Source organism: Rhodococcus sp. NPDC057135, from assembly GCF_042670865.1.
In the GTDB taxonomy this organism is placed as follows: domain Bacteria; phylum Actinomycetota; class Actinomycetes; order Mycobacteriales; family Mycobacteriaceae; genus Rhodococcus_F.
In genome coordinates this window covers 166785-222934 of record NZ_JBHUUU010000011.1, presented here as the reverse complement: position 1 = coordinate 222934, position 56150 = coordinate 166785, and the positions used below count along the sequence as shown (strand labels likewise).

Here is a 56150-nt window from a genome sequence, read left to right as displayed (position 1 = left end):
ACAGACGTGTTCGAGCGTCTACCCACGCCGTACGGACTGGTGCGTTACGGTCTCGCGCCAGGGCACCCCGAGTCCGAGACGTTCGTCCATTCTCTGCACACCGCGCTGGGCACCAGTGACTTCCGGCTGTTCTGCAACGTAGAGATCGGAAAGGGCCTTTCCGTCGAGGTTCTACGTTCTTCCTACGACGCCGTGATCATTGCAACCGGCGCGCCAAGGGATGTGCCGCTCGACATTCCCGGCGTCGACCTTCCAGGCTCTTTCGGTGGCGCCGATTTTGTCGGTTGGTACAACGATCACCCGGACAGTTCGCCGCAGTGGCCGCTGAACGCCGAATCGGTCGCCGTGATCGGGGGTGGCAACGTCGCACTCGATGTCGCGCGCATGATCCTCGCCGAGGAGCAATCGCTACAGGCCACGGACGTATCCGCCGACGTTCGAAAAGGTTTCGCCGAAAGTCTCGCTCGGGAGGTGCACATCTTCGTCCGGCGCGGACCGGCCGACGCTCGCTTCTCCCCGAACGAGTTGCGTGCTCTCGGTGAACTGCCCGGAGTCGATGTTGTCGTCGACGCTGCCGATGTCGCACCGGACCGGCATATCGAGCGGATGTCCAAACAGTTGGTGCACACCCGACTGGCTGTCGAGACGCTCCGCACTTTCGCAGGCGCTGCTTCTGCCGACCGAATCGCCCAGCGCCGAGTTCACCTGCACTTTTACCGACAGCCGGCGGAGATTCTCGGTAACGGGAAAGTCGAAGCACTCCGCGTCGAGCGGACTGATCCCGACGGCTACGGTCACGTCACCGCTTCGGGGGCATGTACCGACTATCCGGTTCAAGCTGTGTACCGGGCAATCGGATTTCGCGGCACTCCACTTGCCGGGGTTCCCTTCGATCACGGACGCGGCACGGTTCCGCACCAGAGCGGCGCGGTGGTCGACGAGAGCGGCCTTCCCATCACGGGCCTGTTCGTGACCGGATGGATGAAGCGAGGCGCCGTCGGGCTGATCGGTGCGGCACGGCCCGATGCTCGCCAAACCGTCGAAACTATGCTGCGGCAGCTGGATTCGAATGTCGAACGTCGATCGGACCGCAGCCGGATCGCTGCACTACTCGCGGCCGGAAAATTACTGCCCGTCGATTGGGACGGATGGCTTCGCATCGATGCCGCCGAACGCGACCTCGGTGCGCGGCACGGGCGTGATCGCGTCAAGATCAAAGATCGCGAAGACCTCGTCCGCATCGGCGGGAAGCTGCCCGCTCACCCCGGCGCGAAGCTGCCCGTTCACCCCGGCGCGAAGCTGCCCGTTCACCCCGGCGCGAAGCTGCCCGTTCACCCCGAATAGATTCGCTGGGGTCTGGGGTACCGCCGGGGTTACGCTGAAGTGAGTCACCTCGATTCATCGTGCTCGAGGTGCGGAGCAGAAGTGTCATGAATGAACGTGGTGCGCAGGCCAGTGACGCGACAGTCGCGAGCGGGCCCCTGACCGAACGGGGCACCGTCACCGAGTTGCGCCCGTCCGCACTGCCGGTGGGGCATGACGGGCGCAACGGTGCCGGCGGGCTCGGGCGCCTGGTCGGAGACTGGGAGGCGGGAACCCCGTCCGAGTTGAGCGACTATCTGCCCGATCCAGCCAAGATTCGCCGGGCCGCGCTGATCGAACTGGTCGGAATCGACATGGAGTACCGCTGGCTGAAAAGTGATCGCCTGAAGCGGCTCACGGAATATTGCGCGGAGTATCCGGAATTACTCGAAGAACCACTACCGGCCGAGCTCTTGTACGAGGAGTTCCGGCTACGGAAGCAGGGCGGCGAGGACGTCGTGGCGGCCGAGTACGTCACCGAGTTCCCGTTGCAGGCAGAGAGTTTCGAGCAGATGTTCGACCGTGATTCGATGGCCGGTCGCGAAGACGTCATGATGTTGGGTCTCTCAGGCTTCGACGAGTTCGAAATCGGGCAGCACCTCGACGATTTCGAACTGGTGTTGGAACTCGGGCACGGCGCGTTTGCTCGAGTGTTCCTCGCTCGGCAACTCTCGATGCAGCGGTGGGTTGCGTTGAAGATTTCCCGCAACGTCGGAGTCGAGCCGCAGACCCTCGCCCAGCTCGACCATCCCAACATCGTCCGCGTCTTCGATCAGCGGCTGCTCGAGGAACGCGCGTTGCGAGTCCTTTTCATGGAATACGTGCCAGGTGGGACTCTGCTCGACGTGGTCAAACTTGTTCGCGTGACACCGCAGGCCCAGCGGTCCGGACAACTTCTTCTCGACGCCATCGATCAGACTCTGGCGAAGAAGGGCGAGATGAAGCCGAGCGAGACGAGCCTGCGGAGCGAGATCGCTGCGATGTCGTGGCCGGAGACGGTGGCCTGGATGGGAATGAGACTGGCCGACGCCCTGGAGTACGCACGTGAACACGGCGTTCTGCATCGGGACATCAAGCCGGCGAACGTACTGCTCAGTGTCGAAGGCATCCCCAAACTCGCCGACTTCAACGTCAGCTCGAGCGAGGAGGTTTCGACCGAGGACGCTGCTTGTTTTGTCGGAGGCTCGCTGGCCTACATGTCTCCGGAGCAGTTGGAGGCCTGTGCCGTCGGTGCGCCTGGCACCCTCGACACTCGCAGCGACATCTATGCACTGGGCGTGATGCTGTGGGAGCTCCTCACCGGGAGTAGGCCTTTCACTGACGACGGAACGGGGGAGAACCCACCGTCGCCCAAGAAGGCGCTCGAGGCTCGTCGGCGCGGAGTGGATCCCGCGGCCGAGGCCCGGTTGCCGGACGACTGTCCGCCGGCGCTGCGTCGAGTTCTGGTGAAGTCTCTCTCGCCGGTGAGAGACGGAAGGTGGTCTGGTGGCCGAAAGCTGGCCCGTCAGTTCGCACTGTGTCTGGACCGGTCTGCCCGCAATCTGGTGGACCCACCGGAAGGGAGCCCGCGTTCGACGTTGTGGAAGTGGGCACTGCCGATTCTGCTGGCCGCGATCGGAATTCCGAATCTCCTTGCGGCGGGTTACAACTACTACTACAACAAGATGCTGATCATCTCGGGGCTCTCGCCGCAGGCACAGCAGCATCTCGAGCAGGTTCACCTGGTCATCGGGGTGGCTGCGTTCTCTCTCGGCGCCGCGGCGATCCTGTATTGGTGTCGGCTTGCGCTCACCGTGCCTCACGGACTGCGTAACGGTCAGACGTACAGTGCGGAGGTCTTGAACAAGGCTCGTACCGCGACGCTGAACGTCGGACACCGAGCGGTGGTGATCGCTTTCGGTTTGTGGGTTCTGGCCGGTATCGCATATCCAGTTGCGTTGCAGATTGCGGCCGGCGGTATTCCGCAGCGAGCCTACGTGCACCTGATGTCGTCGCTGGCCGTGTGCGGAGCCGTCGCAGTCGCCTATCCGTTCTTCATCCTGACCTACTACTCGGTTCGATGTCTGTATCCGATCTTGTTGTCACACGGCGAGTTACGAAGCGACGACGGCCGCGATATTCGTTCACTGGGTCGGAGCAGTACGCGGTACCTCGCGGTCGCAGCCTCGGTTCCCCTGGTGGGAATCGCGGGGCTCAGTTTTGTCGGTTCTGGTGCCGGTGAGGAACTCAACGCAACCGTCCGTGCGCTGTGTTTGGGCGGGATCGCCGGATTCATCGTTGTCTACCAACTGTTTCGCCGAATCGAAAGGGATCTCCGAGCTCTGCTGCGCGTAGTGTCTCTCGAGGTGTCGGCGTCTCCGTAAGTGTCTGACAACCGTGTTCGAGTTCGGCCTATTTGGCAGTGCTCTTGCGTGGTCGGCTGCGACGAACTGCTTTGGCGGGAGGCGGAGATTTCTCTTCCGATTCTTCCTGGGGGTCGTCGCGCCAGTGGATCTCGATTTCTATCTCGACTTCATTGCCGTCGACTTCGATCTCGAGTTCCCATCGAACCTGTTCCGGAACACTGATTTCGATCGAGTCCCCACCCGACCCCAGCTCCACTTCCGATCCACTGGCGAGTGCTTGGCCGAGGGCGATGAGACGGTCGGCGACTTCCTGCCGCGAGAGTTCTGACTTCCTCTTGATCTCCAATTTGGGCACGATCACTCCTGACCTCGGCGGATTCTCCCTTTCACGGTAGATGGAACAAACGGAAGATTGTTACCTTTTGACGATGTCGACCCGCTACCACGTCACCTCCGTCTTGAACCGTGCGTCGATCCAGCGGTACGGATTGGACTGGCGCCGAATGGGCGCAGCTCGCGGAATTGCAGGAAGTCGACGAGCAGAGCAGGAGGGATGCTTCCTCGCCGGCGACGAGGGCGAGCGGGACTGGTTTGTCAGAATGAACAACACCGGCGGCCCGGTAGACGTATGGGAAGTCCACGGTATCGACGCTGCATCTCTTGTTCAGTCGCCGGAGGGGCACTACTACTTCCCCGGCGTCATCGCGGCCGCTGAACTGCGACTGGCACAACAAGACTTACCCCCAATTCATCTCCCATGATTCCCAGGCCCGTTCGTCCTGTTCGGAGCACAGTCGAATCGGTCGGTAAATCCGTGTAGGCGAGGATTTTCGCGAAAGTCTGGGTTCAGTCCAGAAGATTGCGCAATAGTGGAAAGGTGCCTTCGACGCCGGATTATGCAGCCCAACTGCGTAACGCTGAGCTTCGCGTGACTCGTCCCAGAGTCACGGTGCTCCAGGTTGTGCATGCACGCCCACACGCAGCCACCGAGACAATCTTCGATGCAGTGCGGGCTGTTCTGCCGGCGGTGTCACGGCAGGCGGTCTACGACGTGTTGCACGCTCTCACCGACGCCGGATTGATACGGCGGATACAACCGTCCGGATCCGTGGCGCTGTACGAGTCTCGCGTCGGTGACAACCACCATCACGTGGTCTGCAGGTCGTGTGGCGTCGTCGAGGACGTCGACTGCGCCGTAGGCGAAGCGCCGTGTTTGACGCCGTCGGCGCACAACGGCTTCGTTCTCGACGAAGCCGAGGTCATTTACTGGGGCCTGTGTCCCGACTGCTCGACAACTCAGAGTTTGCGATCACAAACGTGATCGAAGTCCGTTCTACTCGCTCATGGAGGGATTACCGTGTCCGATAGTTGCCCGGTTGCTCACGATGGAAACACCGAGAGCACCAGCGAAAGTGAAAACCCCGCGATCCCGTCGCCGACACCCACCGGGAACCGTCCGAGAACGAACAGCGACTGGTGGCCGAATCAGCCGGATCTGTCGGTCCTGCATTCTCATTCGTCGAAGTCGAACCCGATGGGTGCCGACTTCGACTACGCCCAGGAATTCGCCAAACTCGACGTCGAGGCACTCAAGCGCGACGTCATCGCGTTGATGACGGCGTCGCAGGATTGGTGGCCGGCCGACTATGGCCACTACGGCGGACTCTTCGTGCGTATGAGCTGGCATGCTGCCGGCACCTATCGCATCGCAGACGGTCGCGGCGGCGGCGGTCAAGGCGCTCAGCGTTTCGCCCCGCTCAACAGTTGGCCGGACAACGCCAGCCTCGACAAGGCACGGCGCCTGCTCTGGCCCGTGAAGCAGAAGTACGGAAAGCAGGTTTCCTGGGCCGACCTGCTGGTGTTCGCGGGCAACTGCGCCCTGGAGTCGATGGGGTTCAAGACCTTCGGCTTCGGCTTCGGTCGAGAAGACATCTGGGAACCCGAGGAGATCTACTGGGGTCCTGAGGACACCTGGCTCGGCGACGAGCGTTACAGCGGAGACCGTGAGCTGTCCGGACCGCTCGGCGCCGTGCAGATGGGCCTGATCTACGTCAATCCCGAAGGGCCCAATGGGCAACCGGATCCGGTAGCGGCCGCCCGCGACATCCGAGAAACGTTCGCGCGCATGGCGATGAACGACGTGGAGACAGCCGCGCTGATCGCCGGCGGCCACACCTTCGGCAAGACGCACGGAGCCGGACCCGCCGACCTCGTCGGACCGGAACCCGAAGGCGCACCCGTCGAGCAGCAGGGACTGGGCTGGAAGAGTGCCTTCGGCACGGGTGTGGGTAAGGACGCGATCACCAGTGGTCTCGAGGTCGTGTGGACTCCCACTCCGACGAAGTGGGACAACACCTTCTTGGAGATTCTGTACGGCTACGACTGGGAGCTGACCAAGAGTCCGGCGGGTGCGTGGCAGTGGATTCCGAAGGACGGCGCGGGGGCGGGCACGATCCCGGATCCGTTCGATTCGTCGGCCGGACGCACACCGACGATGCTGACGACCGACCTCTCCCTACGCCTGGATCCGACGTACGAGAAGATCACCCGGCGCTGGCTCGATCATCCGGAAGAATTCGCCGAAGAGTTCGCCAAGGCTTGGTACAAGCTCCTTCACCGTGACATGGGACCGGTCACGCGCTACCTGGGACCTTGGGTTCCCGAGCCACAGCTGTGGCAGGACCCGGTTCCCTCGGCCGATGATCAACTGATCGGGGACGCAGACATCGCGATCCTCAAGAGTCGACTTCTCGACTCCGGGCTGTCCATCTCGCAGTTGGTGTCGACCGCGTGGGCGTCGGCTGCGAGCTTCCGCAGCACCGACATGCGCGGCGGCGCCAACGGTGCACGAATCCGACTGGAGCCGCAGAAGAATTGGGAAGTCAACGAGCCCGCAGCTCTCTCCGCGGTGCTCGAGACTCTCGAGCGGGTTCAGCAGGACTTCAACCAGGCTGGTGGAGCCAAGGTCTCACTCGCCGACCTGATCGTTCTGGGTGGTACAGCGGCCGTCGAACAGGCCGCGAAGAACGCGGGACAGGACATCACGGTCTCGTTCACTCCGGGACGTACTGACGCAACGCAGGAGCAGACAGACGTCGACTCGTTCGAGGTACTCGAACCTCGGGCCGACGGATTCCGGAACTACCTCAAGGGTGGCGAGAAGATTCCGGCAGAGATTCTGCTGGTGGACCGCGCGTACATGCTGTCTCTGACCCCACCCGAGGTGACAGTGCTGGTCGGCGGACTTCGCGCGCTGAACGCGAACTTCGGCAAGACCGGCCACGGGGTGTTCACCGACCGCCCGGAGACGTTGACCAACGATTTCTTCGTCAACCTTCTCGACATGGGTACCGAGTGGAAGCCGTCGAAGACGGACGAAAACGTCTACGACGGGGTTGATCGTGCGACGGGCAACCCGAAGTACACGGCAACTGCAGTGGACCTCGTCTTCGGATCGAATTCGCAACTGCGCGCACTCTCCGAGGTGTACGCCAGCGAAGACGCCAAGCAGAAGTTCGCCGAGGACTTCGCCGCCGCCTGGACCAAGGTGATGGACCTCGACCGGTTCGACGTCAACTGATCCAGCAGATCGTCGACGGCGCCCCGCGAGCTTGTTCTCGCGGGGCGCCGTCATTTCGCGCGCACGATAGCGTGGTCGTGTGGTCGATCAATTTGCGCTGGTACCAGCGGTTTACGTGATGTTCTGTCGAAGCAACCTGGCACAACGCCCGGAGGTGCTGTTGCAATTGCGCGAGGGCACGGGATTCATGGACGGATACTGGGCTCACGCGGCTGCGGGACACGTCGAACTGGGGGAGTCGGCACTCGACGCTGCCATTCGGGAGGCTGCGGAAGAACTTGGCGTCGAGTTGCTTTCCTCGGAACTGAAACCGCTGATCGTGTTGCATCGCCGCCACGCGGAAGGGATCGAACCGGTGGATCATCGAGTGGACTTCTTCTACGAATGCCGTACGTGGTCCGGTGAACCACGCCGGATGGAGCCGTTGAAATCTGCAGATCTGCGGTGGTGGCCGGTTGACGAACTCCCGGAGAAGCTGGTCGACCACGAGCGTTTCGTGATTGAAGCCCATCATGCCGGTCAGCTCGCACCCATCCACAGTTACGGTTTCTGACCGAGCGAGGAACGAATTCAGGCTTCGCTCGCAACGATGACCGGGCACTGAGCTTTTCGAATCATCGCACTGCTCGTCGTGCCGAGACCGGCGTCGTCGAACGAGCCTCGACCACGCCGGCCTACGACGAGAAGCCTTGCCTCGGTGGAGAGTTGTTCAAGGATTGCCTCCGAGGGGCCGTCGAACTCGATCTGACGGATGGCGACGCCAGGGTAGAGCGTGGCCCAACCCGACAGTTGCCATGTCAGCGGGGTCGGATGCTGGGGCGCGTGCCCGGATGCGAAGTCTCGACGCAGCTCGGCCTCGGGCGAGGCAGCATGGACGACGACAAGTTCGGTGTTCACTGCGTCGGCTTCCTTGAATGCAATTGCCAAAGCGCTTTCACTGTGGGCGCTTCCGTCTAAACCGACGACAACGGGCAAGGCTGCCGCAGCGATGCTTTCACACGGTGTTCCGACTCTTGCGAACGAACATGTCGGGCCAGGTGCGGCGAGATCGCCCTGTTGTGTGACGATCAAGGGGTTGACGACCAAGGCGGCCTCAGCTGTCAGCGCGGTGAGAATTGCGGTGTTCTCCCCGGAAATCAGATCGGTCCGGATGCGAAGATCTGGCGACACCGACTCCGCGATCTGAATGGCCTCCATGAACAGGCCGGTCGGCGACGCCGAGGTGTTGGGATCGGCGCTCGGAGCTACGAAAACGATTCGCATCCAGAGACCGTGGCGATGCGCGAACTCGGCAGCCCACGTGATCACGTCGGGGCGCAGCGGGGATCCGTCGATGCACACGACCACCGCTCCGTCTGCGGACCACTCCGAGGTGATGAGGTCAGTCGATAATTCGGGCTTCATCGTGAACTCCTCGAGTTGTGTCTGTCGATTGCGAACTGGCTTGCAGGACAGTCCCGAACAGCAATCCTGCGACGACTATCGAGCACATGGCGGTCGTCAGGGGCAACCACAAGAGCGTCGTGACCGCGAACATGAGGACGATCAACGGCGCGAGAAGATGGCCGGGTTTCGCTCGGCGTTCGTGTTGCTGCTTTTCTGCCCAGGCTCGGTACTTCGTGCCGTCATTCATGTTGTTTCACCTCAGTGCTTACCTCGGAAACCGACTTGTGGCCAAGCAGTCCGACGTGCGCCTCGTCGCGCATTCTCTCGACCATGTGGGGGTAGTGCAGTTCGAATGCGGGCCGCTCACTGCGGATTCGGGGGAGTTCGGTGAAGTTGTGTCGCGGTGGCGGGCAAGACGTCGCCCATTCGAGCGAGTTTCCGAACCCCCAGGGATCGTCGACGGTCACAATTCGGCCGTACCGATAGCTCTTGAAAACGTTCCAGATGAACGGGATCGTCGAGGCTCCGAGTACAAGCGCGCCGATGGTCGAGATCGTGTTGAGAAGAGTGAAATTGTCCGACGGTAGATAGTCCGCGTACCGCCGAGGCATACCCTGAGCGCCGAGCCAATGCTGGACGAGAAATGTTGCGTGAAAGCCGATCAGGGTCAACCAGAAGTGAATCTTGGCGAGCTTCTCGTCCAACATCCGGCCGGTCATTTTCGGGAACCAGAAATAGATTCCGGCGTATGTCGCGAAGGCGATCGTTCCGAAGAGGACGTAATGGAAGTGTGCGACGACGAAGTACGAGTCGGTGACATGAAAGTCCAAGGGCGGGCTGGCAAGAATCACGCCGGAGAGTCCGCCGAACAAGAATGTGACCAGGAATCCGACAGAGAACAGCATGGGCGATTCGAAGGTCAACTGCCCCTTCCACATCGTTCCGATCCAGTTGAAGAACTTGACTCCGGTGGGTACTGCGATCAGGAAGGTCATGAACGAGAAGTACGGGAGGAGAACAGCGCCGGTTGCGTACATGTGGTGTGCCCACACCGCGATCGACAGTGCCGCAATCCCCAACGTTGCGTAGACCAATCCGGTGTACCCGAAGATCGGCTTGCGGCTGAAGACGGGAAAGATCTCCGAGACTATGCCAAAGAAGGGCAAGGCCAGAATGTAGACCTCGGGATGGCCGAAGAACCAGAACAGGTGCTGCCACAACATGACTCCACCGGTGGCGGGGTCGAACAGGTGCGCTCCCAGGTGCCGGTCCACCCATAGTCCGATCAAGGCAGCAGCGAGCAGCGGAAAAACGAGGAGAATCAGCATGCTGGCGACCAGCGCATTCCACGTGAAGATCGGCATGCGGAACATCGTCATCCCGGGGGCACGCAGGCAGACGATCGTCGAAACGATGTTGACTGCGCCGAGGATGGTTCCGACGCCGCCGAGCGTGAGACCGATGATCCACAGGTCGGCGCCCATGCCGGGGGAGTGGAGTTCGCTGGTGAGCGGCACGTAAGCGGTCCAGCCGAAATCTGCCGCACCACCGGGAGTTACGAATCCAGCGGAGGCGATCAGGCCGCCGAAGAGGTACAACCAGTAGCTGAATGCATTGAGTCGCGGGAAACACACGTCCGGCGACCCGATCTGCAGTGGCATGAGGTAGTTGGCGAATCCGAAGAAGACCGGGGTCGCGTACAGCAGGAGCATGATCGTTCCGTGCATGGTGAACAACTGGTTGTACTGCTCGTTGGACAGGAATTGCATTCCCGGAACGGTCAATTCCATGCGCATGAGTAGCGCCATCAGTCCGCCGATCAAGAAGAAGGCAAACGATGTCACGATGTACATCAGGCCGATCATCTTGTGATCGGTGGTCCTGAGGATCTCGACCAGTTTCGAACCCTTCGGAGCGGTTCGGGGAATTGCATCGGCGTGGTAATCGACCTCACCGACCGGCCGGGGTGCTAGATCAACCACGACGACCGCCTACGCGAATCGACGTGACGAAATACCGAGAATGCTTGGGACTGTGGAACATAACGCAATGATCGTGGCGACTGGGAACTCGGACGAGGGGAAAAGGTCCCTAGGATCGGAACAGAGGCATGGCGTAGATCACGTGGTCCGGTACGGTCGAGAGCGTTGTCTTCACGGGCGGAAAGAAAGCGAGATCGTCATGGCATGTCGTATCAGTGAACTGGTGCTCGGTTGCCGGGAACCCGAGGTGCTGGGCCGGTTCTGGTGCGAGGTTCTGGACTTCGTCGTGCTCGATCGCATGGACGACGGTTCGTTGGAGATCGGCCCACGCGAAGGCTTTGGCGGTCCACAGCCGACGATCATCCTCAGTCGCAGAGATGAACCGGAGGAGGGCAAGCCTCGCCTGCATATCGACGTCAACGCTACTGATCGCGATCAAGAGGCCGAACTCGAACGGCTACTGAGTCTCGGTGCGCGCCCGGCTGACATCGGCCAGACAGGGCAGGAACAGTGGCATGTCCTCGCGGACCCCGAGGGTAATGAGTTCTGCCTGCTGAAGGCTCAACTCGATCCACTCTGATGCTCAACGGCCATGGATCGGTATCGGACTTCGCCTGGGGCTCAGCGGAACACGCCAGACCAACTCGGTGACACCGTTCTCGCTGGTGATGTTGCTCGAGCCTCCGCACTGACGAGCGCGGGTCGCAAGGTTGTCGAGACCGTGGATTCTGGTCGCCTGGTCGATACCCACACCGTCGTCGACGATGCTGATGACAAGCTCCTCGGTGGCCCGGACGGTGACGTCGATGGCGTCGGCATGCGCATGTCGCAGGGCGTTGCTCAGGCCTTCGCGCACAACGGCTTCGGCGTGCGGGGCAAGTCGAGCCGGGACGGAACTGTCGATGGTTCCCTCGAAAGTGACGCTGGGAGTGATCGACGAGTGGCCGGACAGGCCGTTGACGGCGTCGAGTAGTCGCCGCCGCAGACTGGTGGGAGTGGACATCTCGCTCGTGTGGAGGTCGAAGACTGCGGTGCGAATTTCGCGGACTGTTCGATCGAGTTGATCGACAGAGGTGTCCAATACGGTTCGAACGGTGTCCTCGTCGCCTGGACGTTGCAATACCCCCTGCAAACTCAATCCGGTGGCGAACAGCTGTTGGATGACGTGGTCATGGAGATCACGCGCGATTCGGTCGCGATCTTCGAGGACGTCGACCAGTCTTTCTTTCCGCTGCTGCTCTGCGAATTCGACAGTGACAGAAGCGATGTCTGCCATTGCCGTCAGTTGCTCGATCTCCTCTGCGCCCCACGGGCGGTCGCTGCGGCGTGACGCGAAGAGAACTCCACCGCCGAACGAGGTTCCGGAGAGGGGGAGCGCGATCACCGATTCGTCGCCGGAAACATTGAGTGCCGGAACGGAACTGCCCTGTGGTGCAGAGATTTGCCGCCGGCTGCGCGCAGCGTCGTCGATCACGGTCCCGGACAGATCGACGGCTGAGCCGATCGCGGGGACAAGCTGGGAATCGGCAGCATCGGCGACGTGGACTACCGGATCTCTGCCGAGGTCGTAGCGAACCACGCACACCAGATTTCCATCCGTGAGATGCCGCGTCGTCCGAACAAGTTCCGCTAGCGTCTCGTCGCGGGATCCGCCGCTGAGCAGACGTGCATTGACGGCGGCGACGGCCTTGAGCCAGGCCTCTCGCGTCCGGGATTCCTCGAACAGACGCGCATTGTCGATTGCGATACTCGCAGCATTTGCCAGGATCTGGAGTACTGCCTCGTCACGGTCGTCGAAGGCGGTCCGGTCCGAGCTGTCCGCGAGGTAGATGCTCCCGAACACCTCGCCCCTGACGAAGATCGGAACGCCGAGAAACGTGTCCATCGGCGGGTGGTTGGTTGGAAAACCTGCCGAGGACGGATGCGAGGAGATGTGGTCGGTTCGAACCGGGAAGGGTTCTCGAACAACCAGGCCCAGCAGCCCGTGACCTTCGGGAAGACTCCCGATCTCGGCAACCTGACCCTGATCCAAACCGGAGTGGATGAATCGCGACAAGCGGCCGTCGGGGGACTTCACGCCGAGCGCACCGTAATCCGCCTCGAGGAGATGCCGCGCAACGTCGACTATTTGTTGCAGGGTTTCGTCGAGTTGGAGCGTGGACCCGACAGTCAAGACGGCACTGAGCAGTTTGGGAATCGCAGTCGGGTTCAGAGCAGCCACTTCGGCGCTTGCGGCGATGTCGCCGAAAAGGCTGAGCATGAGCGCGTCGCGGCTACCTGGCATGGTGAGTGCCCGTGGTGGCGGAGAAGGGCGAGCCGGACGGCGTCAGCAGGTGATTAGTCGCCTGGCCCGAAGGATCCGGGTGAGAAGTGCCCGCACGAAGCTTTGTCGCCAAGACTGCAGCCTGCGTTCGACGTTCGAGACCCAGTTTCTCGAGGATGCGTGAGACGTAGTTCTTGACTGTTTTCTCCGAGAGTTCCGCGTGCTTGCTGATCTCTCGATTGCTCAGTCCCTTGCCGATCAACTCGAAGATCAAGAGTTCCTGATCGGTCAACAGGGCTGCCGCAGTACCCGACTCCTGCTCGGATCGGATGCGCCGCACCAAACCGATCACCGCCTGGGTGTTCAACAGTGATTTGCCGGAAGCAACCGTACGGATCGCTGAAACCAGGTCGTGGCCGCGAATGTTCTTGAGGACGAATCCACGCGCGCCGGCGATCAGGGCGTCGAGCAGTGCGTCGTCGTCGGAGTACGACGTGAGCATCAAGGTGGCCGCGTCCGGGTAGGTCGACGCCAGTTCTCGGCACAGTTCCACACCGTTGCCGTCGGGAAGTCGGACGTCCATGACAACCACGTCTGGTCGGCATTCGGGTATTCCGACCGAGGCTTCGCGAACACACGACGCTTCGCCCACAACGTTGAATCCCGATACCTGATTCAACAGGTCTGCCAATCCACGACGGACGATCTCGTGGTCGTCGACCAGATAGATGCCGATCGTCACGGTGGTCACCTCTTCCAGCTCACGCCTGCCATCGATGTTACCGGACGGTAATGTCCCGACAGGATCGGGTTGTCCGACCGATGTTCGACAAAAAACCCGCGTCGAAGGGTGCGAGACCGAGTGTCGATTGCACAGGGTCAAAGGTCCCGACCGTCACGAGATCTGAATCACCCAGATCTCGCGAGGCGGCGGATGAGAGCTGAATGTGATTGCGCGGGTGGCTGTTCGAGTCAGTCAGTCGACGGGAGCGAGTTCGACGGAGACGTAGACACCCTTGCCTTTTCGGTGTGCGAGTGCCTCGCCGGGGCGATCGATACCGTCCAGTTGGAGAACGATCGGACCTTGTTCCGGATAGAAATTGCGCCACCAACTTTTTTTGTCCGGCATGGCAACGCCGATCGTCACATGGTCGCCTTTTCGTTTGTAGGACACGGGCGCACTGAAGGTGCGACCGGACTTGCGTCCGACGTAGGTGATGACGGTCATGGAACGGCCCAGTAGTTTGCCTACGATCGGAGCACCGATCAGTGGTTGGACCACTACGTTCACGGCGGCGGATACACGTTGGAAAGTGTTCACGAGAAGCCCTTTCACGACGAATGCTGCACGAATTCGAATCTGCACGGAAATAGTGCGTGCAGTAGTTCTATCCTGCTCGACCGGGATTGTCGCGTGGGCAGAAATTGGTACAAACCGGTCTGCTGAAGCGAGTAGCGTGGGGTACGTCGAGGGTCATTCGAATATGCGCGTTCAAGCCATGTCGTCCTCGACGCCAACCCGGTCTGTGGTCGAACGGCCGAGAACTGGAGCGCCTGTATGGCGTCGAACCCGTCCGATGTGTCGAATGCACGAGGGCAATCCGAGTCGACTGACGCGGATCAGACAACGCCGTCGATCTGCCCGGCGTGTCAGCACAGTATGGAATCCCACGATCCGCTCGGAGTTCGCTTCTGCGCAGTGACTGCCGACCGCGGTCTCGATCGAAAGTGCATCTGCGCTGCCGATCGCGAGGAAATGCAACACTACTCGCGCTACTGAGGCGCATTCCGCGGACAGGTCGAAGACGTACCGACCTGTGGCCGTCGACAGTGCTGCACGCCCCGAACCTGCCCTCGTCGATCAACGATCAGCACCTGGCCTTGGAGCTATGTGGCATCTTGCCGTTCCAGCCAGTTCAAGATCGCTTGGTTGGTCTCATCGGGTCTTTCTTGCTGGATCCAATGACCGCAGTCGAGATTGACTACTTCCACATTGGGCACGAACTCCGTCAGGTTCTCTGCTCTCGCGATCGCGTCACGGTCGCCGTAGATCATGAGTGCGGGCTGTTGGATGATCGGGTCCACCTCCGCCAGCAAATGCCAGTTGCGGTCAAGGTTCCTGTACCAGTTCACACTTGCCGTGAATCCTGTCGATTCGAAGGCGGAGACGAAAACGGCCAATTCGCTCTCGCTCATCAGAGGCTCACCGAGTGGCGTCTCTGCTCTGGCGAGATCGATCAGAGCCATACCTGGCTGAGGCTCCCTGAGGGGTTCGTTCTTCCGGTACAGGTTGCGGAGGAACCGGAAGGTGTTGTCTTCGAACACGGCGTCCGCGACGCCCGGCTGTCGATTGAAGTGGACGAAGTAGAAGTCACTGCCAAGCACGGCTTCCATGAACTCGATCCAGGGCTGCTCTCCGCGATCCTGGTAGGGCAGGCTCAGGTTGATCACTTTGTTTACCCGGTCCGGATGCAACAGGGTCAGGCCCCACACGACAAAGGCGCCCCAATCGTGACCGACAAAGGTGGCATCGTCGTAGCCGTAGTGATCGAGCAGTGCGATGAGATCACCCGCCAAATGTTCAATGTCATAGTCCGTCACTTCGGTCGGACGTGATGAGTTGCCGTAGCCGCGCTGGTTCGGGACGATGACGTGGTAGCCCGCCTCGACGAGGGCGGGCACCTGGTATCGCCAAGAATAGGCGTGCTCTGGCCATCCGTGACACAGCACGATGGGTTTCCCGGCATTGTGTCGCCCTGCTTCGAAGACTTCGAGTTCCACGCCGTTGACCGGGATAAGGACGGGCGTGGGAAAGTCGGATGGATTCACGGATGCTCCTTCGAGTTGAGTACCGATCTTGTGTCTGGATCGACCGGTTGCTCAGACGATAGGGAGCATCGTGGACACATAATGTCCTAGATCGCTGGCAATCTGAAGAAATGCGGAACGATCCCACAGGCCGAGCACTGCAACTGCTCTCGCTCCTTCAGACCCATCGTTTCTGGCACTGTGCCGAACTTGCCGCACGACTCGATGTCACGCAGCGGACCGTGCGCCGCGACATCGATCGCCTACGGGACCTTGGCTATCCGGTCGATTCCACGTCCGGAAAATACGGGGGCTACCGACTTGCAACGGGGGCGCACGTGCCGCCCCTGATCCTCGACGATGACGAGTCCGTCGCGGTAGCCGTCGGACTGCGCTACGCCGCCGAGGCCGCCATCGGAGGCATCGAAGAATCGTCGCTGCGCGCGCTGACGAAGATCGAAACACTCCTGCCCCATCGATTACGCCGACGTGTGTCGGCGCTGCATTCGAGCGTCAGTTCCATGCGGCGGGCAGATGACGACATCGTCGACCCCGAAGCACTCAGTGTGCTCGCTGCGGCATGTCGCGACCACGAGCACGTTCGTTTCGACTACCGGCGAGGTGATGGCGAGAACAGCAGACGGCTCGTCGAGCCGCACCGCCTTGTCACGGCGGGACGTCGTTGGTATCTCGTAGCGTGGGACCACCATCGTGCGGACTGGCGAACATTTCGACTGGACCGGCTCTCGGAGCCCTGGCTGGCAGGCAGTCATTTCACGCCACGTGAGATCCCGGGCGGTGACGCGGCCGGCTTCGTCGCGAGATCAGTCGGCTCGCCGCCTCGTCACCAAAATGCAAAACTCGCCATCGAAGCCACGTTCGCCGACCTCGAGGGCGTACTCAGATGGATTGACCACACACCGATCGAGGTGGCAGCGGACCACTGCCTTGTCCAGATCCGCAGCGAAGATCTCGGCAGGCTCGCCATGACGGTTGCGCGCATTGCGCTCACCGCCCCAGTGGTGGTCATCGAACCAACCGAGCTCGCCGACACCGTCAGTCGGCTCGCCCTTCACCTCAGGGTCTCGTCACCATGACAGAAGAGGATTGCGCGACAAGACCATTCATACCCGGACTGCCGCGGGGACGTGTTCCCTGCGCAGGCCCCTCATCTACCGAGACGCGTATCCGTTTCCCTCTGAGCTTGGAGAGTAAGTGACCGATTCGAAATCATCGCCACCGGCTTCCGTCCACCCCCAAACGTGGAAGTTCGACTACCCGATCATCCACGCCGAGACTCGGGAACAGTGGCGAACTTGGTTGACGGACAATCACACGTCAGCCCGAGGTGTGTGGTTGTGCTCCTGGCGCACCACCACCAGCCGACCACGCTGCCCCTACCCTCAGGCCGTCGAGGAAGCCATTTGCTTTGGTTGGATCGACTCCACCAACACCATTTTCGACGAAGAGCGCAATTTGCAACTGTTCACGCCGCGTAGACGCAAGAGTTCCTGGACCCGACTCAACCGCGAACGCGCAGCCGAGATGGAGGCGCTTGGCCTCATGACCGCTGCTGGTCGCCGTGCCATTGTCGCCGCGAAATCCACCGGTTGGTGGACGATTCTCGACCAAGTCGAAGACCTCGAGGAACCACTTGACTTGCAGGCGGCGCTGGACCGGGACCCGCAAGCTCGAAGCAGCTGGGACAGTTTTCCGCCCAGCGCCCGCAAACAGATGCTGTGGTGGATCGTCAGCGCCGCTCGGGACTCAACACGGGCGGATCGAATCGCCCATATCGTCAACAAAGCGGCCATCGGTCAACGCGCCCGCGGCTGATCCGCGATTCGACCGCGTCCGGTATGAAGGCCGGTCATTCTGATTCAGCATTCGACTGTCACCTTGACGACGCGGTCGTCAATGCTGAATTGCACTGCGGGCCAATATCCGTCCATGAAATGTGAACCACACGTGTCCGTTAGATTCAGGACGACCTCACCGTCGGGAAATACCTCCACGGTGTCGAGCACCAAGTCATCTCGGGCATCATCGAGTTCTTCGGGGGCGGGAGTTGCCTCGCTGAACTCGTAGACAATCGCCTCCACCGCAGACCGATGGAGAGCGTGGCGCTGTTCGAAGACGTGGTGAAGTCGGGGGAACATACTGCGAACGGTCTCGGGGTCGACGGACCGGGCGAGGAATACGATGGCCCGACCGTCGACCTCGCGGCTCAGACTGAAATAGTCGTCATCCAACCGCACACCGTCGGTCAGGAGATGGTGACCGCGGACAAATCTGCCGAGTGTCTGGTCGATGATTTCGCGACCGGAGGGTGTCGTCACGAGACGAGTTTATGCGCGTACTTCAGGGAGTTGGGAGCCACGTCCTGGCCGCGACGACCAAGGCGTTCACGCCGATTGTCAGGGTCGGCTCGATCACGGGAGCGTAGTGCGGCGAATGGTTCGACGGCACGGTTCGCAGGGCTGGGTCGGTCATGTCACCTGTCGTGAACAGCGACGGGTCGGTGCCGCCGAGCAACCAGTACGACAGTGGGGCACCGGCGCTGGTCGCGAGAATGCCGACATCCTCACTTCCCGCTCCTGCTCCAGGATCGAGAATCTTGTTGTTCCCCAGCCATTCGGCAAAGGCATCGAGTGTCTTGTCCAGCGCTGCCGGATCATTGACGACGATAGGAAAATGCTCTGTCTCGGTGATGGTCGGTGGGGTGGGTGCGCCGGCGGTGGCCGCTTCGCCCCGGACGATGCGGTCGACGCTGTCGAGGATGCGTTGACGCACACCGGCGTCGTAGCTACGGATGTTGAGTTGGAGTTCCGCTTCGCCGGGAATGACATTGGCGGCATCTCCAGCATGAATGGAGCCGACGGTGAGGACCGCCGTCGCAGTGCTCGGCACTTCGCGTGAAATGACAGTTTGCAGGCGGAGCACGGTTTCTGCTGCCATGACCACGGGATCGACGGAGTTCTCCGGCATCGATCCGTGCGCGCCTTTTCCGACCAGTCGCACACGCAACGAGTCCGATCCCGCATACGAGGGCCCAGCATGCCCGGCGATGGTGCCTGCCGGTAGCGGAGCCACGTGTTGTCCGAGGACGATGTCGGGCTTCGGGAATCGCTCGAACAGTCCGTCGTCGACCATGGCTTGCGCACCCGCGCCAAGTTCTTCGGCCGGTTGGAAGACGAGGACAAGAGTGCCGGACCAGGACGACGTGTCCTGAGAGAGAATTCGGGCCGCACCGAGTAGGCAGGTTGTGTGCAGGTCATGGCCGCACGCGTGGCTGACCGAGACGGACTTCCCCTGATCGTCGGTGGTCGTCACCGTGCTGGCATAGTCCAAGCCGGTTTCTTCGCGAACCGGGAGGGCGTCCATGTCCGCACGCAGCAGCGCAGTGGGCCCCGCTCCGTTATTCAGGACGGCGACGACTCCGGTCGAGCCGACGCCGGTTGTGATGTCGAATCCCAATGCTGCCAAATGTTTTTCGACAATCTTGGATGTTCTGTCCTCGTGAAACCCCAGCTCCGGGTGACTGTGGAGGTCTTTGTAGACGTCGATCAGATTTGGATCTACGGCGACGGTTTCGTGCATAGTCGAGGTCATGAGCGTCCTCTCGGTAGCGTCTTTTCAGGCTAACCGGGATGACGTGTCGGCAAACACGACCTAGGTCCCATCGCGCCCGTGATTCGGAGTTCGGGTGCTACGGCACGTAGAACGATGCGACGCCTGGGGTGATCGTTCCGGCGACAGACAGGACAGCGACAGCGACTTGGCCGGTTCCGGTCTGAACGATCGCCTCTGCCGGGAATCCGTGCAGGCCGTCCGAGAGTCGGGCGGAACCGGAGGCCCCGGTCGAGAGATTCAGCCAGCGCACTTCGGACGAGAGCAGGCATCCCCACCGGTCTTCCTTGCCGCCGGTGATCGTCACCGTGCCGGGTTGGTCGCCGACCACGGCAACGCAGCGGACTGCGGGCGCGTCGAAGCTGCCGTTCGGGTTGCCGTAGGGCGCAGGGTTGACCTGGAATGGAATGGTCACCGCTGCAGATGCGAGCGCTACCGGCGTCAGAGCCGAAACGATCACGACAGATGCGCAGACGCTCAGCCGGCGAACGAGATTCATCACGAGAGACCTCCAATATCCAGGTTGTTCATTCCCCGACGCACAGCTCGGTTCTTCGTGTGCCCGGAACTCGTCCAGCAATGTCGTTTGTAGTGGCCACTTTCCAGCACTGTCGTGATCGAAGGGACAGCCTCACCATATCCGCTCGAATCGGAGAATTCAGAGATTGGCGATGATGCGATCGACGGTTGGGGCAGCGTCGATCAAAGGCGCGTTGTACTGAGTCGTCATCGGATATGGGTAGCGGCCTCAGATGCGTCCGTCACGAATCGTTGTGTGAACGCGGGAATCGTCAAGGGCGACGGAACCATCGATCCGAGGAAGGCGAGATCGTCCTTGCCGTAAAGGATTGCGGCGCCGGACTTGACAGTGTTCAGTTCCCCGAAAATGGGTGCGTCGCGGATGGATTGGGCGCTCTGCGACGGTGCCTGTACGACAATGATGTCCGCGTCGATCTCCCCGGCCAGTTCGTAAGACACATCGCCGACAAATTTGCCGCCGGTGCTCTCGTCCAAAGCTCGGATACCCGGTGACGGAAGGAGTCCCAGTTCCTGTATGAGCCCATTGCGGGGGTCGCCGGAGAGGTATGCCCAAATGCCTTCGGGGTGAACTTCGACAAAACTGAACGTTTTCCCGTCGAGTTCAGGGTGTGCCGTTCGAAGTTCTCCGATGCCGTTGGAGAGCTGTGCCTCGAGGTTTTCTGCTTTGTCGGTCATGCCTACTGCTCGGGCGACTGTGCGAAGTTGTAGGCGCCAGTCCAGTGTCCAGTCCCCACCGGGTGACCCGACAGTCGGCGCAATCCGACTCAGTTGTCGGTAGCTGTTTTCGCCGAGTGTTCCGTAGGTCATCAGAATCAAATCGGGGTCAAGGGCCGCGATCTGCTCGACGCTCTGGTCTCCATCCGGAAGAAAAGTCGTGACCGTCGCATCGACGTATGGTTCCACCCAGGGTTGAATACCGTCTTCGTTGGTTGCACCGAATCCGGGGTAGGTGGCAATTCCGACCGGGACGACCCCAAGGGCGTAGAGGATTTCGAAGTCAGTACTGCCCAATGCCACAATTCGCTTGGGGCGCGCGCTTATCGTCGTTTCACCGTAGAAATGCTCGATCGAGACAGGAAATGCCGTGTCGTCTCCTGCGCTGGAAGTCGCCGGAAGCGAATCCGGGGAGTTGTCGGAGTTTCCGCAACCTGCCAGTGACCAGAATGCTGCGATCAAAATGGCTACCACCACTGTCGCTCGTGAGCGCGGCCTGATCCGTGACACCTGAGTTCCTCTCGCACGGTGCGGGAAATCGCCCACACTCTCCGGAGAAGTTAGCCTTGCGTTACCTTGGTTACAATGCGTGAATTACGCCTTCGGTACCGGAGAAAGGTCACTTCAGTGGCAGAAATTCCGCATTATCTAGCCGGGGACACACAGGAATGACGCAAAGTATCGAAATTGCGTCAGATCGCGCTTTTTATGTGACGCGCGACATAGCGGCCGGAGTTTTGCACTTTCCGGCCCACCGCCACGACACCGACGAACTGATGTGGGCGCGTCGCGGTCGCCTCGAGGTCGTCGTTTCGGGCAATCGACTCAGCTTGCACCGGGGGCACCTGGCGTGGATACCGTCGAGGGAAGTACACGAGGCCACGTTGCTCGGCGACGGCGAGCTGCTTTGTTTGTTCGGGTCGACGGCGCTTCGACCACGTGGTGAACGGTGGGGACACGTACGCGTCGTCGCTGTCGGCGAATTGACCGCTGCGCTGTTGACACATCTGGAAGATTCCGATCGCCCTGCCACGGAGCGGGGGCGAAGCGTGGATCTTCTCTACGAACTGATCGACAACTCCGAGGAGCGAAAAGACACTCTCGCGATCCCCTCCGACGCTCGGGCATCAACCGTCGCGAACGCGCTCATCGCCGCCCCTTCCGATTCGCGGACGCTCGAGGATTGGGCGCGCAGTGTGGGCGCGAGCCCGAGAACGGTGGCAAGAACCTTCCAAACTGAGACCGGGATGTCCTTCGGTCGCTGGCGAACGACGGTTCGCGTACATGCCGCCATGGACCTGTTAGGGCAGGGCACGCCGGTACATGAGGTAGCGGCAGCCGTCGGATATTCGTCGACAAGTGCTTTCATCGAAATGTTTCACGCAACGGTTGGATCGACCCCGGCGGTATACGCCCGCAGCATCTTCGGGGATCCTCCCGCGTGACAACACATTGTGCATTTGGGCGTTGGGCACGGGTTCGACATCCAAGAGCCATGGGCGTTCTTGATTGTCGTGCCACACCGGGGGATGCTGCGGTGAGCGCCGCAATGCCTCGACCGTGACCGGGTGCTGTTTGAGCACCTCGCGTGCAGTGTCCCGCTGAATGGGCATTCGGACCCTACTGCGCCGCGACTGCCCTAGCGTTTGCGTCGATAAACCACGTGAAGGGATTCGTTCAATGGCTAAGAATCAGGCACCCCCCGCGACTCGAGCCCATGACATCGCTGTCGACCTGCTTGTGATCGGGTCCGGTACCGGCATGGCTGCAGCCCTTACCGCGAACGAGCTCGGCTTGTCCACGTTGATCGTGGAGAAGACGCAGTACGTGGGCGGTTCGACGGCGCGGTCCGGTGGGGCGTTTTGGATGCCTGCCAACCCGGTACTGGCGGAAGCCGGTGCAGGCGACACCATTGCGCGTGCGAAGACGTATGTGCATGCGGCGGTTGGTGATACGGCCCCCGCCGCACGTGGTGAGGCGTTCGTCGACAACAGCGCCGCCACGGTCGACATGCTCAGTCGCACGACGCCCATGAAGTTCTTCTGGGCCAAGGAGTACTCCGATTACCACCCCGAACTGCCGGGCGGTAGCGCCGCGGGCCGCACTTGCGAGTGCCAGCCGTTCGATGCGTCGGTACTCGGCGACGAACGTGGGCGCCTGCGCCCCGGCCTGATGGAAGCCGGGCTTCCGATGCCGGTCACTGGCGCGGACTACAAATGGATGAACCTGATGGTGAAGAAGCCGACCAAGGCTTTTCCGCGCATCATCCGCCGCTTGGCGCAGGGCGTTTACGGTAAGTACGTCCTCAAGCGTGAATACATCGCCGGCGGTCAGGCGCTCGCAGCAGGCCTGTTCGCCGGTGTGGTGCAAGCAGGTATCCCGGTGTGGACGGAGACGTCGTTGGTTCGGCTCGTCACCGAGGGCGACCGCGTGACCGGTGCGATCGTCGTACAGGACGGTCGCGAGGTGACGGTGACGGCCCGGCGCGGTGTCGTTCTGGCCGCCGGCGGGTTCGACCACAACATGGAGTGGCGCCACAAGTACCAGTCGGAGAGCCTCGGCGAGCACGAGAGCCTCGGTGCAGAGGGCAACATCGGCGAGGCGATCGAGGCTGCGCAGGAGTTGGGCGCCGGTATCGACTCGATGGACCAGTCGTGGTGGTTCCCCGCGGTGGCGAGCATCAAGGGACGACCGCCGATGGTGATGCTCGCGGAGCGCGCGCTGCCTGGCTCGTTCATCGTCGACCACACCGGCCGTCGGTTCGTGAACGAGGCAACCGACTACATGACGTTCGGTCAGCGCGTGCTCGAAAGGGAGAAGGCGGGCGACCCGGCCGAGTCCATGTGGTTCGTTTTCGACCAGGAGTACCGCAACAGTTACGTGTTCGCCGGCGGCATCTTCCCGCGTCAGCCCCTTCCACCGGCATTCTTCGAGTCCGGTATCGCGCACAAGGCGAGCAGTCCGGCCGAGCTTGCTCGCAAGGTCGGCCTCCCCGAGGACGCTTTTGCCGAGTCCTTCCAGAAGTTCAACGAGTCCGCCGCTGCCGGTAGCGATGCGGAATTCGGTCGCGGCGGTAGTGCATACGATCGCTACTACGGCGACCCGACAGTCTCCCCGAACCCGAACCTGAGGAAGCTCGACAAGAGTGCTCTCTACGCGGTGAAGATGACGCTCAGCGACCTCGGCACCTGCGGTGGCGTGCAGGCCGACGATCGCGCACGCGTGCTTCGCGAGGACGGCAGCGTCATCGACGGCCTGTACGCGATCGGCAATACCGCGGCCAACGCATTCGGACACTCTTACCCGGGCGCTGGCGCGACGATCGGCCAGGGGCTGGTTTACGGATACATCGCCGCGCACCACGCAGCAGAGCGGTAGCTCTACCGAACAACAGATCCTCCGAACGGGAGATCAGTGCACGTTCCGATACCGGGACACGCACTGGTCTCCCGTTCGACGTTCAGGTGACGACGAGGCGGGTGCAATTTCGACCGGTCGGGTCGACCTGGCAAAAACAGGTATGTATCCAGGTAGTTCAACCGTCGTGTGAAGCATCATGAAGCGACAGCGTATGGGGTGATTCTCATCCGCAACGCAAGGATCCGCATGTTCCACCCCAATCTCGACCGCCCGTGCCGACACCCGCCCTGTCGATCTGCGATCGAAACGCCTTCGGTTCGCCGCGGCGACATTCGTGGCCCACGATCAAGGATCGGTTCCCGCCCTGCCGCGAGTTGGCTCGCGATTTTGCCAGTGCTGTCACCAGTGCTGACGGAATAGTTTCCGGATCTGCTCTCCGTCCACCCGCGTGATATGTCCGCGGCGCACAGGATGAGCGCACCACAGTGTGGTCCGTGAGGCGGGCAAGCGCACTCAAGTGTTCGCTGTTGTGGCCGTTTCCGTGCCATGAACCGGGCCGTCGAAGATCCACGAGCTCGTCGGATTCTCGACATTTCGATCAGTACCCATGCGTCCCGCTGTCGCGAGAGCTGTCGCTCTGGTTATCACCGTGGCGCGTTCTGAAAAATTCACTCCAACGGGGTCGGTGCTGTCTGCCGTACAGCTCAGCACGTACCGAGTGCTGCCTGCGGGTAGAGGGTTGCACCTGCCCCGATCACATCAGTCAAGGAAAAAATGAGTAAGCACAGAAAACCCATGCGTTCCAACACAAAACGATTCATCGCCGTTACGGCGAGCGTGAGCGCTCTTGTGGGTGCCGGAGCGGTAGTCAATGCAGGTATCGCCGGTGCGCAAGGTTGGTCGGCGAGTTGTAACTGGGAGTGGCCGGTAGACGGGGCACTGTCACAGGGCTTCCATGCAGGACATGACGGCGTCGACTTCGCCGTGAACGTAGGCACCGTACTCCACGCACCGACGTCCGGCACGATTTCGGTTGCAGGACCGAACGATCCGGGTGGATACGGAACATACATCCAGTTGGAAGCGGACTCGGGCTCGCAGATTCAGATGGGTCACCTCTCCGAAACATGGGTCGGTGTGGGGCAGCATGTCGAGGTAGGCGATCAGATCGGGGCAACGGGCAACACCGGTAGCTCCACCGGACCACACTTGCATCTGCGGATTCACAGTGGTGGTGCCGTCGATCCCATGGGCTTCCTGAGTTCGGTTGGTGCGTGCGACACCGGCTCGAGCGTTGTTCCCGCACCTGCACCTGCGCCTGCACCTGCAACTGCACCCGAGCCTGAAGTGGCGCCCGAATCCGTGCCGGATCCGGTAGTCGAGTCTGCAACGTTCGAATCTTCACCAGCAGAGAGCATTTCGGAATCTGCTGCTCAGGCGTCGGGTGAAGTAGTGGTCGTCGCGGCCGGTGATACGTTGTTCGGCATCGGTGCCGGACGTGGGCTCACCTGGCAGCAGGTTTGGGACATGAACCCACAGATCGTCGATCCCGATCAGATCTTCGTGGGCGACGCAATCACTCTGTAAGAGAAGAGGATTCGAAACTGATCGAGGGTGGACGACTGATTCTCGATCAGGTTCAGTAGTTGCATTCATTCTGAATCCCAGTTGGTGTGCGAGAACTCTGCAGCCGGGCCGTCTTTGCGGCCCGGCTGGTTTCGTGCCCGCGATGTGCGCGTCAGGTCGACGATCCAGACGATCAGTGCTGCGGCAGCGTACCCGCCCCCGACGGCGCTCGCACCACTCCAACCCGCGGCATGGAAGACCGCAGTGGTGGAGATCGCTCCGATTGCACTGCCCAGCGAATAGAACACCATGTAGCTGCCGATGATGCGGCCCGACGATTCCGGCGCATGGGCGACGATCAGATTCTGACTTGTGACGTGTACAGCCTGGACGGCGAAGTCCAATGCAATCACGCCGACTGTGAGCAGAACAAGGGAGTGTGTAGCCTGCGCGCTCAACACCCACGAGAGTACGAGAACGATGAGGGACAAGCCTGTGACGCGTTGCGCCTTGCCTTCGTCTGCCCATCGGCCGGCGCTGATTGCACCCAGTGCGCCGACAAGTCCGGCTATGCCGAACAGCCCGATCTGTGTTGTGGACAACCGCCACGGTTCCTCGCTCAGTGGCAGGGCCATTCCGCTCCACAGTGCACCGAAGGACGCGAAGAGGAACAGGGTGATCAGTGCCCGGGTGCGGAATACTCGGTTCGTAGTTGTCAGCGTCACGACTGCCCCGACCGCCCGCATGTAGTTGCCCGTCTTCGGCCGTAGGCGCGTGGCGCCCCCCTGGCCGGAACAGGCTCGCACGTCTTTCGGCAACAGCGTCAAGGCGATTGCGGCGATCAGAAGAGAGGTGACTGCGGACCCCGAATAGACCGCGCGCCAGCCGGCCAGATCGGCAACCAGTCCCGCCACGGTGCGGGCGAGGATGATGCCCACCACGACGCCACTGGTGATGACGCCGATGTTTGTGCCCCGCTCCTCCGGGTGGCTGATCGCTGCGGCGTAGGCAACTATGACTTGGACGACAACTGAGAATGCGCCTGCGACGGTGATGCCGATCAACAGTTGAAGACCCGTGGTGGAAAATGCGACAAGCATCATTCCCGTTGCGGCAGCGCCTATCTGGAGAGCGATCAGTTTCCTGCGGTCCACCAGGTCGCTCAGTGGCACCAGCACAATCAGCCCTGCGAGGTAGCCGAGTTGGGCGAGTGCAACGACTAGTCCGAGACCGGCCGCTGGAAGTGACAGGTCCGCCCCGATTTGGCCGAGAAGTGGCTGTGCGTAGTAAATGTTTGCTACCGAGACCCCGCAGAGGACAGCCAAAAGGATGCGCAGTCTGTGAGGCATCCCGTGCCTGGTCGGCGCGGCCTCGTGCGCGGCATGATTGACCACTTTCACTCCATTTGGTTGCGTTTTGATACCATTTGAAGGCTATGTCATATCGGTTTCAAAACGCAACCAAAGAGGAACTTGATGGCTGATCGCATGCAGTGGACGGACTCTCACTGCCCGGTGGCTAGAACAGCCGACATCATCGGGGACCGCTGGTCGCTGCTGATCGTGCGAGATGCCTTCGACGGGGCGCGCAGATTCAGTCAGTTTCAGCGCAACCTCGGCATCGCGAAGAACATTCTGACCGACAGGCTGCGGAGCCTTGTCGAACAGGAAATCCTGGAGGTTCGAGCAAACGAACAGGGGACCAGGAACGAGTACGTCTTGACCGCACGTGGGGCGGATCTGTTCACCGTAATCGTGAGTTTGCGGCAGTGGGGCGAGCGCCACGCGTTCGACGACGGTGAACCATATTCGACGTTGGTCGACGACACGACGGGAGATCCAGTGCCGACGCTGCGCTTGGCCAATGCACAGGACATCGAACTCGATGTGGCAAATACGCACGTACGGAAGGTCGATCTCGATTGATTCCTCATTCAGCCGGACCGCTGTGAAGCGCTCCGAAATCAGTGCTCTGCGCCGCCGTTGGTCAGACGAGGATGTCGAGAATTTGCGGGCCCGGCTGCTTGATCAGTCGCGGATAGTCACACCACCTCACACGCTCACCTCGCCATGGGCGGAGACTGACGACGGGTTGGTGGATTTGCGTGGCCTGACGGCAGGTAGCGGTGGTATCGACATCAGATTCCTCACTCTGGAACGCATCGACCTGAGCTTCGTCAAGGGTGCACTGTCAGTCTTCGAGTCCGAACTATTCGACTGCCGTTTCGATTTCGCCGTGTTGACCGGACAGCCGCGCATCAATCGCCGATTCGAGCGATGCAGTTTTCGCGGTGCCACGCTCTCTCGCCTGGCCCTGGGGCCGAAGATCGTCGATTGCGATTTCACCGGAGCGAAAGCACTACGGCTCCGATCCGTGCCCAATACCGTGTTCGAGCGCTGTGCATTCGACGACACGGACCTGACCGGTGCGCAGTTCTCTGACACGTCTTTCGTGGATTGCACCTTCGGTGCCGCGCGATTCTCCCCATCCTCGAGCTTCCTGCGGTGCTCCTTCACCCGCACCGCCGTCGAGTTCTCCACGGCGAGTGTCTCGCGAACGACGAGCGACGGGGTCGAAGTGCCGGACCAATGGGTGGGTGAGACAGAAGCGGCCGTCGCGCTGGAGCGGTATGCCGCGCGCTACGCCCAAGCAGCTGACGCGGGAGAAGAGGGTGGCATGGGTCTTGACCCCGAAACTCAGGATCGATAGTTCGAGTTGGAAGCGGGGGAGCGTCGTCAGGTGATTCCGGCGAGCGCTTGCTCTCTGTCAAGGTCGCACGTTTGCTCTCTGCCAAGGTTGCACGTTTGTCTTAGAGTCTTGACCGTGAACACTCGCAGGGTCTCGTTCAGGACGGTGTTCGGTGGGCCGTCGATACCGCCCGACTTCATCGAGGAGTTGGCTCGGCTCCGGCACCAGCTGAGAGGTGTCGAGTTCCAATACGACTTCGATCTGTTCGTCGTCGGTGGAGACATCACGGTGGTGACCGACCCGACCGGACTTCGGGTTCCGCGCGTGTTTCTGGGGCGACGTACGACAACGGCGCAGATTCAGATGAACAGTGCCGACGTGATGAATGTTTCCGACCCGCGTGCATTCCTGTTCCAGACAATCCATTCGGCCATGGTGGAGTTGATCAGGCGAGTCGCCGCTCGCGACAACAACTTCGACGCGGACGACGAACTGCGGAAGATCGAGTTCTTGGTTCTGGAAGGTCTCGGAGAGCCCCAGTGACCACCCGCATTCTGTCAGCGTGGGCCAACCCGATTGTCAATGGCGAAAAAGCTTGCTCCCTGAAGGATAATTGGCGCCGAACACCATCGAGCCCGCGGCAGTTACCCGCACCTGGGCGTGCACGGCTGATTCTGAGCTCTCGACGTTGTCGAGGGTCGCAATCACGATGCGTTCCGACCGTCAAGGGAAGTCCGTACCCTCAGTTGCCCTTGCGTCTCGGCCAACCGAACCTCAGGATCGGCGATCACGACATTCAGGTGTCCATCGTGCGTTCGGAGGTGGATCTCACCGCTGTACTGGGTAATCCGAGTCCCATCGGGTTCATGACGATCTGCGACGAACGACCCGATCAGCTCGTCATCGTGTTCGACTAGGGCTAACCCGTATGAAATCTCACCAAGCGTTCGAACGTATTGCAGCAAGGACTCTTTCACTGACCACCTCAGCGGCGCGATGTCGCTGTGCTCTGTCGTTTCCCAGGCTTCTCAACGCTTTGTACCAGCAAACGATCGGATCTGAACGCAAACCGAAGACTGGACCACCCGGCGCTGGCCTTCTTACGACTCCGGTTGGTCGAGATTTGTTTCTCGTGATTAATTATCAGAAGAACTGCTGTTGTACTCGAGGCCCCCGAGAACGAGGTCGACGACTGATTCGACGTATTTGTCGGCGCGGGATTCGAACTCTTGGATTTTCGACATAGGGGTCATCAAGAAACGATGCTGGATTGTTCCTGCCACGGCATCGAGTATCAGAGCCGGCGACGTGCCTTTCGCGATCTCTCCGCGTTCGATTGCGCGAAAAATAATTTCACGTCCACCGATGATACTTTCATTGCGAAACTCAGCGATTTTGCCCTCGAATAGTTCTGGGAATATTTTTGCATCGATCATGGCGCGCATTCGTGCTGCGCCATGATCACCGAGCAACCGCTCTACCGCAACCTGGCCAATTGCCACCAGGTCTCCGCGAAGCGTTCCGGTGTCGAAGTCGGTGACTGTGTTTTTGCTGGACCGCAACGCGTCTGACATTATTTGTTCTTTCGTCTGCCATCGCCGGTAGAGGGCTGCTTTTCCGACCTTGGCGTGTCTCGCAATCAAGTCGAGATTCAGCCGGGCCCACCCGAGATCCCCGTACAGCTCCAGCGTCGCGGATAGAATTCGTGCTTCTATTTCCGGGTCGCTTGGTCGCCCACGGCCAGACGGTTGCGAGATGGCGCGTGACATGAACCCATCATGCCACGCGCCATCCCAGGAATCTCGAGGGTAACTCGTCAGGTTCTGGTCAGTAATGATGCAGCAGCGAAGTCTAGTCGGCTCACTTGCTCGAAGTTGAGGCTCGAGTTGAGATCGGATCGCGGGGTCGCGCAGAACCTTCGTATGTACAAGGTAGTCCGGTTTCGAGAATCCGAGGTGCCGGAGATTCTTCGGACTGCAGCAAAGAATCTCGCAGGCTCAAGATGATTCTCGGACCGGAATATTCGCCAATTGCTCCGGCACATCCGGTTGGTAGGCCTTTCCTCCGAGCTTGTTGAGAAATGGAACCAGCAGAAAAATCAGCACGCACACTCCGATACAGACGGACCACACAGTCAGGAACGCAGTCTCACTTGGTAGTTTTGATCCACTGATCACCATGCCGGACATGATCGCGGTAAACACCGCTCCGGCAGTTGCCCCGGCCACCGTTCGAGAAGTGTTGTACAAGGCACCCGCGATCCCGGAGTCTTCCGGACGTGCGCGAGAGATGACAAGTGCGGGAAGGAGTGCGACGAATAGTCCGATACCGATACCTCCGATCAAACCCATCGAAATGAAGCCAGTCAGGTTGTGTCGAAATGCGATCAACCCAACGAACCAAATGGAAAGCAGAAGGGCAGCTATCTGCAGCACCGTTCGAGTCCCGAGTCGTCGCGCGAGGCTGTCGGCGAGCGACGACGAAACCATAAGGGCGAGTGGTACGGGAGTTATCGCCAGCGCAATGCCCATCGAGTCGAGCCCAAACCCGTACCCGACGATGTCAGGTTTCGAGGCAAAATACAGTGTAGAAATGGTAGCAGCTCCGTAGAATTGCAATCCGAAAAGCCCAGTCAGCAATAGAAGGAATCCGACTCCGCCTTTCGTCAGTAAGGTCAAATCGACCAATGGGCTGCTGATTTTCTTCTCCATCACGACGAAGGCGGCTAGCAATGCCAAGCCGCCACCAATTGCCATCAGCACTGTGGGAGAGGTCCACCCCAGGTTGCTTCCATTGCTGATCCCGACGAGGAAGGCTGCGAGGCCGGTACCCAGCAGCGCAGAGCCTGTCCAGTCGATGGAACCTTTTGCACGAGAAGATGTTTCGGGAACAAACATTGCGATAGTTACAAGACTTACCAGTGCGAGTACGGCAGGCACAAAAAGGATGACGGTCAGATTGGCGTGAATGCCGAGAAGCCCGACCAATAGTGTCCCTGCAGCTGCTCCGGCGCCGAGGCACCCTACAAGTATCCCGATTGCGCGGCCTGAACTGGCGCCCGCGCGTTCTCGGAGAATTGCCAACTCGAGCGGAAGGAGTGCCCCCAGCGTTCCTTGGATGATTCTGCCCAACAAGAAGACCCCGAATGTCGGCGCTACCGCTGTAATGATCGTTCCGACGGAGACGGCGCCAAGCACAATCAGTACCATGCGCCGGTGGCCGTACTTGTCGCCCAGTTTGGCCAGCACGGGTACGCAGATGACGGTCGAGAGCAGGTATGAAGCCAATACCCAGTTCAGTTGTGCTGGGCTGACATCGAGCCTGTGTCCAATTTCCGGTAGAAGTGGGACATACCACGACTGCAGCATTCCGCTGGTGACTTCGGAAAATGCAAGGAATCCAACGGCGGCGAGTACTCCGACTTGGCGCGGAGACATCGCAAGATTCGACTGAATGTTCGGTTCGGTCACTGGCGCCTCTTGGTGGCGTATGAATTGCGGATTAGGTTGCTAGGCATCGGTTCTCGCGTCCTTCTGCTCAGGGGGTTCGGAGTGCGTAGAATTAGAGACGACTATCGTCCGCTGAACAGTATTGAGTGCATTATGGATGTGTCAAGACTCGCAATGTTGTTACCGGGAGGTAGTCATCGCAGGTGGTCGAACGGCAAAATCCCGACCGCCGGACATGCGTTCAACCCGTCAGGATCACAGGACAGAACGAGGGTCCTCCACGAATTCGTGTCACGGATCATCTGTCGGTCGTGTGTGGACACCACCACCGCAGCTTCGGTCGCGTCGAGGGCCTCGGTCAGCTCGTCGACGAGACGGATTGACAGATGATTGGTCGGCTCGTCGAGCAGTAACACGTGAGGACGGCGAGCGAGCGTGAGTGCGAGATCAAGTCTGCGTTGCTGGCCTATCGACAGTTCGCCGATCCGTTTGGACATCTCGTGTGGGCGCAGTAGTCCGATGGAAGACAACGACACTACCGCGCCGGCGGACAAGGCTCCGTCGGAGACCAATGTGTCCGTGTACGAACGGAAATGCTCTCCAACCTTGCACTGCAGGGGGAGTGTTGTTTCTTGACGTAGCAGTGCCACTCGCAGTCCCTCTGCTGTGTGGCGCCGCCCGGTCGTCGGATGCAGTTCTCCCGCAAGAATCGACAGGAGGGTGGATTTCCCGGATCCGTTCGGCCCAGTTACAACTTGTTTCGCGCGTCCACGGAGGCTCAGCGTCGTCGGCACGTGCAATCTGCCCTCCACGGTCACTTCCTGGACCGTCAGCAAGGATGCGCCGGGTCGAGTTTGCAGTTCTGGGAGGCGGAATCGTTGAAGAGGTTCGGGAACGGGTAGCAGCTTGGATTCCAAGGCTTCCTGGCGGCGGTGCACATTCTTGGCAAGACCACCGGACCGAGTAGCGCGTTGATGCTTGCCGGTTCCTTTCCCTGGTCGCCACCCGCTGACGAGTCGATTCTGTGCGTTGGTGAGATCCTCGAGGAGTCTGGCGGTCTTTGTCTTTTGCTGTTCGGAGTCCTGTTCCCACCTAGTCTGCTCGGATTCGCGTCCAGCCCGGTAACCGGCGTAGCCATCCCCGTATATGCGGGGGCGACCGTCCCGTGTCGGATCGAGATCCAGAATATGTTGGGCGACATCAGAAATGAGTGCGCGGTCGTGGCTTACGACAACTACTCCGCCAGCTCTGCTCCGAAGCTGTTCGGTCAAGTAGTTCACGCCTTCGCGGTCGAGATGGTTGGTGGGTTCGTCGAGCAGTAGAAAGTCGTGATCAGATCCCAACAGGCATGCAAGTCGAACTCTATGACGTTGTCCGACAGATAGTTCCGTCAGAAGGCGTGACCGCTCGGTAACCGCGCCGAGACCGCCGAGCGCGATGTTCACCCGTCGTTCGGCATTCCAAGCATCAAGTGCCTCGACCTGTTCGAGTGCAGTTGAATAGCGGTGGTCGGCCTCCGCGGTGCCAGATGCGAGCCTGTTCGATGCGATTTCGAATTCGTCCAGTGCCGCTAGGGCGTCGGCGATGGAGTCTCGTACGACTTGCCCGACTGTGCATTCGTCGGTGGTCGGCATTTCTTGCTCTGCCAGACCTAAAGTGCCGACCCGTGAGACGGTGCCGACGTCCGGTGTCAACTTTCCAGCCAACACGTGTAAGAGGGTGGACTTACCGCGGCCGTTCTCGCCTACCACCGCCCAGCGCGATTTCGGCGTCACAGTGAGGTCGATTCCGCTCAGTATCGTTGTGCCGCTGTCGATGACGGTGATGTCGGTGGCGGTGAGTTGCGCGCGCAGGCGTGCAGGAATGGTCGATGAATCAGGCATTTTTGCTCCCGAGGAGTGTGCGCGCTACCGAAATGGGTGCTGGTGCGCGCAAGTGAGTTGACGGAGACCGTGCGGGTCGGAAATCGCAGGTGCAGCCGACCGGGATCGCTCCCGAGGGTCGGCACGACTGAATGAATCCGTCACTCGAAGATCAAATGCATGCCGTCACGATAACAAGAAGCGGTGTCATGTGACTAGGAAAATGCCGCAGGTGGACTCCAGCTTCCTTTCGCCTGATTTGGTCGGACTGTTGTCACGTCTGGCACCGGTCACCGGCGACAGAAGACGCTTACAATTCTCGGCGGTGCGCGGTGGCGGTGACAAGAAGGTAGCGTTCCGCTGCGGCGTAGTCGGTGATCGATGTGCCGTCTGGCCCGGGGGTTTGGGCGATCAGGTCGAGGTAGCGGCGGCGATGGAGGTATGCGTCGGGCTGGGTCAACAGATACTCCGCGGCCGCGACGACCTCCGGACTCGGAGCGGCACGCATGAGCCGAGTACGGGCCGGCTGGTAGTCGGCTCGGGCGTTCTGGAGCGGTCCGATGGCGGTGTAGTGCCCGTCGCTGCGATCATCATTTCGGGCAGTGTTGTTCATACGGTGGCCTTGGTGTGTAGGAGATCGACGTTGCCGTTGTAGTAGTCGAGGACACGGTGATCCATGATCCGCCTCCACAACGGTGGTACGGCAGCGCACACGATCATCACCGCGTACCCGGCCGGCAGCTGCGGAGCGGTGGGAGCGCTGCGCAAGGATTGGTAGCGAAGTCGCGGATTCGCGTGATGGTCGCTGTGTCGTTGCAGCTGGTACAGGAACAAGTTGGACACGAGATGGTCGCTGTTCCAACTGTCTTCGGGTCTGGCTTTGACAAAGCTGCCGTCTTCTCTTCGTGCACGGAGCAATCCGTAGTGTTCGAGGTAGTTGGCCGCCTCGAGGAAAGTTATCCCGGCTAAGGCTTGCAGGAACAGCCAGGGCAGAATCTGCCACCCGAACACGATGATCAAAGTTCCGAACAGAGCGGCGCTGAGTGACCACGCCTGCACGATGCTGTTCCGAGGCGACAGTACCGGTGAACCTTGTCGGCGCAGACGTGCTGATTCGATCTGCCACCCCGATCTCAGACCTCCGAACGCACTGCGGGGGAGGAATATCCAGAAAGATTCCCCGAAACGGGCACTGGCCGGATCGCGAGGTGTCGCGACCTTGACGTGGTGACCGTGATTGTGCTCGATGTAGAAGTGTCCGTAGAAGGATTGAGCAAGAACGATTTTCGCCAACCGTCGCTCGTGGCGATTGTTCTTGTGGCCGAGTTCGTGTGCGGCATTGATGCCGACGCCTGCCACGACGCCGACGGTCATCGCCAGTGCGATCTTCTCTCCAGTTGCCATCGGGGCATACGACCAGCACCAGGCGGCGAAGACGAGACCCCCGTATTGCAGCGGCACGAACAGGTAGGTGCACCATCGGTAATAGCGGTCATCCTGCAATGCCGCGATCACATTGTCGGGCGGACTGTGGCCGTCGGGGCCGACTGCGACGTCGACGATCGGGATGACGAGAATCAGGATCCAAGCACCGGTCGCCCAGAACAGGCCGAGGTGCAAATGTTGGACGAGTAGCCAGGAAAGGAAGGGGCTCAGCGGGACCAGCAATCCCAACGGCCACCAGTAACGCTTCCGATCCCGCCATGCGAGCGTATCGGCACCGGTTTCGACGCTCGCACCAACGTCGTCTGTGTCTGTCATCGAGAGTTCGCGAGTAAGGACGAGTGGAACATGATCATTGCTCTCCAACTGTTCGTACAGAATTTTCGAAGTGTCTATACCGTTTCGCTGCACTAAGTTTCGTGCTGCGGCGTCGTCGGCCGGTTAGACGATGTCGGCGAATGCGATGATGTTGTCGTTGTAGCTGCGGGCGGTTTCGTCGAAAGATCCACCACACGTGATGATCCGGAGCCCGGGGCGGTCGAGGTCGCCGTACACGACGTTGGTGGGGAAGTCGTCCTTGGGGAAGTGCTCGATACTGGTGGCGGTAAACACTGCGCGACTTCCGTCTTCGCGGCTGATGATGATGTCGGCTCCTGGTTCGAGATTCCTCAGATCGAAGAAAACCCCGTCGGTGCCTTCCCAGTCGACGTGGCCGGCGATGATCGCCGGCCCGACCTCGCCAGGGGCGGGAGCCCCGGTGTACCACCCTGCAGCCTTCCCGTCCGGTGGGACTTCAAGGGTTCCATCGGTATCGAGTCCGAGGTCGATGATGTCGGTGTCGACGTCGATGGACGGGATTTCGAGTCGCACGGGGCGCTGTGCTGCCGTTACCGGCACCTTTTCCGGCTGTGCAGAATCAGGGGTACTGGGCGCGGAGTTGGCACTTTGTCGAGACGATGGGTGCGGTTGTGAGTTTCCGGCGTCGACCTGTCCGCCGGCGCATCCGACGACTGTCAAGAGTGCCGAAACAGCAAGGGCGATAGCCGTGATGGCTCGGCGAGATCGCGGAGCCATCACGAAGTTGCTGTCTTTCATCTATCGACTGGTCCGACGGATGACGAGGACCGATGTTGCCACGACGGCGAAGGTGCAGACCAGCAAGGCAATCCACCTTTCACTCGACTGCCCGGCACTTTGGGATTGTGTGCTTCCGTCGCCGGTGTCGACCGAGCCTCGTGGTACCTGCGGCACCTGAGGGGTTCGGCCAGTGGGGGATTCCGGTCTTACAGGTTGAGTGGTCGGGGTACTCGTTCGAGAAGCCGAGGTCGTCGGCACCTGAGACGGGATGGTTACTGTCCCGGGCACAGTCGGAGGTGTTCCCGGTAGTGGCGGTAAACCGGGAATCACGGGTATCGACGGAATGTTTCGGCTGGTCGTGATGACCGGAGGTACGCCCACCGTGGTGGTCACCGTTCCGACAGGGGTGCCCACCGTAGTTGTAGTCGCCTCTGGCGGGACCGCAGTAGTGGTGGTTGTAGTCACCTCGGGCGGGACCGCCGTCGTGGTTGTCGTCGTGTCAGGCGGGACCGTAGTCGTCGTAGTGGCAGTCGGGGTTGTAGTTGTGACCGGAGGTGCGCAGGTGGGGATGGTAACGGTGTTCGTATCGAGAGTCACCGCGCCGTTGATCGCCAACAGGCGACCCTCGACAGTGGCCTCCGTTGTGGCAGTAATGTCTGTCAGCGCCAACAGGTTTCCTCGGAACACGGAATTGGTGCCGAGAGTGGCGGAGCTACCAACCTGCCAGAAGACATTGCACGCCTGCGTCCCGTTGATCAACGCGACGGTGCTCGACGACGACGTGATCAGCGTTGATCCGGCTTGAAAGACGAAGACGGCATCCGGGTCACCTTGCGCGTCGAGGGTGACGGTTCCCGACAGGGCGATCGACGATCCGGAGTTGTAGACACCCGAAACCAGTGTCCGGCCGGTCAAGTCGGCTCCGGTCGGTTGTGTCGGGCCCTGACCGGCGAGAGTGTTGTAGGCAGTCAACACGTCGGGTTTCGCTCCCTGAGATACCGCGTCTCCGCCATGGTTGGTGCCGGTGATCGTCAGGTCCGATACACCGGTGATGGTCGGCGTCGGATACGTGCCGATATCGCCTCCGAGTGTTGTCGGTCCGGTGTTGGTGATTCCCGCTCCGGCAAGGACTGCAAAGGGCTCAGCGGTGCCGAGTCCGACAGCAGTCGCTTCCGCGCCGGCAGTGCCGGCCGGCAGGACGAGAATGCCGACCGAGAATACGGAAATCGTTGCAATGCCTGAGAATTGAAAGAACCGCGAGCGTCGTGTTGCGGTAGGTGCTGTCATGTTCTGTTCATCTTCGATCCTTTGAAGAAGGGACTCATGCGACGAAAGTGAGTCCGTACGTCCGCGCCGACTCCGGCGCCGGGACGTATCGATGAGCGCCCACGTAAATCCGGACATTCCGGGTATACGATGTGTGTATACGTTGTATATATAGGGCGTCACCGAACAGTAAACCAGTCGTGCGGTTCTGTCAACGCGTAGGCATACGTTGTATATTCTGTGAATGACCGGACACTCGCGAGATCGCACTCATGGTTCGATTCCAGTCGGCGATCGCGAGGAACCTCTCACCAGGGCGCTTGTGCTCTCGACGGCGTTGGCGATCATCGACGAGGAAGGTGCCGAAGGCCTTTCCATGCGGCGACTGGGGAAAGCGCTCGACAGAAATCCGATGACCCTTTACAGGTACGCGGCAAACAAGGCGGCACTGCTGGACGGGGTCGTGGAGACCGTGCTCGAACAACTGGTCGTCGACCCGTCCGATCGCGACTGGAGAGGGCAACTGCACGCGGTTGCGTATGGGTATCGCCGCCTCGCGCTCGCGCACCCCAATGTGGTTCCACTGCTGGTCACTCGGCCGTTGTCGACGCCGCTCGGATTGCGTCCTCCGGGGACGCTGCGCTACCTCGAGGCGATTCTCGAACTGTTGATTCGCGCCGGTTTCACCCCCGAAGACGCTTTGCACATTTACAGAGCGGTGTTCGGTTTCCTCAACGGGCACATTCTCAACGAGCTTCAAGAAATTGTCGAAAACCCAGAGGAGACCGACGATCTCCTACGGCTCGGCCTGCATCGGCTTCCGCTCGCCGAGTTCCCGAGGCTACGGTCGATGGCTACGATCATGGCTCACTACGACGGTCAGGACGAACTCGAGCGCGGCCTGGCCATCCTTCTGGAGGGTCTGGCGACGGCTTCGCCGCCGTCGAGTGCAGAAGGCTGACCACTCTCACGTTGGGTGGCGACATGAGACGACCTCGACGGCCACACAATTCAGGGGACCGACGAGGCCGGTGAACGCCAGTGAGGTCACTGACGTTTACATATCAACCGTACGTGTCACGGTTGGAGAGCGGCGGCGAGCTTCGTCCTGGTTGTGTGAGTGTTTCGTCCTGCTTCGCCCATTTCGGGCGATTCTTATATCGAGTGCCGGCTCGTATGCGCAGATTGCACGGTGAACGACCTGCAAGCTGCGCGTGTGCAAGACGCCAGAACGGCGCCTTCCGTCCGCCAGGATGAACGGACGGAAGGCGCCGTATCAGTTGTGGGTGCCCGCATGCGGCGAGATCGGTCTGGACCTGTCAGGGTTGAAATTCTTCGTTGTGGGGATTCTCCGGCGGGCTGGTCGCGAGTATGCGTTTCCACCACTTTTGCCGCTGCGGGTCTTCGCTCCAGACGACCGGTTCGGTTAGGGCAGCGGCGGGGGCCATGATTGTCGCGGACATAGTGGACCTCCTGGGGTGAACGGTTCTTGTGCAGGCGATTTCGCACCAAGCGCTGCAGAATCCTGCGGTGCGATCCCGATGTGTGGGTAGCGCTACAGGCCGAACAGGTCAGGCCTCGATCTGACCCTGAGCGTCTGACTCGGAGTTCGCAGTGCGGGCCGGCGGCCCCGACGAGATTTCGATCCGCCTCGGTTTTGCCTTCTCGGCGATCGGCAAGGTCACGGTCAATACGCCGTTGTCGTACGAGGCGACGATTCGCTCGGAATCGATGTCCTCACTGATGGACAGCTGCCTTCTGTACGTACCCGTGAAACGTTCGCCGGCCAGCCACGTCACGCCCTCTTCGGAGAGGGCACTGCGGTGCGCGGTCAAGGTCAGGGTCGAGCCGTCTACCTGTACGTCCACCGATCCTGGGTCGACGCCGGGAAGATCGGCGTGCAGAACGTAGTGGTCATCGATCTTGTAGAGGTCCATCGGCATGAAACGAGGACTTCGGCTGCTGCCGGTTCCGGTAGCAAGCAAGGATTTGGTGATCGCGTCGATGTCGGTGAAAGGATCGAAACGAAGCACAGCAACACACCTCCCGTATCGTCGAAGAAAGGTCACCGCCACCTCGACGGCGACCGAACTCACTGTGCGAGAACATGTTAACCAACACATCTGGCACTCTGCAACCCTGAGTGCCAGATTCTCGAGTGAAACTTCGGTCCGAGTTCCGGGAGCATCTGAAGGTCGTGATGAGGACGCCGATTTGTTCGGCCTTCCGAGTCGCTAGGGGATGAGAACGCGCGGGTTCAAGATGTTGTTGGGGTCGACGGCGTTTTTGATTGCCCTGTTCAACTTGACCACGACCGGGTCCAGCGCGCTCGACAGGACGTCTCGTTTGTGTTGTCCCACGCCATATTCTGTTGTCGCGGTTCCGCCCAGTGTTCTCACGAGTTCGTAGATCTCTTGTCTCGCAGCGGCGGCAGATGCTGCGGCCACTTCGTCTCCGACGGGATAGTTGAGAACGGGGTGAGTGAGTTCGTCCGCTGCGTGGGTGTAGCTGACGATTGTGGTGTTGGTGCGATTTGCTATGTCGGCTATGCCGTCGGCGAGCGCAGGGAGCTTGTCGATCGGGACGGCGACATCGTCGCCGATAACCACGCCCTTCTGCTCGAAGGCTTCGTACACGGCGTAGCGCGGACGGATGAACAGGTCACCTTCGTGAGGATCGTCGGTGACGAATACATCTGAGGCTCCATGCTTTTCGCAGTGCCTGCGCATGAGATCCACCTCGCCCTCTGCTCCGTTGCCGGCATCGGACCGCCCGATGAGGAGTGCCCCGGCGTCGGTGTCGAGTTCCATGCGGAGAAACTCTTCAGCCACGTTGATGGCGGCGTTGTCGAGGATTTCGAGTTCTGAAGGCCGCACGAGACTTGTGATGTCCTTCGCTGCGGCGACGGCTTCGGACATCGACGGGAAGAAGGCCACAACTGTGTGCGGTGTCGGAGGCTGAGGGATGAGGCGAAGTGTCAACTCGGTGATCACGCCCAGTGTGCCTTCGCTGCCCACGAACAGCTTCGTCAAAGAGAGGCCGGGGGTGTCCTTGATGCGATCTCCGCCGAGTTCAGCGATGGATCCATCCGCTAGTACGACGGTCATTCCCAGGATGTAGTCGCTGGTAACGCCGTATTTTACGCAACACGGGCCACCTGCATTGGTTGCGGCGTTGCCGCCGATCGAGCAGATTTCAAACGACGACGGGTCCGGCGGATAGTGCAAACCCTCCTGTGCGGCAGCGACTTTGACGTCGTTGGTGAGGGCTCCCGGTTCGACGATTGCGGTGCGTGATGACACGTCAATGCGAATCGATCGCATGCGTTCGAGGCTGAGGGTTATCGCGCCGTCAATGGCTGTGGATCCGCCGACGACACTTGTCCCTGCGCCCCGTGGGATGACCGGAATCCGTCGACTGTCGGCGAATCGGAGGGTTTCCTGGACGTCGGATGCCGTCGATGCACGTACGACGGCGACCGGTGTGCCTGCTGCGGGGTCGAAACTCCAGTCCTGTCGGTAGGATTGGAGCAGATCCGGATCGGTGGTCATCGCACCCGGTGACAGTCGTGGGGTGAGCAGATTCAAGTCGTCGACATGGGCCATGATTCGAATTTCAGCCTTCCGATCCGAAGTGTTCTACCGAAATAGGTTGAACCTGAGGGGTACCGATGGTTGGTCTCCCGCCGACAGCGTGGACCACGTGGTTGAAAGCTAGTGTCTCGAGTGCGGTTGAGATCCACCGAATGTGGCGTACGGCACATTCCGTCCGTTGTGTTCACTGTCTCAGATGTTGCTGAGGTCGGTCATCACCTGATCCAGTGCGCCGGTACGGCCCGGTGTGACTACTTTCTGGAATATCGTCAGTACGCACTCGTCGAGGGCGTCGGTCACCGACACAGTTTTCCGAGTGACGGTGCTTCGGTTGGACCAGCGGCCGCGGGTCATATGTGCGAGAGCGATTCCGTCGCGCAGGGCTGTCGCTCTCCGACTCGAGGAATGCGTGAAGATGTACGTCCTGCCGGAGATGTCGACCTCACATCGCTTGTTCTTTCGTCGCATGGCCCCGGGCTTCTGGTCAGTCACGTTTCCGATCGTTCCGTCGGCCAGGTGAAGTGTTGCGGGGTGACCTTTGCGGAACGTGAGTACATGTCGGTCTCGATCGGCAACCGACGATTTCGGCTTCCGTCGACGGGGAGTTCGATCGCCCTCGTCCGGATACGTGGGGGACAATTTGCCGTACAGACTTCCCGCTGGATCGAAAATGGCTACGGCAGAGCCATCTTCGGCGAGCTTGACGAACCATCCGGCTTCTGTGGAACTGTCCCAATTCATGTCGACGATTATCCTACGAGGGATCGTTGAACGGTGCGCTGCCTGCTCGAGCGTCAGAGGGCACGCCGGAACATCTTGTCTTCGTCTGTGGTGACAGCGCCGGACGCAATGAGTCGTTCGAGGTGCAGCTGTGCTGTCCGTCGTTCGACGGCGTCGACGTACGGGGCCGTGACGTGAGGGCGGTAGACGAGTCGATGGGCGACGATGTCTTCCAAGAGTTTTGGTTCACCGAGGAATTGAACGAGACGTTCTTCACGGCTGAGCAGTTTGTCGCGGTAGGCGGACAACCGGCGTCGGAACTCGTCGCTGCCCTCGACCACACCTTTCTGGTGGAAGGTTCCGTACCATCGTGCGTCGATCGTTGCGGCGTGGTCGATGGAGTCGAGGAAGTCGTTGACGCTGCTACCCAGATCGCCGTACATCGGGCCGAAGGAAGTGAGGTCGACGTCGGCGACGTAGAAGAAGCCGTCGGGTTCGACGAGTACGCCGCAGTGTCCGCGCGTATGCCCTGGCAAATGAATGACCGTCGCGGTGCGGTCACCGAGCTCGAAGACGTGGCCGTCCGCGATCCCTGCCACATTCTGGTGCGTCGGAGGTATGTCGTACTGCGTTGCTATCGATAGTCGGACCTCTGCTCGTTCGTCTGCGCGGAGGCCGTAGTTGTCGAGCAATGTTTCGAGTGATGCGACCGAGGGCGCGTCGAGGTGGTGTGCGAACGTCGGCACGTCGAAATGATGGAGGCCGGCGATGTGATCCTCGTGGCCGTGGCTGATGAACGCCAGGTCTGCGCCTACGGGATCTCGGTCGAGGGAGAGCGAGGGGTCGATGACGAGAGTGCTTTCGGATCCGTGCACCACCACGGTGTTTCCGTAGGGGACGGCACCACCGTTCTCGGGAACCAATACCGACACCTTGCCGAATTCTGCAGGTGTGAACATCTTTCGCCTCCCTCGTGACGATCGTGTCGTGATGACACCGGCTTGCAGGCTCGTCTCACTCGAGTTGTAGTCGAGACCCCTCGACAGTATCCGTCGTCCAAGTGGTGAGGTAAATCGGATAGCGGCTCGATGACATTGCGATCCACGAAAACCGCGGCTAGATCCAGTCAGGTTGCGGTGCGCGCTATTTCGTTGAGAGTCCGTTCGACGGCTTGCGCGATCCTGTGTGCCGGAGGGAGGTGCTCGGCATCTGTCTGGATTCCGATCCAGAATCTGTCGTTGTAGGACGCTGCGGTGAATCCGACTCGAACGTTGCCGGCCAACGGGCCTAACGGCCAGAGCTCGACGAGCGCTGCCCCGTCGAGCGTGAGCGGGCCGCTCGGTCCGTGGACATTGGACACCACTGCACCGATCATGTGCTGGCGCTTCGCAAGCCTGTCGAAGATGCCGGCCATGCGGGGTGACCGAAATGTTGTTCCCGCTGCGCGTGCGGACGGCTTTGCCGCAGCGGTTTGCTTCGCGACGATGGTGACGGCTCGTTCTTCGTCGGTTTCGCGAAGTGGGAGGTCGATAATCATGAATCCGACGGCATTGCGTGCGTCACCGATCGCGGTGACTGCGACGGGGACAGACACCGCGATCGACTTGGGAATGTGTCCACCGCAATTTTCGAGGATGTATCGCAGTCCGGCGCCCGCAGCAACGAGATAGGCGTCGTTCAATGTGCCTCCAGCCTTTTGCGCACCACGCTCGATCAACGAGGTGCCGACGTTGACGGACGAGATCGATCTCGTGGGGCCAATGGTGCCCAGCAGCGCCCGCGACCGGATCGGCCGGTGTAGGAACGTCCCCATTCGGAATCGGAGGAGATCCCAGGGGCTGGCTTTCTTCTGATCGCGGAGTTCGAGAGTCGGACGGATCTTCGTCCTTGGTGAGGTGCCCGTGCGTAGTTGTTCTGTCGATGGAGCCGAGGTGAAGAGTCGTTCGAAAAGCTCGCTGGCTCGCGAGCCGTCGAGAACCGCGTGATGCACTCTGATGACGATGCCGCACTGCCCCGGTCGAGCTGCGGGAACCACTGCGATGTGCCACAGGGGTCGGGAGGGGTCGAGGGGCAGCATCACGAGTCGACTGCAGATCGCTTCGAAGTCGGGTTCGGTGGGACCACGTTCGTCCAGTGAGACATGGAGGCCGACGTCGATGTCGTTGTCAGTCCACCACCATGACCCATTCCGCATGATCGGTCGCTGCCGCAGTAATGGCTCCTTCGCGATGTGAGCGGCGAGGGTGCGGTGAAGACGAGCAAGATCTGGTCGACCGTCTCGATCGACGAAGCCACCCGGAGAAAGCAGTCCGGCAATCGTGACGAGGTACGGCTGGACGTGCACACCGAGCTGGAAGCTCGCAGCGTCGACGGGTGATATCGGCACGTCGCGTGTGGTTTCGACCATCTGCTGAGCCTAATCGAGGCGACAGAGTGAACGACGCTGGTTTCGGCTAGCGGATCACCAAGTCGTGGTCGGTGGCGCTGAGCGTGATCGCCGCAATGTGTTTGCCGCGCATCCAGTCCTGTACGAACGCGTCCAGAGCGGGGTTCGATGCCCGATCCGCATACGCGTCCGACGGAATTTCGATTGCCCCGACGAGGTGGCGCGGATCGGCGTCGAGGCCGGACGAGCGGGGACTCATCCGTAGCCCGTCGGCGGTGTGCAGGACGACCGGAAATACTGTGCCATCCGGGGCGGTCACCGCCGCGGTCCGGGTCGTGGCGACCGGGTCGAAGTGGTCCACGTCCAGTCGGTATCCGGAGGGCTGTGCGTGCTGGCCGATCGCGTCGAGTAGGCGCGGGTCCACCACAGAGTAGGGAAACCCGATGTCGATCAGAGTCTGACCGTCGATGGCACCGTTGCGGGCGGGCAGTGTCGTGGACAGGTGCCAGGGGGCGGTGGGGGACAGTGTGTCGGTCGAACGGTCTGTCGGCGAGTTCTCGACCGGCATGCCGAGGAGGGCCGCGCCGGTCGGTGTGAACTCCCAGTCGCCGCCGACGAGATCCTTGTGCCAGAAACCGGATTCGGCGCCGCGGAGACCCTCGACGCGCAACTCCCGCCGGTTCGGGCCAGGACCGAGGGAGTGCACGCTGATCGCGGATGTGACGTCACCGGGAATCTTGGGTTGGTGCACCCAGTCCGGCGCCGGAAGTTGGATCGCGGCGGTACTGCGGTCGAGGGTTTCGGCGACGAGGTTGGGTGCGCTGGGCTTGCCCGACTGGTCATCCCAGCTGTAGCGGAAGAAGATCGAGTCAGAACCCGAAGAGTCGAAATCAAATGTGCGGGTGTACATGTCGCCGTGCTTGTTCATCACGAAGGTGGTCGACCCGGCCGCCGACAAGGACTCGGCCTGGAACCGTCCGCCGAGTGGACCGCCGATCTCGTAGCTGTCGTCGTTGGGCAGCCACGGGTCCGCGTAGGTTATTCGGCTGCCGTCCCCGGTCAACGTGGGGATCATCGTCATCTTGGCGAGTCCGACGAAGTGAATCCGTCCGGCGACGTCGGTGAAAGTTTGGTTGTCCCACGGCGAGGAGACGCTCAGTGCCCACCCGTTCGGGCGGTCTCCTGGGAGTTGTCGGCCGGGACCGCTCCACAGAGGTGCGCCCCATGCCGAGGTCCAGTTCCACACCAGCGGATCCTGGGATGCGTTGTCCATCGTGTAGATCCAGCCGTTGTCGTCGACCGCGACGAGTTCGTCGTCGTCCAGTGATATCCCGACTAGTCGGCCGCGCAGGCACTCGGGCATCGGCACGAAACGCCACGGTTCAGCCGTTGGTGCGCCTGGCTCTCGTGGCCGAGCGAGTAAGTCGTGGTCGACTAGCGCGAAGTCCCAGAAACGATTGAATTGGGTAGTTGGCGTGCGGATCTCGACCGAGTCGGGGGCGGTTGAACTGGTGAATGTCGGTAGGTTTGCCAATCCGACTCGACCTCCACCGGAGGGCGCACCTGGTGGCAGTTGAGCGGTTCCGAATGGTATGCAACTGGCCGGCCCGGGTTCGGTGGGCGCGGCGGCGGCGAGGGGAGTGGACCACAACAGGCCTGCAGAGAGTAGGACGCCGACGCTCAGTAGTCGCGGTCGGTGCGGGTGCGAAACTCCACTCGCGGTCTCGTTCACCGTCCGATTGTCGCACGATTCGCATTGTTTGTATGGATTGTGCGGATTGTCCACTTGTGTCGGTTGTGGCGCAGAGTGCCGATCGCTGTGCTCGGGAGTTTGTTGGTAGTTGGAGAGGTTGTCTTGCAAGTGCTTTCGGAGGAATCGTCAGCCCACTCCGTAGGTTGACCGTTCAGATGAGGCTTGCCATCACCTGCAGATACGGTGGGGTGATGAGAAGGCCGAAGTCGTTGGGTGAATGGTTGGTAGCTGATCCTCCGGCGTCCGCCAAGCCCCCTGGGCCGATTCTTCTTGCCTTCACCGTTGTTCCGCTTGCTGCGTTGATCTGCGAGCATTACGGTTGGTGGCCTTCGCCGTTCGGGGAGTACAGATGGTTGGATCCCTTCCTCGTCAGCGCTGCGGCTCTGCTCATCTTGATCGTGGTCGGTCTGGTGTGGGCGATCCGCACCCTCTATGTCCTTGGCCAGGACCGACGGTGGTCGTGGTGGATCCTGCCCTCTCCGATCGCGGTTATCTCTGCAATCGCTCTGGTGTTGTTGATGCCACCGGCTACTTTCCTCGACAAGAGCGGAGAGTTCGAGACCATCGCGATTGGTCTTCTGGAGCAGCCTGAATCGACCGTGGAAGAGCTCGAGATCGGCCAGTTCGATATCAGTAGTGCCCATGCCGTGCGTCCCGATGAGGTCTACTTCATCGACGACGAAAGCATGTTCATCACCTCGAGTGGGTGGGTGTACTCGCCCAGCGGCCCACCATCGGGGTTCGATGATTTCTCCGCAACTCACCTCGGCGGACCTTGGTACGAGTTCACGGCGGTATGGCGTGACTGATAAATCGAGTGGCCTGTAACGCAGGCCTGTAGCTACCATCGCGGTGTGGATACGTACACGGTGAAGCCCCATGGGTGTGAGGGGGTTGTCGGCGTCGTCTTCGCCGGCGACAGATAGCGCATTTCGGACCCGACAGCACTTGGTGCTGATCGGGCCATGAGCTGTACCCACCTTCACCGAGCCACGATTGGTATACACCCATGATCATTTTGACCGATACATCGATCCGTTCCAGCCTCGTCAACGCGAGTCGTAAGGAGAAGTCCGATCTCACCCTGCCGGACCGCTTCGACACCATCGATTTCGACGCTCTCGACTACCTGGGCTGGCGAGATCCGAAAATGGGCCGACGCGCCTACGCGATCGTTCCGACACTCGACGGGGAGACCATCGGAGTCTTGCTCGTTCAAGCGGAGGCCACTCCGCGGTCGCGCGCCCAGTGTTCCTGGTGCCGAGACACGCGACTTCCCAACGAGGTCGTCTTCTACGGCGCTAAGTTGGCCGGGCCTGCCGGTCGACGCGGCAGCACAGTCGGAACACTGATCTGCCGAGACTTCCAGTGCTCGGACAACGTTCGTAACGACCCCCCGCTCCCTTATGCCGGCTACGATGCCGCCGCAGCGCGCCAGGATCGGAAAGATGAACTGGTGCTGCGAGCTTCGAGTTTTGTCGAGCGGGTGGCTCGGCAGTAGAGCCGACCAAATCGGGGACGAGATAGCACCCTGTTGCGACGTTCGTCCCCCTTCCTGGCTCAGGGAGGGGGACGAGCTGTCTAGACGGTTTTGACCCGGGGAGCACTCCGAGACGGCGCGACATGTGGCGTCGCACATGATTGCGCGGTCACGGCGTTGCGCGACGCAACGTCGCCCAGGCTCCGGCGATGCACGCGATGGCAAGGGCCAAGGGGAGTAGTGCCATCGGGACCACTCGGGGAGTATCGACAAACCACGAACCGATCGCGGGCCACCACCCAGCCCACGTGATCAGGATCGCTGACAAGCCGAGCAAGCCGAAAAGCCCGGTGAGGGAGGCGAGTAGACCGGTGGTCCTCCACCGCTGGTAGATAGCACCTGTCAGCATTGCGATCGAACTGGTCAGCAGCAGCGTCGCGAACAGTGCGAGCAACTGTACGGCCGTGTTGTCGGTGAAATAGCGTGCGATGCCGAACATTCGCATGTGCACACCCCAGCCGTTGGTGGCGGACTCCACCACGGACAGCAACTGTAGCGCGATTGCGAAGACTGCGGACTGTGCCAGGGCCATTACCGTGGTGGCAGTGAAGAACTCGCGGCGAGTCACGCTCAGTCCGAGTGCGAACGGGAACGTCTGGGTCATCGATTGGAGGTAGAACGCCAACACGAAACCGTAAACGGAGAACACACTGCCGGTGAATCCCTCACCCTCATCGTTCCGGACGATCGCGTAGATAGTGAAGCTGATGAGGAACGAGATCAACAGGATGCCCACCGGCCAGGCGATCAGCAACGGCCACGCGACCGTGTGCAGTTGTAGGACCGAACCGATCCTGGACCGCGTGGGCGCCTTCGAGACCGTCCGTGGCGATGTCGTTGCGATGCTCATACGGTGATCTCCTTGCGCTGAGTCGTGGTCGCGATGACTAGCTCCTGTAAAGATGCCGGTTCCACTGCGACACCCGCCTCCCGCAGTCGGTTTCGCTCGGTGTCTGTCAAATGGGCCTGCAAAGTGATTCGGCTGTGGGCGCCCAGCGTCTCCCGGTGCAGGACGGTGCCGGACGTGGCAACAGCATCGACCGCATCCAGGGGGCCGGTTACCACTACTGCTTGGCTTCGCAGTGTGTCCGCGTCCTCGTCGACGACAATCCGGCCGCCGTCGACGACGATCACGTGCTCGAGCAGATTGGCTACCTCGTCGATCAGGTGAGTCGAAAGCACCACAGTGCGAGGATGTTCGGCGTAGTCCGCAAGCAGACGATCGTAGAACAGTTGGCGTGCAACGGCATCGAGACCGAGATACGGCTCGTCGAAAAGCGTCAGGGGCGCGCGGGAGGCGAGTCCGATGATCACCCCCAACGCCGACCGCATGCCGCGTGAAAGCTTCTTCACCTTGCGGCACAGGGGAAGTTGGAAGTCGTCGAGCAGTGTCTCGGCGAACGCGTGGTCCCAATTCGGGAGTAGATGGCCGGCGGCGACGAGTACGTGCTTGACCTTGAGGTCTTCGGGGTACGTCTGGCTTTCCTTGACGAAGCACACGTTCGCCAGTACGTCGGCATTTTCGAACGGGGCAGCCCCGAAAACTTCGACGTCGCCGCTGGTGTGCAGGTCCTGCCCGGTCAGTATCTGCATGATCGTCGTCTTGCCTGCGCCGTTGCGACCGAGCAGGCCGTAGATCTTGTTGCGGCTGATCTCGAACGAGACGTCCGCGAGCGCGTCGACGTCCCCGTACTTTCTGTCCACGGAGCGCATCGAGGCGACGAGTTCAGTTTCGTCGAAACGCCTGACGTGGGGCTCGGTCGTTGTCGTGCTTGCGTTCATCAGTCCGCCTTCCTGTCGTCCAGCATGGATTTGAGTTCTTCGAGGGAAATCTGGAGGCGGTCGGCCTCCGCGACCAGCGGCTCGATGTACTGGCGTGCGAACGCTTCTCGGCGTCTGAACCTGAGTGCATTACGGGCGCCGACAGTGACAAACATTCCGATTCCGCGTTTCTTGTAGAGAATTCCCTCGCCCACGAGTTGATTGAGGCCCTTGGCTGCAGTGGCCGGATTGATCCGGTGGAACGCCGCCAGTTCGTTGGTCGACGGCACCTGCCCGTCTTCGGGTAGTGAGCCGTCGATGATCGAACTCTCGATCTGTTCGGCGATCTGTTGGAACAGTGGTCGTCCGTCGTCGATCACGATGATCGGCGCTCGGTGTTCACTGGTTCATTACTCATGTAATGAACCATAGAACGTCATGGGGCATGTTGGCAATGAGATCGCGGAAACTGGCATCGATGACTTGGGTCTCCGAGTGCTACCCATCGGGACATTCATCGCAGTGGCTGATGGAACAGCTTGGATTCAGACCAGTTACAACTTCCAGATCCCCGGGGCGCTGCGCACAGGCATGAACTTCTGCGGAACCGTGGAACGCCAGTAGTGGTCGACCACGGGACGGGGCACCTTCGGGTGGCCGGTAGATATCGCCTCAATGAACTCGGCCACCTCGTCGAAGGCGGCAACTATGTAGCGGGGGACATTCTGCATGGACGTTGTAGATGGGGAGTTCGCTATGCGTTGACGCAAACACCAGTCAGCATCGGCAGTTCGCCACCCAACGTGAAGCCTGCGAAAACAGAAGCCTCGGCTTCCGGTCGTAACCCGCAGTCGTAGAACAGAAGCCGGACCGCACGCCGCGGTCGGGCTGTTTTTCGTCAACCCAAAGACGGAGTCGTATCCACCGCAAGTAGGGACTTAGCGCCCTGTTTTGGTGTTTCTGTACTGATTCGCAATCCCGATACGTACGCTTCCGGCCAGGGAATCGGACACTCGACCAGCAGGGGTATCTATGCCGAATGTGACAGTGAAATTCGGGGGTTCAGACCCGGAAACAGCAGACCTCGCACGCCGGGCACTGCAACCAGTACTCGACAGCATCTACCGCACATACCGCAGGAAACCGCTCCCATTCGTCGAAGCCGCACTTAAACGCGCAGGCCGAGGAAGCTTCTCACAAGCAGGAATTGAACGATTTGCCGACTACATTTCAAGAGGAGACCGACCGATCCTCACCACATAGCGGCCGCTCATGATCACGCCGAAGAGCGAAGCGCTTCCACCGGCTACCTGTTCGACGACCTAAATTGGTCAGTGCCAACTAGGTACAGGTCCATCGTGGTCAACATCAAGAGACAGCCCCCGCCCGCGTCCGAGATCGGTAGCTGCCTCAACATGGCAATGGCACTCGCGGGCAGACGGATTCGATCAATCGGAGCTGATAATGCTGATTGAGCAGATGCACGTTAGTCCACCTCTGTGTGAATTCTGCTCACGGTGCGCACTCGCGTGATCAAACCGGCGTCGCTGCGACATTCGGTTGCTGATCCTATTCGGCACTGTGTCGAGTGTTGGGAGGGAGAAACTCGGAAACTGATTCTGGTTTGATCTGAGTGTGAAACGGACGATGAGCGTGGTCGCGATTCCGGCACTTCTCGTTTTGTCGGCATGCCGGGGTAGTGAACCGGAGAACAATCCACTGGAAGGTGACGCTGGCGTGGTCAGGTCAGTGTCGAGTCCCTCGCCCACTTCGTCGGATGTTGTGCGTTCGAAAATTGTAGAGGAACAAGGGAATCCCGATCTCTACGACGTCACGTTGGACGGCATTACGACAGCGGTGCACGTTCCGATCAACCCGTCCCCGGGGGAACTTGCTGCCGCGTGTGACGACGTGAAAACGGCGCTGATGGCCTTTGGATCGGTCGACGGTGCGCTGGCTGGTCTTCAAGACACCGGCTGGAACCACATTCTTGCGATCACGTTGCCCGACGGACGTTGGACAGAGCAAACTCCGCAACAGCAGGCGTTGGTCATCGAAGGTCTCCATGCTGCAGCAAACGGGGAATGCTGATTGCAATTCGCTTCTGGTTGATCTGAGCTCTCTAGAGGGGTCCGGTGTCGCTAAGCGACTCTTTAAGTTGAGGGCGGCTCGGTGTATCTGTCTCTGCTTCAGTATCTTTCGCGTGTGAATTCGATCGAGGCGGCGGGTCGCCTGAACTACCCGGCACGTTATCTAGACCTTCGGTAAAGTCGGCTGTGCAGACCCACCCAGTCCGTGAGTCGCCAACGCCGAAGGCCTAACTCTGATTGCACGAGCGAAGTGAAACCAGATGAATTGCCTCGCCTTCGGGTTCGTGAGTCTGTCAGATGAAATTGCGTGGTTCGGCAGCAAGAAGTCCAGCGACTCCGAGGTCGTATCCCGCGCACATTGCGGGGTACCAATCCGGCAGGCGTGAGTCCGAACCGCACTCGTGAAGTAGGTCGAAAATCGGGTGGAGAGCCCATCCTGTTGCAACCAGTCGCCGAGCGGCACTCGGGGGTAGAACAAGTCCGCCGACTAAGACAGCGCCTGTTGCGGCCGCTGCACTCCATTCGCGAGTTCGAATTGAGGCGTCGACCTTCCGTCCCTGTCGAGCCACTGGATAAACAGCTGCCGCGATCATGAGGCCGACGGCGTAAGCAGGCGTTCGGCTGCGAGGCATCCACTTTTGCGCGGGTGCGTCGAAAAGCACACTCAGCACCAGGCCAGTACCTGCTGCGATGATTCGACCATGTGTCGAGGTAGGCATTCGTCGACAGTATCGCCACTCGATGACGGATCTTGGCAAATAGAAGCGGATCTCGGCAAAGGAAAGTCGCCGACCAGAACTGGTCAGGGGCTTCCCTGCGAGGAGGTAGGGGATTTGAACTCTTGAGCACCCACCTGCATCGAGGTTCATGCAGGTACCCGAAATAGCTATCTATCTAGCTGCTACGGAACGGTTGACTGACAGGGGTTGTGGACATTCAAGCTCCCCTTCCTTGCAGGGAAGGGGAGCTTGTGTTTGTGGCCACCGCACGATCCACGCATCTGCTGATATGCAGGTAACAGGCAGAGCTGAAACTGTCATCCACATGCGGTCGGCCGATCTTCTCTACAAGTCGGGGGCGGTTAGTGGCCCTGCGCCTTCTAATGAGAAGGGGATCGTGGAACCGTTCGCCATCGCCACGATCACGTTGACGACAGCAAAGAGGATGTCCTTCATTTCAAATTCACCTCCTCTCTCCGTCTAGAGCCCGGCAGCATTCGCTACTGCATACAGGGCAGAGGTCCTGCTATCGAAATTGGGACCTGCAATGTAAGCGGGCGAGCCTGGACTGAATGAGGTGACTGTCCTGATATATCCGAGGCCATTCGAGGAGTTGTAGTCCACCAACCAAGGTCCACCAGAAGCACCTCCGCCAAAGTTGCACCCCACTGCCTCGGTGAAATCGTAGGAGTCATATGTGAATGAGGTGTTTGGGAGTTGCGTGAGAAGCCGTAGCTCCGGACGTCATAACCAGGGAAGGCGCTGCGATGCTTGCGAGGAATAAGGTTTTGACTCTGGACACTTACAGCCTTCTATCGAATTGGGGCCAACCTGCTGGTTTTCAAATATCTTCGGGAAGGTAGAACGACGCTAATGTGACAGTCCTCGAAACTGGGGTATTTATTCGAGCCTTATCCGGCTCTCCCGGATCCGGAGTGTATGAGTCGATCCACGGATGATCCGAGCAGGCACAAGATTTAGGTCGGTGAGGGTTTTCAAGGTGCAGACCGGAGACTTACGGTTAGGGCTGTCCGGTACTGAGGAAGAATACGTACTTGATGCTTTTTCAAGGTGATTTTTGACAGACTTGGGTCTTTTCACAGTTGTCATTGTGAGAAGACCTGCATTCTTGCGTGAGTTGTGGTCCTCGGCGTCCGGGTGCGCTACGGCAGATCGTTTCTTGCAATATTCAGATGAGCTGCGCGGAACCCGAGCGGAGACAGTTTCCAACCCCATGCTGACCGTCGAGCAGGCGATCACTGCTGGCGAACTCCGGGGCAATAGACAAGATCTCGCTGCAGTTTTCGGAGCCAACTGCACCGCCAAGGGCCGATGCTGGGTGCATCGGTTTCGGGAGACCTCACCTGTGCGCCTGACGATGGTCCTCAGAGTGCTCGACAATCCCATTGTTTAGGTCGGTACGACTGTAGATGTCGATTAACAGGGAGCAGGCGACGCGCGACCTCGCCGGCGGGTGAACATAACAGATCTCAAGCTGATCGCGGCAGTTCCTACTCGAATCCTAAGTGTGGCCGCCGCACCGGCAAGAACGCATCCTGCTCCGGGGTCGACTCGAGGGCGCGGCGCACTAATTCGAGTTGATCGGCCGCCAATTTTTCGCTGCACTGAGTGGATAGCCGCCGGCTGTGGCCGCGGCCCAGGTGCGGGGCAGAACTCCGAGAGAGTCGACCGTGCCACCTTTCCGGACGTCGATTTCGAGCACCACATCGCCGGGGTTGGGCCGTATGCCTATGTTGTACTGCGAATTTCGGGTCCACCACGCGAATATCACGTCGAGATCGGTGTGTTCAATCGAGGGGCAATTGGTGACGAACACCTGCTGAGGGCCCTGTGTCATCACTCGTATCGGACCCTGATGCTGCGGCGCCAGCACAGCAATGGACACCGATTTAGGCCGGGGTCACGACCTGTCGGACGGCATCAATGAACTGCAGAATTCCGAGGCGCGGTCCTCTGGCACTCCCCATTTGAACTGGATTCACATCGACTGATCACTGAATGGAGGAGGTTGTGTACCTGCCGTGTACCTGTCACCGGATTTGGAACCCAAACAAGCGAAGTCCGACTGCCCCAAAAAGGGCTCTGAACTGCGGAGAATCTGTGGAGCCGATGACGGGAATCGAACCCGCGTATTCAGCTTGGGAAGCTGATGTTCTACCATTGAACTACATCGGCGTCGCAGCCGACCGGGCGTGCTTTCACCGCCGACCAACGTGCGTTCCGAACATTATCAGACGAGCTGTCACGCAGCGTGTCCCCGGCTGTCATTGATCAGATGGCGTGTGTCGAAGTCGGCGCGTTTGGTGGATGGCTTGTCCACAAGTTCTGCGAGGGAAAGCCTTTCGGTATAGATAGCTCGAGGTATCTGGGGCAGGAGCACGGCGGGGGAGTCCCGTACTCACCCATCGCGCTTCGTCACCGCAATGTGATCGCCCCGGCGATGGGCCGGCACTGCCCGCAGAACCGGTAACCTCTACCTGTGCTGCTCTCCGATCGTGACATCCGTGCCGAAATCTCCGTTGGACGTCTGGGTATCGACCCTTTCGACGACTCCATGGTGCAACCGTCGAGCGTCGACGTGCGCCTGGACGGTCTGTTTCGGGTTTTCAACAACACGCGGTACACGCACATCGACCCGGCACTTCGCCAGGACGAGTTGACCAGCCTGGTCGAACCGGCAGAGGGCGAGCCGTTTGTGCTTCATCCCGGCGAGTTCGTTCTCGGTTCGACTCTCGAAGTGTGCTCACTGCCGAACGACCTCGCCGGCCGTCTCGAAGGTAAGTCGAGCCTCGGGCGCCTCGGCCTGTTGACGCACTCGACCGCCGGTTTCATCGACCCGGGTTTCAGCGGCCACATCACACTGGAGCTGTCCAATGTCGCAAACCTGCCGATCACGCTCTGGCCGGGAATGAAGATCGGACAGCTCTGCCTGCTCAAGCTCTCGAGCGCTGCAGAGTTCCCGTACGGAAGCTCCGAGGCCGGATCCAAGTACCAGGGCCAGCGCGGCCCGACACCGTCGAAGGCGTACCTGAACTTCAACCGCAGCTGAACGAACGAACTTCGGGGGGAGTCGCATGATCGGAATTTTCTACGGTCTGGTTTTCATGAACTTGTTGTTCGTGACCAGCACCGTGTGTTTGATGAAGCCGTCGAAAGTCAGTGTTGTTGCGACCGCCTGTGCAGGGGTGGCGTGGCTGTTCTTCAATGGACCGCTGGAAGGTCAGGTCTTGTGGTCGTTGAACAGAGAACACGGTCTGACGGTCTCGGATCTGATGTCGCTTGTTGCCTTCGGCATCGCCGCTCGTGGTTGGAATCAGGTTCGCAAAGTCCGTGAAACCGTCGACGCAGATCGTTTCTGACCTGCGCGCTCACCTGGATTGACCGCCACGATTCGGACAGATGTTTCGACCTGGAGCACAACAGTCGTCGAATCGGGCACAATTACTGGTTATGTGGTGGATTGTCGGAGGCGTACTACTCGTATGGGTCGTGTGTTCCATTCCGATTGCCATCCTGGTGGGGCGGGGTATCGCGCGTCGGGACCGCGCAGAATTCGACGGGCGAAATCAACAGTGGGCCGACGAGGTTGTCAGGTCGATCGAGAAGCAATCGGAGCAGGACAATGCCGATCGGCGTAAGCCACCACTGATCAGCTGACCAGCTGGACATTTCCGGAGGTGAGTGGGCATGGAACTTCCATCCGATACTCCCGACGACGTCGTGGCCGCGGCCGCCGGCGGACCAAGGGTCCCGCAGTTCGATCCCACAGTGGGGATTCCGGTAGTTCCACCTGGGGGAGATGCTCCCCACCGGTTGGTGGTCATCGGCGATTCGCTGTCGCAGGGATTCCAGAGCGGGGCGATCTTCAATACCGATCTGTCGTATCCGGCGATCATTGCTCACCAGCTGGGCCGGCTCGACCAGTTCCGCTTTCCCCGTTACGGCGGCCCGGGCGGGCTTCCGCTCAACATCGAACTGTTGCTCCGCACCCTCGAGGAGCGCTTCGGCCCACGGCTCGACCTCTGGGAGGTTCCTCTCGCACTCTTCGCTGCACGTGCGTTCATGGACCACGTGGAGGACTACTGGGAACGCGGACCGGGCAGCGAAGCGCCGACGTTCTCGGCAATCAACCACAACCTCTCGGTGTACGGGTGGGATCTTCGTGACGCTCTGACCAAGACGGCGCAGGGCTGTGAGGATGCTCTTCACCAACCGCACGACGATTTGATCAGCCAGATCGTCGAGA

Annotated in this window: 57 protein-coding genes and 1 tRNA gene (2 of these 58 cut by a window edge); 24 read left to right on the top strand and 34 right to left on the bottom strand. The window is 60.5% G+C overall.

Going from position 1 to position 56150, the window contains the following annotated elements; translation table 11 throughout:
- Together ACFT1A_RS21665 and ACFT1A_RS21660 are read left to right on the top strand one after the other, a co-directional pair.
- Positions 1 to 1344, top strand: partial view of an FAD-dependent oxidoreductase gene (locus ACFT1A_RS21665; RefSeq protein ID WP_378448701.1) — the 3' portion only. Its footprint begins 144 nt before the window's first position; 1344 of the gene's 1488 nt are visible here — the last part of the coding sequence; its start codon lies off the left edge, out of view; the stop codon is at positions 1342 to 1344.
- Between the two features lie 86 nt (positions 1345 to 1430).
- Positions 1431 to 3725, top strand: coding sequence for a serine/threonine-protein kinase (locus ACFT1A_RS21660; protein WP_378448700.1), 2295 nt, complete (start codon positions 1431 to 1433; stop codon positions 3723 to 3725).
- A gap of 28 nt (positions 3726 to 3753) precedes the next feature.
- On the opposite strand, the gene ACFT1A_RS21655 is transcribed toward ACFT1A_RS21660, so the two are convergent.
- On the bottom strand, positions 3754 to 4062 hold the full coding sequence (locus ACFT1A_RS21655) for an amphi-Trp domain-containing protein (protein WP_378448699.1): 309 nt from the start codon (positions 4060 to 4062) through the stop codon (positions 3754 to 3756).
- Between the two features lie 73 nt (positions 4063 to 4135).
- Here ACFT1A_RS21655 and ACFT1A_RS21650 point away from each other — a divergent pair, with 73 nt between their 5' ends.
- The 4 genes from ACFT1A_RS21650 (at position 4136) to ACFT1A_RS21635 (ending at position 7840) form a co-directional block, all read left to right on the top strand.
- A complete protein-coding gene (locus tag ACFT1A_RS21650) occupies positions 4136 to 4468 on the top strand; it encodes a hypothetical protein (RefSeq protein ID WP_378448698.1) in 333 nt (110 codons plus the stop codon).
- Between the two features lie 116 nt (positions 4469 to 4584).
- Positions 4585 to 5028, top strand: coding sequence for a Fur family transcriptional regulator (locus tag ACFT1A_RS21645; RefSeq protein WP_378448697.1), 444 nt, complete (start codon positions 4585 to 4587; stop codon positions 5026 to 5028).
- A gap of 36 nt (positions 5029 to 5064) precedes the next feature.
- Positions 5065 to 7287, top strand: coding sequence for a catalase/peroxidase HPI (gene katG, locus ACFT1A_RS21640; RefSeq protein ID WP_378448696.1), 2223 nt, complete (start codon positions 5065 to 5067; stop codon positions 7285 to 7287).
- 79 nt (positions 7288 to 7366) lie between these two features.
- Entirely contained in the window at positions 7367 to 7840 is a 474-nt protein-coding gene (locus ACFT1A_RS21635) for an NUDIX domain-containing protein (RefSeq protein WP_378448695.1), read from the top strand.
- A 17-nt stretch (positions 7841 to 7857) separates the two neighbouring features.
- Here ACFT1A_RS21635 and ACFT1A_RS21630 read toward each other — a convergent pair whose 3' ends face one another.
- From ACFT1A_RS21630 to ctaD, 3 genes are read right to left on the bottom strand one after another with little or no spacing between them, the layout of a single operon-like run.
- Positions 7858 to 8691 carry a universal stress protein gene (locus ACFT1A_RS21630; RefSeq protein WP_378448694.1) on the bottom strand — a complete coding sequence of 278 codons (834 nt, stop codon included), beginning with the start codon at positions 8689 to 8691 and terminating at the stop codon, positions 7858 to 7860.
- Positions 8669 to 8920: a hypothetical protein gene (locus ACFT1A_RS21625; RefSeq protein WP_378448693.1), complete on the bottom strand. Its 252-nt coding sequence runs from the start codon at positions 8918 to 8920 to the stop codon at positions 8669 to 8671. The genes ACFT1A_RS21630 and ACFT1A_RS21625 overlap by 23 nt, the downstream gene beginning before the upstream one ends.
- Positions 8913 to 10655, bottom strand: coding sequence for a cytochrome c oxidase subunit I (ctaD, locus tag ACFT1A_RS21620; protein WP_378448692.1), 1743 nt, complete (start codon positions 10653 to 10655; stop codon positions 8913 to 8915). The genes ACFT1A_RS21625 and ctaD overlap by 8 nt, the downstream gene beginning before the upstream one ends.
- Positions 10656 to 10854: 199 nt before the next feature.
- Between ctaD and ACFT1A_RS21615 the strand changes: the two genes are divergently transcribed.
- Complete coding sequence (locus ACFT1A_RS21615) at positions 10855 to 11235, top strand: VOC family protein (RefSeq protein WP_378448691.1); 381 nt, start codon at positions 10855 to 10857, stop codon at positions 11233 to 11235.
- 3 nt (positions 11236 to 11238) lie between these two features.
- Here the strand turns inward: ACFT1A_RS21615 and ACFT1A_RS21610 are convergent, their stop codons facing one another.
- The 3 genes from ACFT1A_RS21610 to ACFT1A_RS21600 form a co-directional block, all read right to left on the bottom strand.
- Positions 11239 to 12939, bottom strand: a complete 1701-nt coding sequence (locus ACFT1A_RS21610; protein ID WP_378448690.1) for a GAF domain-containing protein — start codon at positions 12937 to 12939, stop codon at positions 11239 to 11241.
- On the bottom strand, positions 12929 to 13660 hold the full coding sequence (locus ACFT1A_RS21605) for a response regulator (protein ID WP_378448689.1): 732 nt from the start codon (positions 13658 to 13660) through the stop codon (positions 12929 to 12931). Before ACFT1A_RS21605 ends, ACFT1A_RS21610 begins: the two co-directional genes overlap by 11 nt.
- Positions 13661 to 13894: 234 nt before the next feature.
- Complete coding sequence (locus tag ACFT1A_RS21600) at positions 13895 to 14239, bottom strand: nitroreductase/quinone reductase family protein (RefSeq protein WP_037129595.1); 345 nt, start codon at positions 14237 to 14239, stop codon at positions 13895 to 13897.
- A gap of 237 nt (positions 14240 to 14476) precedes the next feature.
- Here ACFT1A_RS21600 and ACFT1A_RS21595 point away from each other — a divergent pair, with 237 nt between their 5' ends.
- Positions 14477 to 14698 (top strand): RGCVC family protein, encoded by a 222-nt coding sequence (locus tag ACFT1A_RS21595; RefSeq protein WP_378448688.1) that lies wholly within the window; start codon positions 14477 to 14479, stop codon positions 14696 to 14698.
- Positions 14699 to 14805: 107 nt separating this feature from the next.
- On the opposite strand, the gene ACFT1A_RS21590 is transcribed toward ACFT1A_RS21595, so the two are convergent.
- The gene (locus ACFT1A_RS21590; RefSeq protein ID WP_378448687.1) at positions 14806 to 15747 is read right to left on the bottom strand and encodes an alpha/beta fold hydrolase; all 942 of its coding nucleotides are present in this window, start codon (positions 15745 to 15747) and stop codon (positions 14806 to 14808) included.
- A gap of 110 nt (positions 15748 to 15857) precedes the next feature.
- Here ACFT1A_RS21590 and ACFT1A_RS21585 point away from each other — a divergent pair, with 110 nt between their 5' ends.
- Together ACFT1A_RS21585 and ACFT1A_RS21580 are read left to right on the top strand one after the other, a co-directional pair.
- A complete protein-coding gene (locus tag ACFT1A_RS21585; protein ID WP_378448686.1) occupies positions 15858 to 16823 on the top strand; it encodes a helix-turn-helix transcriptional regulator in 966 nt (321 codons plus the stop codon).
- Between the two features lie 259 nt (positions 16824 to 17082).
- On the top strand, positions 17083 to 17562 hold the full coding sequence (locus ACFT1A_RS21580; protein WP_378448685.1) for a YdeI family protein: 480 nt from the start codon (positions 17083 to 17085) through the stop codon (positions 17560 to 17562).
- A 44-nt stretch (positions 17563 to 17606) separates the two neighbouring features.
- Here the strand turns inward: ACFT1A_RS21580 and ACFT1A_RS21575 are convergent, their stop codons facing one another.
- The 4 genes from ACFT1A_RS21575 to ACFT1A_RS21560 all read right to left on the bottom strand — a co-directional run bounded on the left by ACFT1A_RS21575 (position 17607) and on the right by ACFT1A_RS21560 (position 21087).
- Positions 17607 to 18065: a hypothetical protein gene (locus tag ACFT1A_RS21575; RefSeq protein ID WP_378448684.1), complete on the bottom strand. Its 459-nt coding sequence runs from the start codon at positions 18063 to 18065 to the stop codon at positions 17607 to 17609.
- Positions 18066 to 18087: 22 nt separating this feature from the next.
- On the bottom strand, positions 18088 to 19338 hold the full coding sequence (locus tag ACFT1A_RS21570; RefSeq protein ID WP_378448683.1) for an amidohydrolase: 1251 nt from the start codon (positions 19336 to 19338) through the stop codon (positions 18088 to 18090).
- Between the two features lie 97 nt (positions 19339 to 19435).
- Entirely contained in the window at positions 19436 to 19855 is a 420-nt protein-coding gene (locus ACFT1A_RS21565) for a hypothetical protein (RefSeq protein WP_378448682.1), read from the bottom strand.
- Positions 19856 to 20082: 227 nt separating this feature from the next.
- A complete protein-coding gene (locus tag ACFT1A_RS21560; protein WP_378448681.1) occupies positions 20083 to 21087 on the bottom strand; it encodes an iron-siderophore ABC transporter substrate-binding protein in 1005 nt (334 codons plus the stop codon).
- Between the two features lie 191 nt (positions 21088 to 21278).
- On the opposite strand from ACFT1A_RS21560, the gene ACFT1A_RS21555 reads away from it, so the two are divergent.
- From ACFT1A_RS21555 to ACFT1A_RS21545, 3 genes are all read left to right on the top strand, one after another.
- On the top strand, positions 21279 to 22055 hold the full coding sequence (locus ACFT1A_RS21555) for a helix-turn-helix domain-containing protein (protein WP_378448680.1): 777 nt from the start codon (positions 21279 to 21281) through the stop codon (positions 22053 to 22055).
- Between the two features lie 235 nt (positions 22056 to 22290).
- A complete protein-coding gene (locus tag ACFT1A_RS21550; protein WP_378448679.1) occupies positions 22291 to 23988 on the top strand; it encodes a 3-ketosteroid-delta-1-dehydrogenase in 1698 nt (565 codons plus the stop codon).
- A 777-nt stretch (positions 23989 to 24765) separates the two neighbouring features.
- Complete coding sequence (locus ACFT1A_RS21545; protein WP_378448678.1) at positions 24766 to 25557, top strand: peptidoglycan DD-metalloendopeptidase family protein; 792 nt, start codon at positions 24766 to 24768, stop codon at positions 25555 to 25557.
- 65 nt (positions 25558 to 25622) lie between these two features.
- On the opposite strand, the gene ACFT1A_RS21540 is transcribed toward ACFT1A_RS21545, so the two are convergent.
- Positions 25623 to 26930: an MFS transporter gene (locus tag ACFT1A_RS21540; RefSeq protein ID WP_378448677.1), complete on the bottom strand. Its 1308-nt coding sequence runs from the start codon at positions 26928 to 26930 to the stop codon at positions 25623 to 25625.
- Positions 26931 to 27011: 81 nt separating this feature from the next.
- On the opposite strand from ACFT1A_RS21540, the gene ACFT1A_RS21535 reads away from it, so the two are divergent.
- The 3 genes from ACFT1A_RS21535 to ACFT1A_RS21525 all read left to right on the top strand — a co-directional run bounded on the left by ACFT1A_RS21535 (position 27012) and on the right by ACFT1A_RS21525 (position 28767).
- The gene (locus ACFT1A_RS21535; protein WP_378448676.1) at positions 27012 to 27461 is read left to right on the top strand and encodes a winged helix-turn-helix transcriptional regulator; all 450 of its coding nucleotides are present in this window, start codon (positions 27012 to 27014) and stop codon (positions 27459 to 27461) included.
- 22 nt (positions 27462 to 27483) lie between these two features.
- A complete protein-coding gene (locus ACFT1A_RS21530; protein WP_378448675.1) occupies positions 27484 to 28245 on the top strand; it encodes a pentapeptide repeat-containing protein in 762 nt (253 codons plus the stop codon).
- A 114-nt stretch (positions 28246 to 28359) separates the two neighbouring features.
- Positions 28360 to 28767, top strand: a complete 408-nt coding sequence (locus tag ACFT1A_RS21525) for a hypothetical protein (RefSeq protein WP_378448674.1) — start codon at positions 28360 to 28362, stop codon at positions 28765 to 28767.
- Positions 28768 to 28928: 161 nt separating this feature from the next.
- On the opposite strand, the gene ACFT1A_RS21520 is transcribed toward ACFT1A_RS21525, so the two are convergent.
- The 8 genes from ACFT1A_RS21520 to ACFT1A_RS21485 form a co-directional block, all read right to left on the bottom strand.
- A complete protein-coding gene (locus ACFT1A_RS21520) occupies positions 28929 to 29201 on the bottom strand; it encodes a hypothetical protein (RefSeq protein ID WP_378448673.1) in 273 nt (90 codons plus the stop codon).
- Positions 29202 to 29360: 159 nt separating this feature from the next.
- Complete coding sequence (locus tag ACFT1A_RS21515) at positions 29361 to 29993, bottom strand: TetR/AcrR family transcriptional regulator (RefSeq protein WP_378448672.1); 633 nt, start codon at positions 29991 to 29993, stop codon at positions 29361 to 29363.
- Positions 29994 to 30221: 228 nt separating this feature from the next.
- Entirely contained in the window at positions 30222 to 31661 is a 1440-nt protein-coding gene (locus ACFT1A_RS21510) for an MFS transporter (RefSeq protein ID WP_378448714.1), read from the bottom strand.
- Positions 31662 to 31867: 206 nt separating this feature from the next.
- Positions 31868 to 33556: an ABC-F family ATP-binding cassette domain-containing protein gene (locus ACFT1A_RS21505; RefSeq protein ID WP_378448671.1), complete on the bottom strand. Its 1689-nt coding sequence runs from the start codon at positions 33554 to 33556 to the stop codon at positions 31868 to 31870.
- A 289-nt stretch (positions 33557 to 33845) separates the two neighbouring features.
- Complete coding sequence (locus tag ACFT1A_RS21500; RefSeq protein ID WP_378448670.1) at positions 33846 to 34148, bottom strand: hypothetical protein; 303 nt, start codon at positions 34146 to 34148, stop codon at positions 33846 to 33848.
- Positions 34145 to 35296 (bottom strand): alkane 1-monooxygenase, encoded by a 1152-nt coding sequence (locus ACFT1A_RS21495; protein WP_378448669.1) that lies wholly within the window; start codon positions 35294 to 35296, stop codon positions 34145 to 34147. The genes ACFT1A_RS21500 and ACFT1A_RS21495 overlap by 4 nt, the downstream gene beginning before the upstream one ends.
- 123 nt (positions 35297 to 35419) lie before the next feature.
- The gene (locus tag ACFT1A_RS21490) at positions 35420 to 36073 is read right to left on the bottom strand and encodes a class F sortase (protein ID WP_378448668.1); all 654 of its coding nucleotides are present in this window, start codon (positions 36071 to 36073) and stop codon (positions 35420 to 35422) included.
- On the bottom strand, positions 36074 to 37342 hold the full coding sequence (locus tag ACFT1A_RS21485; protein WP_378448667.1) for an ice-binding family protein: 1269 nt from the start codon (positions 37340 to 37342) through the stop codon (positions 36074 to 36076). It lies immediately after the preceding gene.
- Between the two features lie 223 nt (positions 37343 to 37565).
- On the opposite strand from ACFT1A_RS21485, the gene ACFT1A_RS21480 reads away from it, so the two are divergent.
- Positions 37566 to 38282, top strand: a complete 717-nt coding sequence (locus ACFT1A_RS21480) for a TetR/AcrR family transcriptional regulator C-terminal domain-containing protein (RefSeq protein WP_378448666.1) — start codon at positions 37566 to 37568, stop codon at positions 38280 to 38282.
- A gap of 610 nt (positions 38283 to 38892) precedes the next feature.
- On the opposite strand, the gene ACFT1A_RS21475 is transcribed toward ACFT1A_RS21480, so the two are convergent.
- The 6 genes from ACFT1A_RS21475 to ACFT1A_RS21450 all read right to left on the bottom strand — a co-directional run bounded on the left by ACFT1A_RS21475 (position 38893) and on the right by ACFT1A_RS21450 (position 45383).
- Positions 38893 to 39354, bottom strand: a complete 462-nt coding sequence (locus ACFT1A_RS21475) for an Hsp20/alpha crystallin family protein (RefSeq protein ID WP_378448665.1) — start codon at positions 39352 to 39354, stop codon at positions 38893 to 38895.
- A gap of 201 nt (positions 39355 to 39555) precedes the next feature.
- Positions 39556 to 40926, bottom strand: coding sequence for an FAD-binding oxidoreductase (locus ACFT1A_RS21470; protein ID WP_378448664.1), 1371 nt, complete (start codon positions 40924 to 40926; stop codon positions 39556 to 39558).
- 180 nt (positions 40927 to 41106) lie between these two features.
- On the bottom strand, positions 41107 to 41655 hold the full coding sequence (locus ACFT1A_RS21465) for a hypothetical protein (RefSeq protein ID WP_378448663.1): 549 nt from the start codon (positions 41653 to 41655) through the stop codon (positions 41107 to 41109).
- A 53-nt stretch (positions 41656 to 41708) separates the two neighbouring features.
- Positions 41709 to 42593 (bottom strand): MBL fold metallo-hydrolase, encoded by an 885-nt coding sequence (locus tag ACFT1A_RS21460; protein WP_378448662.1) that lies wholly within the window; start codon positions 42591 to 42593, stop codon positions 41709 to 41711.
- Positions 42594 to 42760: 167 nt separating this feature from the next.
- Positions 42761 to 44041 (bottom strand): wax ester/triacylglycerol synthase domain-containing protein, encoded by a 1281-nt coding sequence (locus tag ACFT1A_RS21455; RefSeq protein WP_378448661.1) that lies wholly within the window; start codon positions 44039 to 44041, stop codon positions 42761 to 42763.
- Positions 44042 to 44087: 46 nt separating this feature from the next.
- Positions 44088 to 45383 carry a hypothetical protein gene (locus tag ACFT1A_RS21450; RefSeq protein ID WP_378448713.1) on the bottom strand — a complete coding sequence of 432 codons (1296 nt, stop codon included), beginning with the start codon at positions 45381 to 45383 and terminating at the stop codon, positions 44088 to 44090.
- 581 nt (positions 45384 to 45964) lie between these two features.
- On the opposite strand from ACFT1A_RS21450, the gene ACFT1A_RS21445 reads away from it, so the two are divergent.
- Both ACFT1A_RS21445 and ACFT1A_RS21440 read left to right on the top strand, forming a co-directional pair.
- Complete coding sequence (locus tag ACFT1A_RS21445; protein WP_378448660.1) at positions 45965 to 46582, top strand: DUF1109 domain-containing protein; 618 nt, start codon at positions 45965 to 45967, stop codon at positions 46580 to 46582.
- Between the two features lie 200 nt (positions 46583 to 46782).
- A complete protein-coding gene (locus ACFT1A_RS21440) occupies positions 46783 to 47274 on the top strand; it encodes an FBP domain-containing protein (RefSeq protein ID WP_378448659.1) in 492 nt (163 codons plus the stop codon).
- 148 nt (positions 47275 to 47422) lie between these two features.
- Here ACFT1A_RS21440 and ACFT1A_RS21435 read toward each other — a convergent pair whose 3' ends face one another.
- From ACFT1A_RS21435 to ACFT1A_RS21420, 4 genes are all read right to left on the bottom strand, one after another.
- Entirely contained in the window at positions 47423 to 48163 is a 741-nt protein-coding gene (locus ACFT1A_RS21435) for an ABC transporter permease (RefSeq protein WP_378448658.1), read from the bottom strand.
- Entirely contained in the window at positions 48160 to 49095 is a 936-nt protein-coding gene (locus ACFT1A_RS21430) for an ABC transporter ATP-binding protein (protein ID WP_378448657.1), read from the bottom strand. The genes ACFT1A_RS21435 and ACFT1A_RS21430 overlap by 4 nt, the downstream gene beginning before the upstream one ends.
- Positions 49095 to 49454, bottom strand: coding sequence for a GntR family transcriptional regulator (locus ACFT1A_RS21425; RefSeq protein ID WP_378448656.1), 360 nt, complete (start codon positions 49452 to 49454; stop codon positions 49095 to 49097). The genes ACFT1A_RS21430 and ACFT1A_RS21425 overlap by 1 nt, the downstream gene beginning before the upstream one ends.
- Before the next feature lie 174 nt (positions 49455 to 49628).
- Positions 49629 to 49805, bottom strand: coding sequence for a hypothetical protein (locus ACFT1A_RS21420; RefSeq protein ID WP_378448655.1), 177 nt, complete (start codon positions 49803 to 49805; stop codon positions 49629 to 49631).
- Positions 49806 to 50856: 1051 nt separating this feature from the next.
- Here ACFT1A_RS21420 and lpqV point away from each other — a divergent pair.
- Positions 50857 to 51165, top strand: a complete 309-nt coding sequence (gene lpqV / locus ACFT1A_RS21415) for a lipoprotein LpqV (protein WP_378448654.1) — start codon at positions 50857 to 50859, stop codon at positions 51163 to 51165.
- 292 nt (positions 51166 to 51457) lie between these two features.
- On the opposite strand, the gene ACFT1A_RS21410 is transcribed toward lpqV, so the two are convergent.
- The 3 genes from ACFT1A_RS21410 to ACFT1A_RS21400 form a co-directional block, all read right to left on the bottom strand.
- A complete protein-coding gene (locus ACFT1A_RS21410; protein WP_378448653.1) occupies positions 51458 to 51883 on the bottom strand; it encodes a hypothetical protein in 426 nt (141 codons plus the stop codon).
- A gap of 1588 nt (positions 51884 to 53471) precedes the next feature.
- Complete coding sequence (locus ACFT1A_RS21405) at positions 53472 to 53741, bottom strand: hypothetical protein (RefSeq protein WP_378448652.1); 270 nt, start codon at positions 53739 to 53741, stop codon at positions 53472 to 53474.
- A gap of 264 nt (positions 53742 to 54005) precedes the next feature.
- Positions 54006 to 54079: transfer RNA gene (locus ACFT1A_RS21400), tRNA-Gly, on the bottom strand.
- A 304-nt stretch (positions 54080 to 54383) separates the two neighbouring features.
- Here ACFT1A_RS21400 and dcd point away from each other — a divergent pair.
- The 4 genes from dcd to ACFT1A_RS21380 all read left to right on the top strand — a co-directional run.
- Entirely contained in the window at positions 54384 to 54953 is a 570-nt protein-coding gene (gene dcd / locus ACFT1A_RS21395) for a dCTP deaminase (RefSeq protein WP_019747488.1), read from the top strand.
- Between the two features lie 25 nt (positions 54954 to 54978).
- On the top strand, positions 54979 to 55263 hold the full coding sequence (locus ACFT1A_RS21390; RefSeq protein WP_378448651.1) for a hypothetical protein: 285 nt from the start codon (positions 54979 to 54981) through the stop codon (positions 55261 to 55263).
- Positions 55264 to 55354: 91 nt separating this feature from the next.
- Positions 55355 to 55561 (top strand): hypothetical protein, encoded by a 207-nt coding sequence (locus ACFT1A_RS21385; RefSeq protein WP_007726530.1) that lies wholly within the window; start codon positions 55355 to 55357, stop codon positions 55559 to 55561.
- Between the two features lie 30 nt (positions 55562 to 55591).
- Positions 55592 to 56150 carry the start of a hypothetical protein gene (locus ACFT1A_RS21380; RefSeq protein ID WP_378448650.1) on the top strand. 965 nt of this gene lie beyond the right edge of the window, so only the first 559 of its 1524 coding nucleotides appear in the window; it begins with the start codon at positions 55592 to 55594; its stop codon lies beyond the right edge, outside the window.

Excerpts from the sequence above, each read along its gene's own strand:
- ACFT1A_RS21660 (WP_378448700.1), top strand. The coding sequence starts at position 1,431 with ATGAATGAACGTGGTGCGCAGGCCAGTGACGCGACAGTCGCGAGCGGG.
- ACFT1A_RS21650 (WP_378448698.1), top strand. The coding sequence starts at position 4,136 with ATGTCGACCCGCTACCACGTCACCTCCGTCTTGAACCGTGCGTCGATC.
- ACFT1A_RS21630 (WP_378448694.1), bottom strand. The coding sequence starts at position 8,691 with ATGAAGCCCGAATTATCGACTGACCTCATCACCTCGGAGTGGTCCGCA.
- ACFT1A_RS21625 (WP_378448693.1), bottom strand. The coding sequence starts at position 8,920 with ATGAATGACGGCACGAAGTACCGAGCCTGGGCAGAAAAGCAGCAACAC.
- ACFT1A_RS21615 (WP_378448691.1), top strand. The coding sequence starts at position 10,855 with ATGGCATGTCGTATCAGTGAACTGGTGCTCGGTTGCCGGGAACCCGAG.
- ACFT1A_RS21610 (WP_378448690.1), bottom strand. The coding sequence starts at position 12,939 with ATGCCAGGTAGCCGCGACGCGCTCATGCTCAGCCTTTTCGGCGACATC.
- ACFT1A_RS21595 (WP_378448688.1), top strand. The coding sequence starts at position 14,477 with ATGGCGTCGAACCCGTCCGATGTGTCGAATGCACGAGGGCAATCCGAG.
- ACFT1A_RS21585 (WP_378448686.1), top strand. The coding sequence starts at position 15,858 with ATGCGGAACGATCCCACAGGCCGAGCACTGCAACTGCTCTCGCTCCTT.
- ACFT1A_RS21570 (WP_378448683.1), bottom strand. The coding sequence starts at position 19,338 with ATGACCTCGACTATGCACGAAACCGTCGCCGTAGATCCAAATCTGATC.
- ACFT1A_RS21565 (WP_378448682.1), bottom strand. The coding sequence starts at position 19,855 with ATGAATCTCGTTCGCCGGCTGAGCGTCTGCGCATCTGTCGTGATCGTT.
- ACFT1A_RS21555 (WP_378448680.1), top strand. The coding sequence starts at position 21,279 with ATGACGCAAAGTATCGAAATTGCGTCAGATCGCGCTTTTTATGTGACG.
- ACFT1A_RS21550 (WP_378448679.1), top strand. The coding sequence starts at position 22,291 with ATGGCTAAGAATCAGGCACCCCCCGCGACTCGAGCCCATGACATCGCT.
- ACFT1A_RS21545 (WP_378448678.1), top strand. The coding sequence starts at position 24,766 with ATGCGTTCCAACACAAAACGATTCATCGCCGTTACGGCGAGCGTGAGC.
- ACFT1A_RS21535 (WP_378448676.1), top strand. The coding sequence starts at position 27,012 with ATGGCTGATCGCATGCAGTGGACGGACTCTCACTGCCCGGTGGCTAGA.
- ACFT1A_RS21515 (WP_378448672.1), bottom strand. The coding sequence starts at position 29,993 with ATGTCACGCGCCATCTCGCAACCGTCTGGCCGTGGGCGACCAAGCGAC.
- ACFT1A_RS21510 (WP_378448714.1), bottom strand. The coding sequence starts at position 31,661 with ATGTCTCCGCGCCAAGTCGGAGTACTCGCCGCCGTTGGATTCCTTGCA.
- ACFT1A_RS21505 (WP_378448671.1), bottom strand. The coding sequence starts at position 33,556 with ATGCCTGATTCATCGACCATTCCTGCACGCCTGCGCGCGCAACTCACC.
- ACFT1A_RS21500 (WP_378448670.1), bottom strand. The coding sequence starts at position 34,148 with ATGAACAACACTGCCCGAAATGATGATCGCAGCGACGGGCACTACACC.
- ACFT1A_RS21495 (WP_378448669.1), bottom strand. The coding sequence starts at position 35,296 with ATGACAGACACAGACGACGTTGGTGCGAGCGTCGAAACCGGTGCCGAT.
- ACFT1A_RS21490 (WP_378448668.1), bottom strand. The coding sequence starts at position 36,073 with ATGAAAGACAGCAACTTCGTGATGGCTCCGCGATCTCGCCGAGCCATC.
- ACFT1A_RS21485 (WP_378448667.1), bottom strand. The coding sequence starts at position 37,342 with ATGACAGCACCTACCGCAACACGACGCTCGCGGTTCTTTCAATTCTCA.
- ACFT1A_RS21480 (WP_378448666.1), top strand. The coding sequence starts at position 37,566 with ATGACCGGACACTCGCGAGATCGCACTCATGGTTCGATTCCAGTCGGC.
- ACFT1A_RS21470 (WP_378448664.1), bottom strand. The coding sequence starts at position 40,926 with ATGGCCCATGTCGACGACTTGAATCTGCTCACCCCACGACTGTCACCG.
- ACFT1A_RS21465 (WP_378448663.1), bottom strand. The coding sequence starts at position 41,655 with ATGAATTGGGACAGTTCCACAGAAGCCGGATGGTTCGTCAAGCTCGCC.
- ACFT1A_RS21460 (WP_378448662.1), bottom strand. The coding sequence starts at position 42,593 with ATGTTCACACCTGCAGAATTCGGCAAGGTGTCGGTATTGGTTCCCGAG.
- ACFT1A_RS21455 (WP_378448661.1), bottom strand. The coding sequence starts at position 44,041 with ATGGTCGAAACCACACGCGACGTGCCGATATCACCCGTCGACGCTGCG.
- ACFT1A_RS21450 (WP_378448713.1), bottom strand. The coding sequence starts at position 45,383 with ATGCCCGAGTGCCTGCGCGGCCGACTAGTCGGGATATCACTGGACGAC.
- ACFT1A_RS21445 (WP_378448660.1), top strand. The coding sequence starts at position 45,965 with ATGAGAAGGCCGAAGTCGTTGGGTGAATGGTTGGTAGCTGATCCTCCG.
- ACFT1A_RS21440 (WP_378448659.1), top strand. The coding sequence starts at position 46,783 with ATGATCATTTTGACCGATACATCGATCCGTTCCAGCCTCGTCAACGCG.
- ACFT1A_RS21435 (WP_378448658.1), bottom strand. The coding sequence starts at position 48,163 with ATGAGCATCGCAACGACATCGCCACGGACGGTCTCGAAGGCGCCCACG.
- ACFT1A_RS21430 (WP_378448657.1), bottom strand. The coding sequence starts at position 49,095 with ATGAACGCAAGCACGACAACGACCGAGCCCCACGTCAGGCGTTTCGAC.
- ACFT1A_RS21420 (WP_378448655.1), bottom strand. The coding sequence starts at position 49,805 with ATGCAGAATGTCCCCCGCTACATAGTTGCCGCCTTCGACGAGGTGGCC.
- ACFT1A_RS21410 (WP_378448653.1), bottom strand. The coding sequence starts at position 51,883 with ATGCCTACCTCGACACATGGTCGAATCATCGCAGCAGGTACTGGCCTG.
- ACFT1A_RS21405 (WP_378448652.1), bottom strand. The coding sequence starts at position 53,741 with ATGACACAGGGCCCTCAGCAGGTGTTCGTCACCAATTGCCCCTCGATT.
- ACFT1A_RS21390 (WP_378448651.1), top strand. The coding sequence starts at position 54,979 with ATGATCGGAATTTTCTACGGTCTGGTTTTCATGAACTTGTTGTTCGTG.
- ACFT1A_RS21385 (WP_007726530.1), top strand. The coding sequence starts at position 55,355 with ATGTGGTGGATTGTCGGAGGCGTACTACTCGTATGGGTCGTGTGTTCC.